General features: G+C 39.9%; 57 protein-coding genes, 1 tRNA gene and 2 pseudogenes (1 of these 60 running past the window's edge). 38 read left to right on the top strand and 22 right to left on the bottom strand.

Annotated elements, in window-relative coordinates; all coding sequences use genetic code 11:
* The 8 genes from G6W42_RS02515 to G6W42_RS02480 all read left to right on the top strand — a co-directional run.
* A protein-coding gene (locus G6W42_RS02515; protein WP_194172826.1) for a tautomerase family protein crosses the window boundary here: on the top strand, positions 1-196 show its 3' portion. It extends 8 nt beyond the left edge of the window; the window shows 196 of its 204 coding nt (coding positions 9-204); the start codon falls outside the window, past its left edge; the stop codon is at positions 194-196.
* On the top strand, positions 193-690 hold the full coding sequence (bcp, locus tag G6W42_RS02510; RefSeq protein ID WP_194172825.1) for a thioredoxin-dependent thiol peroxidase: 498 nt from the start codon (positions 193-195) through the stop codon (positions 688-690). The genes G6W42_RS02515 and bcp overlap by 4 nt, the downstream gene beginning before the upstream one ends.
* 9 nt (positions 691-699) lie before the next feature.
* Complete coding sequence (locus tag G6W42_RS02505; RefSeq protein WP_194172824.1) at positions 700-1341, top strand: thiol:disulfide interchange protein DsbA/DsbL; 642 nt, start codon at positions 700-702, stop codon at positions 1339-1341.
* A gap of 100 nt (positions 1342-1441) precedes the next feature.
* The gene (locus tag G6W42_RS02500; protein WP_002939975.1) at positions 1442-2356 is read left to right on the top strand and encodes a branched-chain amino acid transaminase; all 915 of its coding nucleotides are present in this window, start codon (positions 1442-1444) and stop codon (positions 2354-2356) included.
* Positions 2357-2372: 16 nt separating this feature from the next.
* Complete coding sequence (locus G6W42_RS02495) at positions 2373-3491, top strand: prohibitin family protein (protein ID WP_194172823.1); 1119 nt, start codon at positions 2373-2375, stop codon at positions 3489-3491.
* A gap of 2 nt (positions 3492-3493) precedes the next feature.
* Positions 3494-4228 (top strand): bifunctional phosphoribosyl-AMP cyclohydrolase/phosphoribosyl-ATP diphosphatase HisIE, encoded by a 735-nt coding sequence (hisIE, locus tag G6W42_RS02490; protein ID WP_194172822.1) that lies wholly within the window; start codon positions 3494-3496, stop codon positions 4226-4228.
* The gene (locus tag G6W42_RS02485; RefSeq protein ID WP_194172821.1) at positions 4218-4748 is read left to right on the top strand and encodes a DUF2393 family protein; all 531 of its coding nucleotides are present in this window, start codon (positions 4218-4220) and stop codon (positions 4746-4748) included. The genes hisIE and G6W42_RS02485 overlap by 11 nt, the downstream gene beginning before the upstream one ends.
* On the top strand, positions 4748-5299 hold the full coding sequence (locus G6W42_RS02480; RefSeq protein ID WP_021088134.1) for a DUF2393 family protein: 552 nt from the start codon (positions 4748-4750) through the stop codon (positions 5297-5299). Before G6W42_RS02485 ends, G6W42_RS02480 begins: the two co-directional genes overlap by 1 nt.
* Positions 5300-5455: 156 nt before the next feature.
* On the opposite strand, the gene G6W42_RS02475 is transcribed toward G6W42_RS02480, so the two are convergent.
* The 3 genes and pseudogenes from G6W42_RS02475 to G6W42_RS02465 form a co-directional block, all read right to left on the bottom strand.
* Positions 5456-6787, bottom strand: a complete 1332-nt coding sequence (locus tag G6W42_RS02475) for an acetyl-CoA carboxylase biotin carboxylase subunit (protein WP_194172820.1) — start codon at positions 6785-6787, stop codon at positions 5456-5458.
* Complete coding sequence (accB, locus tag G6W42_RS02470) at positions 6787-7239, bottom strand: acetyl-CoA carboxylase biotin carboxyl carrier protein (protein ID WP_103598658.1); 453 nt, start codon at positions 7237-7239, stop codon at positions 6787-6789. Before accB ends, G6W42_RS02475 begins: the two co-directional genes overlap by 1 nt.
* 85 nt (positions 7240-7324) lie before the next feature.
* Positions 7325-7552, bottom strand: a pseudogene (locus G6W42_RS02465) (molybdate ABC transporter permease subunit); the annotation flags it as partial.
* A gap of 270 nt (positions 7553-7822) precedes the next feature.
* On the opposite strand from G6W42_RS02465, the gene G6W42_RS02460 reads away from it, so the two are divergent.
* The 12 genes from G6W42_RS02460 to G6W42_RS02405 all read left to right on the top strand — a co-directional run bounded on the left by G6W42_RS02460 (position 7823) and on the right by G6W42_RS02405 (position 17368).
* Positions 7823-8911, top strand: coding sequence for a nicotinate phosphoribosyltransferase (locus G6W42_RS02460; RefSeq protein WP_194172818.1), 1089 nt, complete (start codon positions 7823-7825; stop codon positions 8909-8911).
* 8 nt (positions 8912-8919) lie between these two features.
* Positions 8920-9417, top strand: a complete 498-nt coding sequence (locus tag G6W42_RS02455) for a hypothetical protein (RefSeq protein ID WP_194172817.1) — start codon at positions 8920-8922, stop codon at positions 9415-9417.
* 112 nt (positions 9418-9529) lie between these two features.
* Positions 9530-10345, top strand: a complete 816-nt coding sequence (locus tag G6W42_RS02450; RefSeq protein ID WP_242042675.1) for an MqnA/MqnD/SBP family protein — start codon at positions 9530-9532, stop codon at positions 10343-10345.
* Entirely contained in the window at positions 10342-10611 is a 270-nt protein-coding gene (gene fliQ / locus G6W42_RS02445; protein WP_223154231.1) for a flagellar biosynthesis protein FliQ, read from the top strand. Before G6W42_RS02450 ends, fliQ begins: the two co-directional genes overlap by 4 nt.
* Positions 10608-11405 (top strand): UDP-N-acetylmuramate dehydrogenase, encoded by a 798-nt coding sequence (locus tag G6W42_RS02440; protein ID WP_194172815.1) that lies wholly within the window; start codon positions 10608-10610, stop codon positions 11403-11405. The genes fliQ and G6W42_RS02440 overlap by 4 nt, the downstream gene beginning before the upstream one ends.
* An 8-nt stretch (positions 11406-11413) precedes the next feature.
* Complete coding sequence (locus G6W42_RS02435) at positions 11414-11902, top strand: hypothetical protein (protein WP_194172814.1); 489 nt, start codon at positions 11414-11416, stop codon at positions 11900-11902.
* Positions 11903-11964: 62 nt separating this feature from the next.
* Positions 11965-13062, top strand: a complete 1098-nt coding sequence (gene recA, locus G6W42_RS02430; protein WP_021085361.1) for a recombinase RecA — start codon at positions 11965-11967, stop codon at positions 13060-13062.
* Entirely contained in the window at positions 13062-14312 is a 1251-nt protein-coding gene (gene eno / locus G6W42_RS02425; protein WP_103565812.1) for a phosphopyruvate hydratase, read from the top strand. The genes recA and eno overlap by 1 nt, the downstream gene beginning before the upstream one ends.
* Positions 14313-14416: 104 nt before the next feature.
* Entirely contained in the window at positions 14417-14599 is a 183-nt protein-coding gene (locus G6W42_RS02420) for a hypothetical protein (protein ID WP_181000157.1), read from the top strand.
* Between the two features lie 5 nt (positions 14600-14604).
* Entirely contained in the window at positions 14605-15495 is an 891-nt protein-coding gene (locus G6W42_RS02415; RefSeq protein ID WP_194172813.1) for an AMIN domain-containing protein, read from the top strand.
* Positions 15496-15562: 67 nt separating this feature from the next.
* Positions 15563-16624, top strand: a complete 1062-nt coding sequence (locus tag G6W42_RS02410) for a tyrosine-type recombinase/integrase (protein WP_194172812.1) — start codon at positions 15563-15565, stop codon at positions 16622-16624.
* Between the two features lie 33 nt (positions 16625-16657).
* Positions 16658-17368, top strand: a complete 711-nt coding sequence (locus G6W42_RS02405; protein ID WP_430640588.1) for a glycerate kinase — start codon at positions 16658-16660, stop codon at positions 17366-17368.
* Here G6W42_RS02405 and G6W42_RS02400 read toward each other — a convergent pair.
* From G6W42_RS02400 to G6W42_RS02360, 9 genes are all read right to left on the bottom strand, one after another.
* Positions 17328-20318, bottom strand: a complete 2991-nt coding sequence (locus tag G6W42_RS02400) for a molybdopterin dinucleotide binding domain-containing protein (protein WP_194172811.1) — start codon at positions 20316-20318, stop codon at positions 17328-17330. The two genes, G6W42_RS02405 and G6W42_RS02400, sit on opposite strands and share 41 nt — an antisense overlap.
* A 12-nt stretch (positions 20319-20330) precedes the next feature.
* Complete coding sequence (locus G6W42_RS02395) at positions 20331-21068, bottom strand: 4Fe-4S dicluster domain-containing protein (RefSeq protein ID WP_103607761.1); 738 nt, start codon at positions 21066-21068, stop codon at positions 20331-20333.
* Positions 21069-21254: 186 nt separating this feature from the next.
* On the bottom strand, positions 21255-22385 hold the full coding sequence (locus G6W42_RS02390) for a glycerate kinase family protein (RefSeq protein WP_194172810.1): 1131 nt from the start codon (positions 22383-22385) through the stop codon (positions 21255-21257).
* Positions 22382-23776, bottom strand: a complete 1395-nt coding sequence (locus tag G6W42_RS02385; RefSeq protein WP_194172809.1) for a GntP family permease — start codon at positions 23774-23776, stop codon at positions 22382-22384. The genes G6W42_RS02390 and G6W42_RS02385 overlap by 4 nt, the downstream gene beginning before the upstream one ends.
* A gap of 167 nt (positions 23777-23943) precedes the next feature.
* Positions 23944-24912, bottom strand: coding sequence for a phospholipase A (locus G6W42_RS02380; RefSeq protein WP_194172808.1), 969 nt, complete (start codon positions 24910-24912; stop codon positions 23944-23946).
* On the bottom strand, positions 24905-25480 hold the full coding sequence (locus tag G6W42_RS02375) for a molybdenum cofactor guanylyltransferase (protein ID WP_194172807.1): 576 nt from the start codon (positions 25478-25480) through the stop codon (positions 24905-24907). Before G6W42_RS02375 ends, G6W42_RS02380 begins: the two co-directional genes overlap by 8 nt.
* Before the next feature lie 186 nt (positions 25481-25666).
* Positions 25667-26263: a leucine-rich repeat domain-containing protein gene (locus G6W42_RS02370; protein WP_242042674.1), complete on the bottom strand. Its 597-nt coding sequence runs from the start codon at positions 26261-26263 to the stop codon at positions 25667-25669.
* A 411-nt stretch (positions 26264-26674) separates the two neighbouring features.
* Positions 26675-27940, bottom strand: a complete 1266-nt coding sequence (gene leuC, locus G6W42_RS02365) for a 3-isopropylmalate dehydratase large subunit (RefSeq protein ID WP_194172806.1) — start codon at positions 27938-27940, stop codon at positions 26675-26677.
* Between the two features lie 83 nt (positions 27941-28023).
* Positions 28024-30135 (bottom strand): TonB-dependent siderophore receptor, encoded by a 2112-nt coding sequence (locus G6W42_RS02360; RefSeq protein WP_194172805.1) that lies wholly within the window; start codon positions 30133-30135, stop codon positions 28024-28026.
* A 384-nt stretch (positions 30136-30519) separates the two neighbouring features.
* Here G6W42_RS02360 and G6W42_RS10790 point away from each other — a divergent pair.
* The 4 genes and pseudogenes from G6W42_RS10790 to G6W42_RS02345 all read left to right on the top strand — a co-directional run.
* Positions 30520-31197 (top strand): annotated as a pseudogene (locus G6W42_RS10790) (cache domain-containing protein); the annotation flags it as partial.
* Between the two features lie 33 nt (positions 31198-31230).
* Positions 31231-32496 carry a methyl-accepting chemotaxis protein gene (locus G6W42_RS10785; RefSeq protein WP_430640590.1) on the top strand — a complete coding sequence of 422 codons (1266 nt, stop codon included), beginning with the start codon at positions 31231-31233 and terminating at the stop codon, positions 32494-32496.
* A 71-nt stretch (positions 32497-32567) separates the two neighbouring features.
* Positions 32568-33890: an NFACT RNA binding domain-containing protein gene (locus tag G6W42_RS02350; RefSeq protein WP_194172803.1), complete on the top strand. Its 1323-nt coding sequence runs from the start codon at positions 32568-32570 to the stop codon at positions 33888-33890.
* Positions 33891-33892: 2 nt separating this feature from the next.
* Positions 33893-34234, top strand: coding sequence for a hypothetical protein (locus G6W42_RS02345; protein WP_194172802.1), 342 nt, complete (start codon positions 33893-33895; stop codon positions 34232-34234).
* Between the two features lie 118 nt (positions 34235-34352).
* Here G6W42_RS02345 and G6W42_RS02340 read toward each other — a convergent pair.
* A tRNA-Sec gene (locus G6W42_RS02340) sits at positions 34353-34450 on the bottom strand.
* Between the two features lie 75 nt (positions 34451-34525).
* Here G6W42_RS02340 and G6W42_RS02335 point away from each other — a divergent pair.
* Complete coding sequence (locus G6W42_RS02335) at positions 34526-35101, top strand: BON domain-containing protein (RefSeq protein WP_194172801.1); 576 nt, start codon at positions 34526-34528, stop codon at positions 35099-35101.
* A gap of 2 nt (positions 35102-35103) precedes the next feature.
* Here G6W42_RS02335 and G6W42_RS02330 read toward each other — a convergent pair whose 3' ends face one another.
* From G6W42_RS02330 to G6W42_RS02320, 3 genes are read right to left on the bottom strand one after another with little or no spacing between them, the layout of a single operon-like run.
* Complete coding sequence (locus G6W42_RS02330) at positions 35104-37554, bottom strand: efflux RND transporter permease subunit (RefSeq protein WP_194172800.1); 2451 nt, start codon at positions 37552-37554, stop codon at positions 35104-35106.
* Positions 37554-38156 (bottom strand): ABC transporter substrate-binding protein, encoded by a 603-nt coding sequence (locus G6W42_RS02325; RefSeq protein WP_194172799.1) that lies wholly within the window; start codon positions 38154-38156, stop codon positions 37554-37556. The genes G6W42_RS02330 and G6W42_RS02325 overlap by 1 nt, the downstream gene beginning before the upstream one ends.
* Positions 38157-38158: 2 nt before the next feature.
* Positions 38159-38875, bottom strand: a complete 717-nt coding sequence (locus G6W42_RS02320) for an MlaA family lipoprotein (RefSeq protein ID WP_194172798.1) — start codon at positions 38873-38875, stop codon at positions 38159-38161.
* Positions 38876-39031: 156 nt separating this feature from the next.
* Between G6W42_RS02320 and G6W42_RS02315 the strand changes: the two genes are divergently transcribed.
* From G6W42_RS02315 to G6W42_RS02280, 8 genes are read left to right on the top strand one after another with little or no spacing between them, the layout of a single operon-like run.
* On the top strand, positions 39032-39814 hold the full coding sequence (locus tag G6W42_RS02315) for a TOBE domain-containing protein (RefSeq protein ID WP_194172797.1): 783 nt from the start codon (positions 39032-39034) through the stop codon (positions 39812-39814).
* Complete coding sequence (gene modA, locus G6W42_RS02310; RefSeq protein ID WP_194172796.1) at positions 39815-40570, top strand: molybdate ABC transporter substrate-binding protein; 756 nt, start codon at positions 39815-39817, stop codon at positions 40568-40570. It begins immediately after the preceding gene.
* Positions 40567-40956 (top strand): TOBE domain-containing protein, encoded by a 390-nt coding sequence (locus G6W42_RS02305; RefSeq protein WP_194172795.1) that lies wholly within the window; start codon positions 40567-40569, stop codon positions 40954-40956. The genes modA and G6W42_RS02305 overlap by 4 nt, the downstream gene beginning before the upstream one ends.
* A gap of 2 nt (positions 40957-40958) precedes the next feature.
* Positions 40959-41816, top strand: coding sequence for a sulfate/molybdate ABC transporter ATP-binding protein (locus G6W42_RS02300; protein WP_194172794.1), 858 nt, complete (start codon positions 40959-40961; stop codon positions 41814-41816).
* Positions 41816-42490, top strand: coding sequence for a molybdate ABC transporter permease subunit (gene modB, locus G6W42_RS02295; RefSeq protein ID WP_103598772.1), 675 nt, complete (start codon positions 41816-41818; stop codon positions 42488-42490). The genes G6W42_RS02300 and modB overlap by 1 nt, the downstream gene beginning before the upstream one ends.
* A 36-nt stretch (positions 42491-42526) precedes the next feature.
* Positions 42527-43024 (top strand): redoxin family protein, encoded by a 498-nt coding sequence (locus G6W42_RS02290; protein WP_194172793.1) that lies wholly within the window; start codon positions 42527-42529, stop codon positions 43022-43024.
* A 9-nt stretch (positions 43025-43033) separates the two neighbouring features.
* A complete protein-coding gene (locus tag G6W42_RS02285) occupies positions 43034-44590 on the top strand; it encodes a class I SAM-dependent methyltransferase (protein WP_194172792.1) in 1557 nt (518 codons plus the stop codon).
* Between the two features lies 1 nt (position 44591).
* On the top strand, positions 44592-45056 hold the full coding sequence (locus G6W42_RS02280; RefSeq protein WP_194172791.1) for a damage-inducible protein: 465 nt from the start codon (positions 44592-44594) through the stop codon (positions 45054-45056).
* Between the two features lie 2 nt (positions 45057-45058).
* Here the strand turns inward: G6W42_RS02280 and G6W42_RS02275 are convergent, their stop codons facing one another.
* From G6W42_RS02275 to G6W42_RS02265, 3 genes are read right to left on the bottom strand one after another with little or no spacing between them, the layout of a single operon-like run.
* Positions 45059-45874, bottom strand: a complete 816-nt coding sequence (locus G6W42_RS02275) for a 3'(2'),5'-bisphosphate nucleotidase CysQ family protein (RefSeq protein WP_194172790.1) — start codon at positions 45872-45874, stop codon at positions 45059-45061.
* Entirely contained in the window at positions 45871-47148 is a 1278-nt protein-coding gene (locus tag G6W42_RS02270) for a citrate synthase (protein WP_194172789.1), read from the bottom strand. Before G6W42_RS02270 ends, G6W42_RS02275 begins: the two co-directional genes overlap by 4 nt.
* A 2-nt stretch (positions 47149-47150) precedes the next feature.
* Positions 47151-48314: a cation:proton antiporter gene (locus G6W42_RS02265; protein WP_194172788.1), complete on the bottom strand. Its 1164-nt coding sequence runs from the start codon at positions 48312-48314 to the stop codon at positions 47151-47153.
* 115 nt (positions 48315-48429) lie between these two features.
* Between G6W42_RS02265 and G6W42_RS02260 the strand changes: the two genes are divergently transcribed.
* Positions 48430-48912 carry a hypothetical protein gene (locus G6W42_RS02260; protein WP_194172787.1) on the top strand — a complete coding sequence of 161 codons (483 nt, stop codon included), beginning with the start codon at positions 48430-48432 and terminating at the stop codon, positions 48910-48912.
* A gap of 315 nt (positions 48913-49227) precedes the next feature.
* Here G6W42_RS02260 and G6W42_RS02255 read toward each other — a convergent pair whose 3' ends face one another.
* From G6W42_RS02255 to petA, 3 genes are read right to left on the bottom strand one after another with little or no spacing between them, the layout of a single operon-like run.
* Complete coding sequence (locus G6W42_RS02255) at positions 49228-50268, bottom strand: c-type cytochrome (RefSeq protein ID WP_194172786.1); 1041 nt, start codon at positions 50266-50268, stop codon at positions 49228-49230.
* Positions 50269-50270: 2 nt separating this feature from the next.
* A complete protein-coding gene (locus G6W42_RS02250; protein WP_194172785.1) occupies positions 50271-51515 on the bottom strand; it encodes a cytochrome b in 1245 nt (414 codons plus the stop codon).
* A 10-nt stretch (positions 51516-51525) separates the two neighbouring features.
* Complete coding sequence (petA, locus tag G6W42_RS02245; RefSeq protein WP_194172784.1) at positions 51526-52029, bottom strand: ubiquinol-cytochrome c reductase iron-sulfur subunit; 504 nt, start codon at positions 52027-52029, stop codon at positions 51526-51528.
* 330 nt (positions 52030-52359) lie between these two features.
* Here petA and G6W42_RS02240 point away from each other — a divergent pair, with 330 nt between their 5' ends.
* The 4 genes from G6W42_RS02240 to G6W42_RS02225 form a co-directional block, all read left to right on the top strand.
* The gene (locus tag G6W42_RS02240) at positions 52360-54642 is read left to right on the top strand and encodes an ATP-binding protein (protein ID WP_194172783.1); all 2283 of its coding nucleotides are present in this window, start codon (positions 52360-52362) and stop codon (positions 54640-54642) included.
* The gene (locus G6W42_RS02235) at positions 54632-55729 is read left to right on the top strand and encodes a hypothetical protein (RefSeq protein WP_194172782.1); all 1098 of its coding nucleotides are present in this window, start codon (positions 54632-54634) and stop codon (positions 55727-55729) included. The genes G6W42_RS02240 and G6W42_RS02235 overlap by 11 nt, the downstream gene beginning before the upstream one ends.
* Positions 55726-56418, top strand: a complete 693-nt coding sequence (locus G6W42_RS02230) for a hypothetical protein (protein ID WP_194172781.1) — start codon at positions 55726-55728, stop codon at positions 56416-56418. The genes G6W42_RS02235 and G6W42_RS02230 overlap by 4 nt, the downstream gene beginning before the upstream one ends.
* Before the next feature lie 13 nt (positions 56419-56431).
* Positions 56432-57488: HsdM family class I SAM-dependent methyltransferase (locus G6W42_RS02225; protein ID WP_194172780.1), on the top strand; the 1057-nt coding region annotated here is incomplete at its 3' end.

Raw genomic sequence — 57488 nt, 5'->3', positions numbered from 1 at the left:
TGTAAATATAAAAATAGCAGGCCCAGAGCCTACAAAAGAGCAAAAAGATCAAGTGTTTAAAGAGGTGACCGAGACGCTTGTGAGGGTACTTGGCAAGAAAAAAGAGGCGGTTATGATATTTATAGAAACTCACGATGCTGGCAATATCGGCGTAGGCGGCGAAAGCGTAGAGAATAAGAGAAAGGGGATAAAATGAGCGAATTTAGCAAAGCAGACATGGAAAGAAAGATAACACTTGAGGTTGGCGACAAGGCGCCAGAGTTTGAAGCGCTAAATCAAGACGGCGTAAAGGTCGCACTAAAGGACTTTGTAGGCAAAAACGTAGTGCTTTACTTCTACCCAAAGGACAACACTCCAGGCTGCACGACTGAAGCTTGCGAATTTAGCGCAAACTACGATCAGTTCATCAAAAATGACACCGTTATCATCGGCGTTAGTCCAGATAGCGTGAAGTCTCACGTTGGCTTTATCGCAAAGCAAAATTTAAAGCACATCCTCTTAAGCGACGAGGATAAAGAAATTTCAAAGCTTTATGGCGTTTGGCAGGTCAAGAAAAACTACGGCAAAGAGTATCTTGGCATCGTTAGAAGCACCTTTGTGATCGGTAAAGACGGCAAGATAGCTAAAATTTATAAAAGCGTAAAAGCCAAAGACCACGCCGCAAAAGTGCTAGCTGATCTTGTAAAATAAGGAGCAAAGATGAAGCTTATAAAAATGCTAATTTTAAGTGCGTTTTTTGCGCTAAATTTATCAGCACTGACTGAAGGTGTTGAGTATCAAACTCTAGCAAAACCGCTTAACGTGCCTAAAAACTCAGTCGTCAAGGTCTTTAGTTACGACTGCCCTCACTGCTATAAATTTGATCGAACGATCACAAGAAAGCTGATGGCAAAGCTTGACGGGGTCAAATTTATCCCATATCACCTAAGCACCAAAGGCAAGCTTGGCGAGACTACAAGTAAAATTTTCGCCGCTCTTATATCGATAGATGAGGCAAATGGGACTGATCTGCTAAGTGATGAGTCTAAATTTAAGCAAGCTAAATTTGCGATCTACAAAGCAAGGCACGATGAAAAAGATGACTTTAATGACGGCAAAGATAAGCAAAGATTTATCGATCTAGCACTAAATGCGGCTCACGTAAGCAAAGATGAGTATGAAAAAGCGTTAAATTCAGATCGTGCAAAAGAGCTTTTAAACGAGTGGTTTGCCTCTTATGATGTAGCAAGTATCAGCGGTGTGCCAGCCTTTGTGGTAAGCGGCAAATATCTAATAAATTTAAGTGCAGCATCATCGATCGATGAGATGGCAAGGACGATAAAAGAGCTTTTAGATAAGTAACTTTAGCCTAAAATTTACGGACATTTTGGGCTTAGAAATGTAAATTTAAAGCAATTTTAGATAAACTCGGATCAAATTTCTAAAAAAGAAAGGTTTAATTATGAACGCTTCAGAATTCATCTGGATGGATGGAAAATTAGTCAAATGGGACGATGCAAAAGTACACGTTCTAACTCACTCTTTGCACTACGCTAATGCTGTATTTGAGGGCACAAGAGCTTATAAAACAAAAAAAGGTCTAGCTATTTTTAGACTCAAAGACCACACAAAAAGACTTTTAAGATCAGCAAAAATGACCGTTTTAAATGTGCCTTACACTGAAGAAGAGCTTGAAAAAGCACAGATCGAGCTACTTCGCGCAAACAAATACAACAGCAACGTCTACATCCGCCCACTTATCTTTTTAGGATACGGCGTAATGGGCGTAGCGCACACAAAAGCACCGGTTCAAACTGCTATCGCTTCATGGGAATGGGGTGCTTACCTTGGAGATGAGGGCCTAGAAAAAGGCATCAGGGTTAAAATTTCAAGCTTTGCTAAACTAGCTCCTGCTGCTCAAATGAACAGAGCAAAAGCTAGCTCAAACTACCTAAGTTCACAAATGGCAAACTACGAGGCAAAAGAGGCTGGATACGACGAGGCACTACTTCTTGATAGCGAGGGCTTTGTAGCTGAGGGCCCAGGCGAGTGCTTCTTCATCGTTGAAAATGGCGCATTGATCACTCCACCAAATGACAACAGCCTACTTAGCATCACTCAAGATACAGTCATAAGACTTGCTCACGACCTTGACATCGAAGTAAGAAGAGAGCGCATCACAAGAGATCAGGCATATACAGCTGACGAGGCGTTTTTTACTGGCACTGCAGCCGAAGTAACACCGATAAATAGCATAGATAACCGCATCATCGGCAACGGCGCTAGAGGTGAAGTGACAAAGAGACTACAAAAAGCTTACTTTGACGTAGTTTATGGTCTAAACAAAAAATACGAATCATTTTTAACATATATTTAAGATTTAAAGGAACGAAATGCCCGCTGATTTAAATGATTATTTCAACAAAAAAAAGCCAGGTAATGACAACAGGGGCTCTAGTCAAAATAACGACAAAGAGCCGCCTTTCAAAAAGGATTTTAAAATGCCAAATATACCAAGCGGCTTTGGCAAATTTGGTGCACTAGCCTACATCATAATCGCCATTATCGCGATCCTTGCTATCACTCAGCCATTTAAAGTGATACACTCAGGCGAAGTCGGTATCAAAGCCACAGCGGGTAAATACGAGCCAAATCCTCTGCAGCCAGGCTTTCACTTCTTTTTGCCATTTATCCAAGACATCATCATCGTGGATACCAGAGTTAGGATCATAAACTACACTTCTGGCGAGGATATGGGCGAGTCAATGCAAAAGTCATATCAAGGCGTTGGCGCTGGAATTTTACGCAAAAACTCTATCTCGGTTTTGGACGCTAGAAATTTACCAGTTAGCATCGATATCACCGTGCAGTACCGCCTAAATCCAGAAAATGCACCTCAGACTATCGCCTCATGGGGCCTTAGCTGGGAGAGTAAGATCGTCGATCCTGTCGTTCGTGACGTGGTTCGCAGCATAGCTGGTAAATACACAGCCGAAGAGCTACCGACCAAAAGAAACGACCTAGCTAGACAGATCGATGATGGCATAAGAAAAGACATCGACTCACAGCCAAACAAGCCAGTCGAGCTTCTAACTGTGCAGCTTCGTGAGATCATCTTGCCTTCAAAGGTAAAAGAGCAGATCGAGCGCGTTCAGATCGCTAAACAAGAGGCTGAGAGGACAAAATACGAGGTCGAGCGTGCAAATCAAGAGGCTCTAAAACAAGCCGCTCTTGCAGAAGGTAGCGCAAAAGCTGCGATCATCGAGGCAAAGGGTAAGGCTGACGCCATCAAGATTGAAGCTGACGCGACTGCTTATGCGAACAAAGAGATCGCAAAAAGTGTCGATCAAAATTTACTAAATTTAAAGCAGATCGAGACACAAAATAGATTTAACGATGCTCTTAAAGAGAACAAAGACGCCAAAATTTTCTTAACACCTGGCGGGGCTGTGCCAAATATCTGGCTAGATGCAAAAGATAGGGCAAAAGCTAGCTCGGTTAGCGAAAGGTAAAAATGAATAGCGTAGCAAAAAGTATAGACTGGCAAAAGGTTGGTGGTTTACTCCCGGTGGTGGTTTGTGATCACGCTACAAACGAGGTTTTGATGCTTGCTTATATGAACGAAGAAGCACTAAATTTAAGTCTATCTAGCCGCTACGCTCACTACTTTTCACGCACTAAAAATAGAATTTGGAAAAAGGGCGAAGAGAGTGGCAACACGCAAGAGATCAAGGCTGCATTTTTAGACTGCGACAACGACACCTTGCTTTTAAAAGTCGTTCAAAACGGAGGCGTCGCTTGTCACACTGGGGCAAGGTCTTGCTTTTTTAACGAGATAAATTTAGAAAATTTAGAAATTTCAGATGAAAAAAGCGAAGTTAAAAAGCCAAGTTACGGCGTCATTGACGAGCTTTATCATGTTATAGAAGATAGAAAGCTAAATGCAGATCCACAAACTTCATACGTGGCAAGTCTTTTTAAAAAGGGTGAAAATCAAATTCTAAAAAAAGTTGGCGAAGAGGCAGGCGAGTTTATCATGGCTGCAAAAGATCTTAGTTTTGCCAAGCAGACAAAACAAGATGAGCAAAAGGCAAAAAATGACCTCATCTATGAAGCAGCTGATCTTTGCTTTCACGCGCTTGTGGCGCTTTCATCCCACAACATACATCCAGATGCCGTCAAAAACGAGCTTGCAAGACGTTTTGGCATGAGTGGCATCGAAGAAAAAAGATCGCGAGATGTTAAATAGCATCAAGCACAACATACTTTTCATACTTCAAAATGCCAAACTTATCGACTTTCTAACCTATGGTTGGGTGTTTTTAGCATTTATATTTATCGTGCTTTTAGGAATTTTTGTTGCGATAAAGTCGTGGTGGCAGATAGGATTTTTATTTATCCTAGCTGGTTTTTTGGGACTTTTTGCAGGCAATTGTTACGCAAACAAATATATAAATGAAAATCTAAGACCAGTTAGTATAAGCAAAATAAACACAAAGCAACTTCAATATGTCGATGCCTTGATGGTTGATTTTAACATCACAAATAATTCAAACTACACATTAAACGTTTGCAAAATCGAGCTTGGCTTCTACCTTGGCTCAAAGCAAAGCACGAGAAATTTTCTAAATTCACTAAACCCTTTTGCTAAAAAAAGGATCATTTTAAATGAAGCGCTTTTACCAAAACAGAGCAAACAAATAAGAGAATTTGTCAATGACTTTGCCTTCATTGACTACAATATCACCAAAAAAGCGGAGTGTTTTTGATGAGCTCAAACTACTTTACGATCGTTCATATCATCGTTCTTTTTGCGATCGCACTACTTTCTATTTTATTTCTTGTGCTCTCACTTAGAGCTGAGCGAAAGCTATTTTTATCACTGCTTTTTACAAATATTTTGGTCTCAACCACACTTGCCATCTTTTTGATGCTCGTACTTGACAAATACACCAAAAAAGGCATAGTCGAGGGCGTAAAGAGCGAACGAGTGTTGAGAAATGAAAGCATTGTATTTCGAGGTCAAGTAAGAAATGTCGGCAAATTTACTATTAGCAAATGCACCCTTACAATTAAGCTCATAAATCAGCCACTAAACAAAAATGACCTTGGCGGAGAGGCGCTTTTTAAACCAAGTGGAATTTCATTTTTCTCATGGGTTTTTGGAGGGGATGAGGATGAGAGACCAAACACCGTGGCATATAAATTTGACGTAGCTCAAAATTTACCAAAGCAAAAAGCAGTGCCATTTACTGTGACTATGCCCTATCCACCATATTTTAAAAATGGTATGAATATCACAAAACTTAGTTGCTACTAATAAATTTAGATAAATTTTTTAGTATTTATTGCATTTTATAAGTAGTTATAAACTGGCTAAATTTCTCTTAAATTTAAAATAGCTCAATACCTAAAAATAAATTTAAATATGAAATTTTAAACCAAAGCCAAAAAGGCAATGGTTTAAAATTTAGTTTTAATGTCTTGAAAGATAGTTTGTATCGTAGTTGTTGCTTAAAAAGTCTTTGTTTTCCATCATGGCGATGTGAAAATCTTTCGTTGTTTTGATGCCACTTATTATGAGCTGGTCAAGAGCTACTTTCATCTTGTGAATGGCTCTGTTTCTATCAGTGTCCCAAACTACAAGCTTGCCGATCATACTGTCATAATACGGCGGTATAGAGTAGTCTTGATAGATGTGGCTGTCCATTCTCACATTGCGGCCACCTGGACAGACGTATTTTGTGATCTTGCCAGGGCACGGAGTGAAGGTATTTGGATCCTCAGCTGTGATCCTGCACTCGATCGCATGGCCTTTTAGCTCGATGCTTTTTTGTGACGGTAGCTTTTCACCCTCGGCCACTTTTATCATAAGCTCAATGATATCAAGTCCGCTTACCATTTCGCTAACTGTGTGCTCGACTTGAAGCCTTGTGTTCATCTCAATGAAGTAAAAGTCTAAATTTTTATCAACCAAAAACTCAAACGTACCAGCTCCCTCGTAACCTATCGCTTTTGCCGCTCTTATGGCAGTTTCGTGCAGCCTAGCTCTTGTTTTTTCATCAAGCAAAATAGCCGGGCTCTCTTCGATCAGCTTTTGATGACGGCGCTGCATAGAGCAGTCGCGTTCACCTATGTGAAGCACGTTGCCATGGCTATCGCCGATGATTTGAACCTCGATGTGGCGTGGGTTTAAGATATATTTTTCCATATACATTGTGTCATCACCAAATGCACTCATCGCCTCGCTCTCAGCCGACCAAAATGCTTTTTCTAAATCAGCCTCTTTTTCAACCACGCGCATACCGCGTCCGCCACCACCTGCAGCAGCTTTTAGTATGACAGGGTAGCCTATCTTTTTAGCTAGCTCTTTTGCTACTTTTGTGTCAGCCACAGCGCCGTCTGAGCCAGGGATGACTGGCACGCCAGCTCTTTGCATGACCTGTTTTGCCTTGCTCTTATCGCTCATCAAAGCCATCGCAGCAACGCTTGGTCCAATGAATTTGATCTTGTGGTGTGAGCAAATTTCAACAAAATTTTGATTTTCACTTAAAAAGCCATAACCTGGGAAGATAGCGTCTGCTTCGCTGATCTCAGCTGCGCTTATGATAGCTGGGATATTTAGGTAGCTATCACTTGAGCGCTCTTTACCGATGCAAATGGCCACGTCGGCGTATTTTACGTAAAGCGCGTCTTTGTCAGCGGTTGAATAAACTACAACGGCTTCTTTACCCATCTCCTTTATCGTTCGCAAAGCACGAAGAGCGATCTCGCCGCGGTTTGCGATTAAAATTCTTTTTAATTCCATTAATTTTTCTCCACGCCAAATAACGGCAATCCAAACTCAACTGGCTGTCCGTCAGAGACTAGCATCTCAGTGATCTGGCAGTCAAACTCAGCCTCGATCTCGTTCATGATCTTCATAGCTTCGATGATGCCCACTACATCGCCCTTTCTCACTCTTTGGCCTGCTTTTACAAATGGAGCAGCGCCTGGGCTTGGAGCAGCGTAGAAAGTACCTACCATAGGAGATTTTATGCTATCTTTTGGCGAATTTGCAGCTGGTTTTACCTCTGAGCTAACGACAACATTTACAGGTGTTGGCGCTGGAGCTGCTGCTTGTGCCACTGGCTTCGCAGGCGCGCAATAATCAGCAAATTTCTCTACCTCGACCTCAAAATCACCACTTTTTATCTTGATATGATTCATCTCCATACCATTAAAAAATTCGATAAGCTCTTTTATATCTTCTTTTTTCATAGAAAATTCTCCTAAATTTTTATATAAGCCCCTAATTGTAGCGAAATTTAAATAAATTTAATTTTTAGCTGGCAAAAATTTTGTGCTAAATCCTACTTTTTTCTAGCAAATTTATAAACCAAAACAAAGTAAAACTAAGCATAACCAAAACAAGGCTTAAAGCGAGTGCCTGATCGTTTTTGTCGTCATAGACTGCGTTATAGATAGCAAGCGAGATGGTGTCTGTTTTGCCTATGATATTGCCGCCTAAAATGAGCGTTATACCAACCTCACCAAACCCTCGCGAGAGCGCTAGGATAAAGGCTGTAGCCACGATATTTGCTGGGGCGTAAAGTGCTTTATCTATCAGGATAAAACTACCAAATTCATCCTTGTGCGCGTTTAGCTCAGTTTGATTGATAAAGTCAGCATCAACTTCGCCGCTTAATATATAGGTAACGACCTATGTTACGCCAGCAACTGCTAAAATTTTATCCTTTAGCTCGCCCTCTAAATTCGCTTTTTGCATAAATTCACTAGCTCTTTTGCCTGCGCCAAATTTCGCTAAAATGGTATAATCTCGCCAAAAAACAAAAGGACAGACATGAACGAACTTGAGCTAAAGATGCAAGGCAAGATAGATAGGCTAACAGATAAGACTTTTAGGCTAGATCCAAGGATCGGCGAGGGCTACTTTACGGCGAAATATTTTCTAAAAGTAAATGAGATAATTAAGCAAAATTTGCCTAACCAGCACGTGACGATGCAGTTTTTTCAAAGGCGTGATGATATCGTGCTTTGCGGCATCGACGAGGTTTTAGCTATCATCAATAAATTTGCCAAAAATCCAAGCGAGCTTGAAATTTACGCACTTAATGATGGCGATATCATAAACGCAAACGAGCCAGTTTTAAAGATAAGCGGCAAGTATGAAAATTTTGGCTTTTTAGAAAACGTCATCGACGCGACACTTACTAGAAGAAGCTGCGTGGCGACAAACTCTAGAGACGTGATAAAAGCGGCAAATGGCAAGGATGTCTTTAGCATGGCAGACAGGCAAGATGACATCTGCACGCAGCCAGGCGACGGATATGCCTCATTTATCGGCGGCATCAAAAAGGTCGCCACAGACGCTCAGGGCGAGCTTACAGGGCTAAAAGGTGGTGGCACCATGCCTCACGCACTCATTCAAATGTGTGGCGGAGATGTGGTGAAGGCTTGCCAAATTTACGCTAAAACCTTTGAAAGCGAGCAGATCACGGCCTTAGTGGATTATAACAACGACGTGATCACGGACGCACTAAAGGCAGCAAATGGACTAAAAGAGAGGCTTGGCGCGGTCAGAGTTGATACTAGTAAAAATTTGATAGATAAGTATTTTGAAGGCAAAGATACGAGCAAATTTGACCCGCATGGCGTTTGCAAGGAGCTTATATTTGCCCTAAGAGAGGTGCTTGACAAAGCTGGCTTTAAGCACGTCAAAATCGTCGTTAGTTCGGGTTTTAATCCGCAAAAAATGAGCGAATTTGAGAAATTTAACACCCCAGTTGATATTTATGGCGTGGGAAGCTATCTTGTTAAAAATGATATTTGTGGTTTTACAGGTGATCTAGTCGAGCTAAACGGCAAAAATGAAGCCAAATTTGGCAGGAAAAATTTTGCTTCAGATAGACTAAAAAGAGTTAAATTTTAGGAGAAAAGATGAAAATTTTAAAAATTTTAACATTTCTAGCACTTTTGCTCTCTAGCTGCATGGCTGCAAACTACGCTAACGCCTTTGAAAAGGTTGGCATAGTTGAAGACGGCGTTTATCGCTTTAGCCAAAATGACGCAGGGCTCAAAAAAGACCTGCTCGTAAAGGTGATCTCAGTGCAAAATGCGGACAGCTCGCGCAAAAAGATCATCTCCATGCTAAATATCCCTAAAAAGTCTAAAATAAATGACTTTAAATCAAGCGACGCAGGCGTTATAGTTTGGCCTTTTTATGAGTTTGAGGATAAATTCATAACGACCATTATCGTTGAAAATATAAAAAAAGAAGATAGCGATCAAAAACTACTTAAAATGCTTGATCTTAAGCACCCTTACTACTCGACCTTTTCTTCACGCAACAAGGGCAAAAATGACGCCATAGACGTGAAATACGTGCTAAATTTCAAAGAGGCAAAGCTGGTAAAATCGTTTATTAACCGCCCTTAAAACTTTATTTTAAATAAATTTCATTAAAATGGCGTAATCAAAAAAAGGATCATCTTTGCATAATCTAAAAAACATAAACGTCGCTCACTCGCCAGACGCTGACGATATTTTCATGTATGCTGCGGTCAAATTTGGCTGGGTTAGCAGTAAAAATTTAGCCTTCACATCAAAGGCGCTTGACATTGAAACGCTAAACGAAGAGGCACTAAAGGGCACTTACGAGGCAACGGCGATCAGCTTTGCTTTGTATCCAAAAATTTGCGATGAATTTGCGCTTTTACGCTGTGCTGTGAGCTTTGGCAAAGGATATGGCCCAAAGCTTATCAAGCTAAAAGGCAAGCAGCTAAAGCGAAATTTCAAGGTCGCACTCTCTGGCAAAAACACGACAAATGCCCTACTCTTTCGCATAGCCTACCCAGAGGCAAGGATCGTTTATAAAAATTTCTTAGATATCGAAAATGCCGTGCTTAGCGGAGAGGTCGATGCTGGCGTGCTCATACATGAAAGTATATTAAATTTCTCAGACCAGCTCTGCGTCGAGCGTGAAATTTGGGACATCTGGAGCGAGCTAAACGGCGAAAATTTACCGCTTCCACTTGGTGGCATGGCACTTAGGCGAAGCCTGCCCATAACTGACGCCATCGAGTGCGAAAGAGTGCTTAGCGAGGCCGTTCGCATAGCCACTTCGCACAAGCCATTTTTATCTCACATGCTAATGGAGCGAAATTTAATAAGAGTTGGCAAAGATGAGCTAAAAACGTATCTAAATTTATATGCAAATGACGAGTCTATCAGCATGAACGAAACGCAGCTAAAAGCGCTAAATAAGCTCTATCAAATAGGCTACGACAAAGGCTTTTTTGAAAAGCCAATCGACGTAAACGACTACCTTATACCCACTGAATACAGCGAAGCAAGGTTTAGCTGATGCAAAGTACACTTGTTTCACTTGGAGTTGAAACCTTTAAGATCGCCCTTTATATCAGCCTTCCGATGCTACTAAGTGGCCTAATAGCAGGTCTTATCATCTCCATTTTTCAAGCGACCACGCAGATAAACGAAACCACGCTAAGCTTCGTACCAAAGATCTTGCTAGTCGTCGTTGTCATCATATTTTTGATGCCTTGGATGATCTCGATGATGGTTGAATTTACCACCCGCATGCTTGATTTTATACCGGAATTTATCCAGTGACGAGACTTGTTGATTTTTCTAAATTTACCTCTGTTAGGATAGGTGGCGTGCATGAAATTTTCGAGGTTGATAGCCTTGAAGATCTAAGCTCACCTCACTTTTTAGGCTCTGTGATGATAGGCAGGGGCAACAACTTGCTTGTCTCGCCAAATCCCCCAAAAATGGCGATGCTTGGCAAGAGCTTTGACTATATAAATTTAGAAATTTGTGATGAAAAAATTTGCCTTGAGATAGGCGCTGCGACAAAGTCTGCCAAAATTTATAACTTTTCAAAACAAAACAACATAGCTCACCTTGAGTTTTTAAAAAATATCCCCGGCACGCTTGGCGGACTTATCAAGATGAACGCTGGGCTGCTTAAATTTAGCATAAGCGACAACCTCACGCATGTGCGTCTGGCTCGTGGGTGGGTCAGCAAAGATGAGATAAGCTTTAGCTACCGCCACAGCGGTATAGATGAGGCCATTTTGGGGGCTAAATTTAAGCTTCATAGTGGCTTTGACGCTGGCATATCTGAGGCCATAAGCGCAAAAAGGGCAAACCAACCAAAAGGAGCTAGCTTTGGCAGCTGTTTTGTTAATCCAGAGGGGTACTTTGCAGGGGCAATGCTAGAGGCAGTTGGGCTAAAGGGATACGTGATCGGCGGAGCGAAATTTAGCGAAGAGCACGCAAATTTTTTGATAAATTTTAACCACGCAAGCTTTGAAGACGCCACAAATCTTATAAATTTAGCCAAGGCTAGAGTTTTAGAGAAATTTGGCGTAGAGCTTAAGACCGAAGTTTGCATTTTATAAGGATGGTGATGAGTGAGTTTTTAGCAGAAGTTTTAACACTTTCTATTTTGTTTATTATGATTGGCTTTTACGCCATTTATAGGGCTACAAAAGCGCAAAGCGAGCATGAGAAAAATGTGGCTGATTATGATAAAAATCTGCTAAGCTTTGCTCAAATTTTAGGCGTAAAAAATCACATCGACCTAGTTAAATTTGATGAAATTTTAGCCGAGGCCTTAAAAGAAAAACTAATTTTTAAATTTAATAAATCTACTACCAAAGAGGAATTTATCTCTTTTATAAATGAAGAAAATTTTAAAACAAAGCCACAAATTTCGTCAGAAAATATCGACGAAGCCTTTCTTAATCTCTGCGCAAGCTCGCTTATAGAGCCACTAAATCTTGCGATACTAAAAAACGAAGATCAAATTTATGGATTTTTGTTTGAAAAAGAGCAGCTTTTTGCTCTCATTGATAGCGCTGCGCTGCTTGGCGAAAATATTATAATTTGCGAGTAAATCAAGTAAAATTCATCTCTTTTTAGATAAAATCAAGCCAAATTTCAACTATAAGGTAAAAAATGGCAAAAGAAAAAGATAGTGACAAAAAGATAGCTATCCCAGAGAGCGAAGCGGACAAGAAAAAGGCGCTTGAGCTTGCGCTAAAGCAGATCGATAAAGCTTTTGGCAAAGGCACGCTTTTAAGACTTGGCGACAAAGAGGTTGAGGCGATCGAGTCGATACCGACCGGCTCGCTAGGACTTGATCTGGCTCTTGGCATAGGCGGCGTTCCAAAAGGCAGGATCATCGAGATCTACGGACCAGAGAGCTCTGGTAAAACCACTCTCACTCTTCACATCATCGCCGAAGCGCAAAAAGCTGGCGGAATTTGTGCATTTGTCGATGCAGAGCACGCACTAGACGTAAAATATGCTTCAAATTTAGGTGTAAATACTGACAACCTTTACGTTTCTCAACCAGACTTTGGTGAGCAAGCACTTGAGATCGTTGAGACGCTTGCTAGAAGTGGTGCGGTCGATCTTATCGTAGTTGATAGCGTCGCTGCTCTTACTCCAAAGAGCGAGATAGATGGCGACATGGGCGATCAGCACGTTGGCCTTCAAGCAAGACTTATGAGTCAGGCGCTTAGAAAGCTGACTGGAATTTTAAGCAAGATGAAGACAACTGTTATCTTCATCAACCAAATTCGTATGAAGATCGGTATGATGGGATATGGCACGCCAGAGACCACAACTGGCGGTAATGCACTTAAATTTTACTCATCTGTAAGAATAGACGTAAGAAAGATAGCCACACTTAAACAAAACGACGAGCCTATCGGCAACCGCACAAAGGCAAAAGTCGTTAAAAATAAGGTCGCGCCTCCATTTAAAGTGGCTGAATTTGACATCATGTTTGGTGAGGGTGTGAGCAAAGAGGGCGAGATCATCGACTATGGCGTAAAACTCGACATCATCGACAAATCAGGCGCGTGGTTTAGCTACAAGGCCGAAAAACTAGGTCAAGGTAGAGAAAACGCCAAAGCCTACCTAAAAGAGCACCCAGAAATTTCTGACGAGATAGTAGCGGCGATAAAAGGCTCAATGGGGATTGATCACTTAATAAGCAGCGGCGCAAAAGACGAAGACGACGACACAAACGAAGCAGGAGATGAATAATGGTATTTATTGAAGATGTAGAAGCTCACGAGGTTTTAGACAGTAGAGGCAACCCAACAGTCCGCGCGACAGTTAGACTAAGCGACGGCACCGAGGCAAGCGCGATCGTACCAAGTGGCGCAAGCACTGGCAAGCGTGAGGCGCTCGAGCTTCGAGACAAAGACGAGAGATATGCTGGCAAGGGCGTACTAAAAGCCGTTTCAAACGTAAATGAAAAGATCGCTGAGGCGGTGATAGGCCTTGATGCTTACAATCAAAAAGCAGTCGATGCGGAGATGCTTGAGCTTGATGGCACGCACAACTACTCAAATTTAGGCGCAAACGCAGTCCTTGGCGTATCTATGGCGGTAGCTCGCGCAGCTGCAAAGAGCCTAAATATCCCACTCTACCGCTACCTTGGCGGTGCAAACGCTAGCATATTGCCAGTGCCGATGTTTAACATCATAAATGGCGGCGCACACGCAAATAATAGCGTTGATTTTCAAGAATTTATGATAATGCCATTTGGCTTTAGCACATTTAGCGAGGCGCTAAGAGCTGCAACTGAAATTTATCACAAGCTAAAATCTATCCTAAACGCAGCTGGCCACAGCACGGCTGTCGGCGACGAGGGTGGTTTTGCTCCAAATTTAAAAGACAACGAAGAGCCACTAAAGCTTATCTCTCAGGCTGTAAAAGAGGCTGGATATGAGCTAGGCAGCCAGATAAAACTTGCCCTTGACGTCGCTTCAAGCGAGCTTTACAAAGACGGCAAATACGAGCTTGAGGGCAAGAAATTTAGCAGCGACGAGCTCATTAGTTACTACGAAAAACTTTGCGAAAAATATCCGATATTCTCTATCGAAGATGGTCTTAGCGAGGACGACTGGAGTGGCTGGGCTGAGCTTACAAAAAGGCTTGGCAGCAAGGTTCAGCTAGTTGGCGACGATCTATTTGTTACAAATGAGAAAATTTTACGCGAGGGCATCGAGAAAAAGATCGCAAATGCCATCCTCATCAAGCCAAATCAAATAGGCTCAGTCACGCAAACTATGCAAACTGTCCGCCTCGCTCAAAGAAACGGCTACCGCTGCATCATGAGCCACAGAAGCGGCGAGAGCGAAGATGCGTTTATCGCTGACTTCGCAGTCGCACTAAACACTGGAGAGATAAAGACTGGTGCCACTTCAAGAAGCGAGCGCAACGCAAAATACAACCGCTTGCTTGAGATCGAGCTTGAGGCGGGTGAGTTTTTAGGGGATAATATTTGAGCGAAATTTTAGATGAATATGGCAAAGAAGATGGCATATTTCATAAAATCGTAAAATTTGTTCGGCCAACACTGCGCTACGTCATAGCCACCATCTGCGTGGCTATGTTTGCTATCTACGTAGGCAACATGATGTTTGGCAAACGCTCACTTGATGTGATGCTAAGCCTTCAGAGCAAAAAAGAGAGGCTTAGCGAAGACGTGGAAATTTTAAAAAAACTAAACGCACGTCTGCAGAAAGATTATTTTGAATTGCAAGGCCTTGAGCCAGACTCTAACAAAAAGTAGGAACGATGAAGAAAATTTGGTTAGTTTTATCTATATTAACAGCGAGCTTATGCGCTAGAGAAAACCCATTTATGCCTATTAGCGAGCTAAATACAAGCGTCATGACGACAAATATCATTGAGAAATTTGATGATTTCAACTCACTATCTTTTAAATTTCCAAGCGACGCAGCGCTTTTGATGGATGTGAGCATAAGATATAGGGCGAGTGACGGCAGCATAAAAGAAAAAAGACTAACCGATATAAACAAAACTATCGACTGGAACGATGAATTTGCACTTATGAGGATGAAGACTCCAGAGCCAGTCGCAGCTAAAAAACTAGACGTCTCAGTCACGATGGCCGATATGCCAGCTCAAAAGGTTAGCACGCCAGTGATAATAGAAAAAAAGGTGAGCACGCCAGTAACAATGGAAAAAAATGAGACGCAAATTTCAAATAAAGATAGAAATAAAACCTCAGATGTGCCAACTCCAAACGTCGTAGTGATCGACCTTGGCGCAAAAAAGATAAAAGAGCCTGCTAAGCCTGAGCAAAAAGTAGTCGAAGTTAAGATCGAGCCAGCCTCAAAGCCTGTTAAAGAGACAAAAAGCAGCGTAAAAGAGGTTAATTTTTTAAAATTTGTGAGCTTTTTAGCACATGAAAAAGAACTAAATATCATCACAAAGGCTAAAAATTTAAAGCACTTTGCCTACGAGAAAAACAAGATCGTGCTTGACTTTGCAAAGCCTCCAAGAAGCTTTAAAACCAAGAGCTTAAAGCTTGAAAACGAAACTTTTAAAAACGTAATAATCGGCTGGCATGACAAGTATTTCAGAGTGGTTTTAGAGCTTGATAAGATGCATAAATATAAGCTTGAAACCGTTGAAAATGGATATGTGCTTAAGCTTTTATAGTTTTTTAGCTTTTTCATAGAATTTCAAATATAATACTTTTCAAAATAAAATTTTAAAGGTCGTTATTTTGAAATTTCCACTTGACTGCAAAGATAGTTTTGAAAACTCATTTATTTTTTGGCTAACTCGCTATGTCAAATTTAAACTTAGCTCGCTTTCAAACAAGGAGCTAAGGGACCCAAAAGCGCTTGCTAGTGTAAATTTTGCCCTAAGCCGCGAGATAAAAAACATAGAGCAGCTTGATGGGCTGGTAAAAAGCGCTAGAAATGCAGGATTAACTGGCATAAATACCTACTTTAACCCGCTTAAAAAGATATATGAGACGATGAAATTTTATGAGCTTGGCAGCCTAAAACAGATCGATGAAGAGCTACTAAGTGAAATACTAGCTAGCACAACTGGCGGACTAAGTGATGCTAGCAAGAAAAACTACAGAATTTCAGTGATAAATTTCTTTGCCTTTTTAGACAAACAAAACGAAGAGGACGGCAAGGCTCATGTTTTTGATATAAATTTAAAAAACTGGGGCGGCGTTAGTGGTAACAAAGGGCAAAAGCTGCCTGAGTTTATGGGCGAAGAAGAGGTTAAGAAATTTCTTGATGCGATCGAGGAGAGCGACTTTAAGCAAAACTCAAACCGCAACAAGCTCATCATAAAAACCATCATCTTTACTGGAATTCGTGTGAGCGAGGCGCTAAATTTAAAGAGAAAAGATATCACCGAAGATGGCGATCTTTTTATCATTAGAATTCGTGGCAAAGGCAACAAATACCGCATCGTGATGATAAAGCGCCACCTCATAGAAGCTCACCTAGACGCCATAGCCATAAACTACATCAATAAAGAGGGCTACCTTTTTATAAATAAAAAAGGCACAAGGCTCACGCAGGCTTATGTTAGCCGCATAGTTGAGCAAATTTTATTTAAAGCTGGTATCAGAAAAGAGAAAAATGGCGCTCACATGCTGCGCCACACCTTTGCTACGATGCTTTATAAAAAGCAAAAAGACCTAGTCCTTGTGCAAGAAGCTCTTGGGCATGCAAGCCTAAACACCTCGCGAATTTACACGCACTTTGATAGTGACAAGCTAAAACTTGCTGCCAAAGTGGCTGAGGATCTGGCGAATTAGAGCCTAAATTTATCAAATTTAGGCTCTAAGTTTATGACTAAAGAAGCCCTTGAATACTTTTGCGATGTTATAGTAAAGCCTGTTGCTGACGGCGGTGAGGGCAGCGTGGAAGCTATGGCTGACGCACTTGATGCTAAATTTATAGATACCATTGTAAAAAACCCACTAGGCACTGAAATTTTAGCTAGATATGCTCTAAAAGATGATCTTGCCATACTTGAGATGTCAAGCGCTTCAGGACTTACTCTTATAAATTCTAATGAACGCAATCCTATGAAAACTAGCACATTTGGCTTTGGTCAGATGATAAAAGATGCTATTAGCAAGGGTGCTAGGAAATTTATAGTAGGTATTGGCGGTAGTGCGACAAATGATGCTGGCATAGGTATGCTAAGCGCTTTAGGCTTTAAATTTTATGATAAAAATGGCTCTTTGCTTGAGGGTAAAGGTGAAGACTTAGCTCAAATTTATGAGTTTTCAGATGAAGAGGCTATAAAAGAGCTAAAAGAGTGCGAATTCTTAATCGCCTGTGACGTGGATAATCCACTCTACGGCCAAAAGGGTGCTGCCTACGTCTATGCTCCACAAAAGGGTGCAAATGGCCGCATGGTAAAGCAGCTTGATGACGGACTAAAACACTTTGTGGGGCTTGTAAAAGAGAGATGGCGAGCAAATTTACTCTGCTCGCCAAATTTATATCAAACTAGCCGATCTTTCTTATCTTTGCAGGAAGTGCTTGTCTAGCGCAAGTGCCCACCAGCCAGTCATTTAGGCTAAATTCGCCATTTCTTTTTGGATCAAGAAGTCCAAGCTTGTTGTGATTGACCCCTTTTTCTAAATTTGCTATCCCAAAAGCTGGCTTTCCATCGACCAGGTGCGTTCTTATACCAAACTCATCATGGCCAAATCCATGCTCTATGCTGATAACCCCGCTAGCAACGCCGTCAGTTACAAATGCCTCGCCAACTTGCGCTCCATAAGGCGTAGTCACTTTGACCTTATCGCCTGAGCGAATGCCCTGCTCGCTCGCTACGTCTGGCGCTATCCTTACAAAGTTGCTAGGATGAACGGCTCTTAGCCTTGGGCTAACAAAGGTGTAGAAGTGCTGGATATTTGACTTTCTTGAGCTAACTGTGTATTTCCACTCAGAGCGTGGGAAAAATTTCTCAAGCGGCGTACCGTCACTTGCTACTGGCAACATCAGACTTGGCACTCCTGGCATATATTCGCCTGTTACTGAGTGTCTGTGTCCGCCAAGTGGCTCATAGTAGATAGAAGCTGGCGTAGGCGCTGGCACTTTTACGGTTGCTTTATCGCCCTTATATGCGCTCTCATAGCTATCATATCTACCGCCTTTTGCTAGCACGTGCGCTACTTTTGGCTTCTCTTCGTCTTTTAGATAAGGATCGAGTTTTGTCATCACTCTTGATATCTTACTAAGCTTTTTATCCTCGTCGCTTATATCTTTCACGCCCTCGCCGTCAAAGGCTAAATTTGCTAGCGCAGCTGCGTAATACTGCTCTTTTACATCAAGGTCCATGAAATTTCCGTCTTTGTCTTTGAAGGCATTTTTGCCAAAGCCTTTTAGTCCAAGCCTCTTTGCTACGGCTATATAAAACGTCTCAACGTCGATCACACCGCCGTTTTTATCCTTTGCCTGCTTTGAGCTAACGGCTGGATAGCGCACGACTGAAGTTTTAGCGATCGTTCCCCAAAGAGAGTTTGGAAGTGCCCAGTTTTCTAAATTTACCCCATCTGGCACGATGTAGTCAGCATAGGCGTTTGTCTCGTTCATAAAGGCGTCGATACCCACAAAAAGTGGTAAATTTTTACTATCTTTTAGTGCGTCTAAAACCGCTCTTTCAAGTCCAGCCTGGCCGTAAAGTACGTTTGTCATGTAGTTTATGAAAACTTTTACTTTGTATGGATAGCCAGCCTTGTGGCTCGTGAGCGTTTCATTTACAAGTGGCATAGAGATAGGATACCATGGCTGAGTTGATGGATAGCCGCTGCCGCCAGCTGCTACTTTACGCTTATACTCAGAGCTTGTTTCGTAGTATTTGCCTGATCTTGATAAATTTAGACCATTTGGCTTATAAGCGCCCTCAAAGCTCTCAAGGTCATATCTGCCCTTTAAAAACTCGTGTGTGCCGGCACTTGCATTGACGTTGCCACCCTTAAAGCCGTAAGTGCCCATTAGCGTATTTAGACAAAGTATCGCATAAGTAGTCATACCAGCTTGCGTATGCATCATACCGCCATGCACGTTTGTGCTCACTTGTCTGCCATTTTTGGTGAAATTTTCGCAAAGCCAGATGATATCTTCAACGCTCACACCACAAATTTTTGAGTACTCCTCTAAGCTGTGCTTATAAGCTGACTCTTTTAAAAGCTGCATTGAGCTTTTTACTTCAACTTTTTTGCCGTCTATTAAAATTTTACCTTTGTAGTAGAGCTTGGCTGGCTCGTTTACCTTGTAGCTTTGTATCTTGCCATCTTGCAAGCAGACCTGCCACTCGTTATTAATCAGTACAAATTTGCCGTAGTCTTTGTGTCCTTTTTCAGTGATGACTAGATGCGTGGCGTTGCACCAGTGTATCTCGCCTGCTAGCTTTGCTTGGTCTAAATTTGGCTGGATAAGGTAGTTTGTGGCGTATTTTTCATTTTCTATGATCCAGCGTATCATCGCCATGGCTAGAGCTGAGTCGGTGCCTGGCTTTATCGCTATCCAGCGGCCTTTGTCTGAAGAGGCGTATTTTACAGCATTTGTAACGCTTGGGTCGACCACTGCGTAGCTAAAGTCATCTCTAGTGCCCCTTGCATAAGAGAGCATTTTTGCCTGTTTTTGGAAAGGGTTGCCACCATTTGACGGCGAAGTGCCCCAGTAGATAACAAATTTAGAGTTTTCATAGTCTGGTTTTGTGTGCGCAAAGCCCTTTGCATTGTGCGCGATCTTGCCACCGACCCTAAAGCCACCGCCGCAAATTCCGCCGTGTGAGTAGTGATTTATAGTGCCAAATGACTTTTTGACAAAGCGATCGACGATATCAGAGCGTCCGTCATATAGGTAAAAGCTTAAAAATTGATTGCGCTTGGTGCCATACTCTGGGTTTTCGCTGTCGATTAGCTCGTCGCTATATATCGCTCTTAGTCCGTCCACGTGCCCCTCACCAAAGAGATCTCCGCCCTCTACTACCTCTTCTACTAGCTGCTCAAAGCTTATGCTCTTCCACTTGCCCTCGCCTCTTTTGCCAACTCTTTTTAGCGGAGTTAGTATCCTTGCTGGTGAGTCTATCATCTCAGGCAAGATCGCCCCTCTAGCGCAAACTGTGGCTCGCTTTTCATCTTCGCCGCTTAGTGTTGTGGCAAGCAAAGCGTCATTTATCGATGTGTCAAAATTTGCCCAGTGTACGTTTGATAGTGGGTGGTATGGGTTGCCGCTACATCTTAAAACTCGGTCGTTTTTATCATCTACGTGAAGTCTTATGCCACACTTCGTTGTACAGCCGTGGCACATAGAAAAGACAACGCTATGTCCATCGTTAAGTGAAATTTTGCCATCTTTTACGCTAAATTCAGGCTCTAGTGAGTTTGACTGCGGTTTGTAGTCGTCTTTTTCGCCGTCTGCTAGCACAGCGCTTGCGGTTACCGTTGATAGTACGGCTGATCTTTTTAAAAATTCTCTTCTTTGCATTACTTATTTCCTTTACTGCGCTATCTCTTCGCTCCAGCTGATAACCTTTTGATATCCGTTTTCAAGCTCGAGTTTCTTATCGTTTTTAGCCAAAATTTCGCTGACGCCGTGGTAAAACACCTGTGGATTTGTATTTTTAGGGCTATCTATGACCATAGTCTCATGTGTGGCTAGAAATTTTCTGATATTTGAGTTAGGATCGTTAAGATCGCCTATTATACGGCTACCACCCACACAGCTCTCTACGCATGCTGGCTGAAGTCCCGCTCTTAGTCTGTGGTCGCAGAAGGTGCATTTATCGGCCTTGTAGGTATGCAAGCTAAGATATCTTGCGTGATATGGACAGGCCTCCACACAAAGCGCACAGCCTATGCACTCTTTTGTGTCGATCTTTACGATGCCGTTGCTTCTTTGGTAGCTTGCGCCAGTTGGACAAACGTCGATACAGGCTGGTTTGTTGCAGTGGTTGCAAAGTCTTGGAAGTGACGCAATGACCGCCATTTTACCGCTTTTATCTTTTGCCTCGTACTCAGAGACGATGGTCCTAAAAGCACCTGGTTGAACGTCGTTTTCTAACATACAGCTCATAGTACATGACTGACAGCCAACACATCTTGTTAGATCTATCGCCATGCCGTAGCGAACGCCACTACCGCCAAAGTCCTTTGGTGCTGCCTTTAGCGCAGTCGTAGCGAAAAACAGTCCTGCAGCTGTGATGAAGCTGCGACGAGAGTTTAGGGTCTGTTGCATAAGAAATTCTCCTTTCTTTTTAGAAGTTTTTCTTATTTTAACATAGTAAATTTTTTTTATAAAGTTTATTTTATATTTTTGCAAAATGTATTAAATTTTGAGAATTTTGGTAGCACTTAAAAGGCAGAAATTTGGATAGTAAAATTTAAGTAAAAAGATAGAAATTTAACTTCTATCTTTTTAAATTTATGCTTTGCGGTTTAGCATATAAAGGTGGACAACTTGCTCGGCTGTCATCTTTAAATTTCTAATGGCATTATCTTTTCGCATGGCCTCTTCTAGTGTGGCTGGCTCATTTAGTATGCAAAAATACGCATCAATGCCGTGCTTATGGCAGTCTTTAGCGCACCTTTGCACACTTCCAGCAAGCGCGATGACTGGCTTGTGGTGCCTTTTAGCTATCTTTGCCACGCCTGTTGGGGTCTTGCCCATAGAGCTTTGAAAGTCCATGCGGCCCTCGCCAGTGATGACAAGATCAGCCTTTTTTATCTCATCTTCAAGTGCTATTGTCTGCGTGATGATCTCGATACCAGGCCTAAGCTTTGCACCCAAAAATGCCACAAAAGCAAAGCCAAGTCCGCCAGCTGCTCCAGCGCCCTTTTGCGTGTGAAATTTAGTACCATTTTTCTCTTTAACAAGCCCTGCAAAGTGTTTTAGCCCCTCATCAAGCTGCTTTACCATACGACCATTTGCACCCTTTTGTGGAGCATATACGTAGGCTGCACCCTTTTGGCCGTAGAGTGGATTATCCACGTCACAGGCGATTAAAAATTCGCACTCTTTTAGCTCTTTTAGCGCTTCTTCATCTGAAAACTCGCAAATTTGAGCTAGATCCTCGCCTTTACCCTCAAGCAAAACACCATTTTTATCATAAAATTTAAATCCAAGAGCGCTTAGCATGCCTGTGCCAGCGTCATTTGTCGCACTTCCACCAATACCTATGATAAATTTCCTAGCACCCTTACTAATGGCATCTTTTATCATCTGACCAAAGCCAAATGTGCTAGTTTTCATAGGATTTCTCTCATCAGGATTTATGAGAGTAAGTCCTGAAGCGCTTGACATCTCGAGTATGGCGAGGTCGTCTTTTAGGGCATATCTAGCTAAAATTTCAGTACCAAGCGGGTTTTTTACAATGGTATCTATAAATTTCGCATCAAGCGCATCAGCCATAGCCTCCACGCTGCCCTCGCCGCCGTCAGCCACTGGCTTTACGACGACGTCACAAAAGTCTTCAAGGGCTTCTTTTACAGCAAGGCCCGCCTCAAGCGAGCTTAGCGAGCCTTTTAATGAATCTATCGCAACCAAAATTCTCATAAAAGCACCAAAGATAGTATATAAACGCTGATCATTCCAACAACGCCCATGATAAATGTCATCGCTGTTTGCGTGCGGTAACCTTGATCTGCGGTCATCTTACTAAAGTTTGTCACGACCCAGAAGTAGCTGTCGTTTGCGTGAGATACGCACATCGCACCAGATGCTATCGCCATGACACAAAGTGCGGCTGAAATTTCGCTCGTAAAGCCAAGTATGTGCATGAGCGAGTTGCCATCGCTAAATGCGCCCATGATAGAGGCTGTCGTGATGATAGCCACGGTCGAGCTTCCTTGAGCTGTTTTTAGGGCGGCTGAGATGATGAATGGGAAGAAAATTCCTACCGCTTTTATAGCTGAGGCATTTTCTTTTATGAAATTTACAAATCCTGCCTCAGTGATGACGTTGCCTAAAACGCCGCCAGCTGCGGTGATAAAGAGTATCGGACCAGCTATCTTTAATGATTCGTTTGTGATGTGGTCAAATTCTCTCATTTTTTTAGTTTCAGCTAGTAAAAATACACAAAAGATCACGCCGATAGCAAGCGCAATGATAGGGTTACCTAAAAATAAAAATACTTTTGGTAAAAGTGTAGCTTTATCAAGCATGCCTTGCTTTGCCAAAACATCGATCACAGAGCCAACCGCCATGAAGATGATAGGCATGATGATAGGAGCAAGGCTTAAAAATCCGCTAGGCAATTTGCCAAATTTCTTTAAAAGCTCATCGTAGCTAGCTGTTATCGTAGCATCAGCCTCTTTCTCGCTGATAGTTACGCTTTTAGCGATGCTTTTTGAAAAGAAATAAACAGCTACCAAAACAGGCACCGAAACTACTGCACCCATAATGATGACAAGAAGTAAATTTCCGCCAAGGCCAAGTGTGCCAGCAGCAGCTATCGGACCAGGAGTTGGTGGGATAAAGACGTGAGATGCGTATAGGCCACCACTTAGAGCGACTGACATAGCAACTGGACTTGCTGAAATTTTCTTATAAAGCGCCTCGCGAATAGAGTTTAAAACGACAAAACCACTATCGCAAAATACTGGTATGCCGACAACCCAGCCCATTATAAGCATAGCAAGCTCAGGGCGTCTTTGTCCGACTAGCTTTACGACCATGTCCGCTAGCTTTAGCGCAGCTCCCGTTTTTTCAAGCACTGTGCCGATGATCGTTCCAAAGATGATGACGATGCCGATACTCTTAAACGTACCGCTAAATCCAACGCCTATCATCGCTGGGATCTTGGATAGATCAATACCTGCGACGATCGCAAGCACCAAAGATATACTCATAAGTGCCAAAAATGGGTGCACCTTGAGCTTTGAGATCATGACGATCATAAGTATGATCGAGATAACAAAACATACGATCAAAGCCATTCCGCTCATGAAAGCTCCTTTTGTTGTGAGATTATTGATGAGGATTTTAGCAAATTTTGCTTATATTTTTTCTGATTTTTTAAGTTTTTTGATTAATTAAATTTATTTGACAAATTTGAGCAAATTTATGAATATTTGCCCAAATTTAGCCATTTATTTTGGATAAAAATTTAAGTTTATTTTAAAATAACAAAACCAAGACCGATCTTATCTGTGTGCCTGTTGTAGTCTATCAAGCTCTCGCCATATCCAGTGAAATACTGCAAATAGCCATAAACGCCGGTTGAAAATATCGGAAACATATATGAAAGTTCGGCCGCGCCTTTATTTGTTTTATCAAAATGTAAGTTATTTCTTAGCATTAGACTAAAGATGTGGTCGTTTAGGTTGTAGCTAAGCCTTACGTCGCCGTGTCCGATATACTTTAAAATGTCCTTATTATCGCCCTTGTCGCCAACGACTATCCAAGCTCTTGGCGAAACGCTAAAGTTGCCATAAACAAAGTCACTTTGCACGTAGGCTCTGTTCCAGCTCCTTGATTTAGAGCCATCTCGTCCGTTTGACTCATGCAAAAGGCCAAATTTTAGGTTTTGGACGCCGATTTTCTCTAGATATTTTGGTGAGGCGAAATTTAAGAAAATTTCTGGCTGATAGTTTGTCTCGCGAAACGGCGATGACTTTTTAGTGATCTGCCACCACGAAGTCTGCGTATATGCCGCTACAAGGCTCTCTCTAAGACCGAAAACGTCATAAAATAGCGGCTTTGCAAGGCTTATTTGAAACTTGGTCTCAACGCTCTTTCTGCTATCGTTTGGTATATTTTTGGCGTAAGTTACTGGCAAAAGGTAGTTAAATTTATAAAGTTCTATGCCAAGTGCGTTTTGTAGATGATGCTCGGCCTTGTTTTCTTGTGTGATCTTAGCCTGCTTTACCTTTGCTTCTGGCGTCGCTGGCTCGGCATTTAGACTAGCCTGAGAGGCTAAACTTTGCGCGTTTATAGAGTTTTCGGCAATGCTTTTATAAATTTGCATAGCACCTTTTATGTCGCCACTTTGCTCAAGTGCTTGCGCCTTTTGAAACTCGTTAAGTTCGCTTGCTGTTAAAAGGCTAAAGCCAAGAGCCAAAAATAGTATAAATTTAGGCATCTTTTTGCTCCTTTTTTTGAATTTCGTTTGCTATTTTGTATTCTTCCGGGAAATTTACGTTAAAAAACTGCTCTTTATTTTCAAAATTTACCACCTTAAGCTTACAACTTTTTCTTAAAAGACCTATTTTATGCTCATTTTTTAGATAAAGCTCTTTGGCTAATGTGGCTAAATTTGGGCTAAAAAAGCCACAAAGCGAGTGGATATGCTCATCATCGCCAGCTACGACCATGTCAAATTCATCTTTAAATTTAGCCAGCTCGTCAAGACTTACAAGATCAAAAAATGGCATATCAGCTGGGATGATAAAGACGCTATGATCAAAGCTTTTAAGCACAGAGTAAAGCGCTAACATCGGCGAATACTCCTCACTGCTCTCATCTTTTATGAGCTTTAGCGGTGGAGTAAATTTCTCAAATTTAGAGCTTACAAAAACCTCATCAAAGACTTTGCTAAATTTAGAGACTTGGTAGTGCGTGAGCGTTTCAAAGCCCCCAAATGGCAAAAGTGTCTTATCCTGCCCCATGCGTGAGCTCTTGCCACCTGCTAAAATGATGCAAGTTTGCATTTTTATCCTTTTAAATTTCAAAAATTACAAAAGTATAACCAAATTTTCTAACTCATCTTGTTTTAAATTTATAGACAACTCATTAAAAGGCTTGTTAATTTGAGTACATTTTGATAAAACAAGAATAAACATGGCAAATTTAGCGGAAACCCAGCTACTACAACTTTTTAAAATTTATAGATGGCTTTACTTTTTGTAAATTTCAGCCCTCTCTTTTAAAAGACCGGTTTTTAAATTTGGCAAGGAGCTAAGCTCGTCAAAAAGGCCAAAAAGTGCGTGCTGTGGCGGCAAGCTAAGATGAGTGAGCTCTTTTAGAGATAAAATGGGCGAATAGTCCTTGCTTTTTAGTCTTGCTACTAAGATCACGAGGCTGGTAAGCTTAGGCATTTGGCGTAAAAACTCTAAGCTATCTATGTGAATAAATTTAGGCGAAAGTCCGTCGCCGCTGATCTCTAAGCTCTTTAAATTTTGCAAATTTGAAAATGCAGAGTATTCATTTATCTTTTGAAAATTCTCAACATATAGGTTCTCAAGTCCGGTTAATTCAGCGATCGGTGCTATACTTTTCACTCTTGCTCCTGAGCCTATAAAAAGAGACTTTAGGTGAGAGAGGCTAGCCAGTGCGTCAAGTTCCTCGTATGAGCCCCATTTGATATGAAGGCTTTTTAAATTTCTTTGACAGCACACCGCGTCAAGGAGCTCTTGCGGCATTTTTGTGCAAAAGTTAAGCTCGTTAAACGTATCTGGCTCGCTTCTTAAAAATTCACACCACTGATCAAGCAAAGCTCTTTTTTGCTTCGCGGTTTTATACTGCGGCGTAAAGCTATCGCCTAGCTGCGTACCAGTTTATGATAAGGCTTTTTTGCCCTTTATATTCGCTAACTTCGACGATGGTATCGATATTTTGCATTTTCAAATCCGAAATTTATAAATTTGTAGTAAACAAAAACCAAAGTAGCAGAATTTTAATATAAATTTGTATCTTGTGACGAAATTTACAGAAGGAATTTCACTAAATTTTGTGAAAAAGATAAGGCAAAGTATCGTGAGATGGGTTTAAGGCTTTGCTCCCATTGCAGTCGCAACTGCAAGCAGAAGCGACGTAAAAATTTAGCAAAGATAAGACATTTTAGTCTATCGAGCTAAATTTTTACTAGCTCCGTTAAAAACGCTCGCTAGACGAGCCGTTAATTTCTAAAGATCGCGCGGATCGGCTATTTTACCTGCTATTGCGCTCGCCGCTACAACAGCCGAGTTAGCTAGATAAATTTCACTCGTTCTATCGCCCATACGGCCGACGAAATTTCTATTTGTCGTTGAGATACAGCGCTCATTTGCGCCTAAAATGCCCATATATCCGCCAAGACAAGCGCCACAAGTTGGGTTGCTTACAACCGCACCAGCTTCGATGAAAATGTCGATAAGCCCCTCTTTTTCAGCAGCTCTTGCGATCTTTTGCGTCGCTGGAGTGATGATGAGCCTTGTTTTGCGGGCTACTTTTTTGCCTTTTAGTATCTCAGCAGCGATGCGAAGGTCGCTTAGACGGCCATTTGTGCATGAGCCGATAAATGCCTGATCGATAGCTAGATCGTCATGAACTGCCTGTCTTACGCTCTTGCCGTTGCTTGGCAAAAATGGATATGCGATGACTGGATCAAGGTTTGTGACATCTATCTCTAAAATTTTGTCGTATTTTGCGCCCTCGTCTGAGTAGAAAAATTTTGGTTTATCGCGTAAATTTTTATCTTTTAAAAACTCTTTTGTGATCTCATCAACTGCGATGATACCGCTCTTTGCGCCAGCTTCGATAGCCATGTTACACATTGAAAATCTATCATCCATGCTAAGGCCCTCTATCACCTCGCCACTAAACTCAAGTGCCTTGTAAAGTGCGCCATCAACGCCTATTTGGCGGATGATCTCAAGGATGAGGTCCTTACCATAGACGTGCTTATCAAGTTTGCCCTTAAAGACAACCTTGATGCTCTCAGGCACTTTAAACCAGTTTTTACCAGTGATCATCGCATAAGCTAGGTCGGTGCTACCCATGCCGGTGCTAAAGGCTCCAAGAGCGCCGTGCGTACAGGTGTGGCTGTCTGCGCCGATGATGACGTCGCCTGGGATGACTAGACCTTTTTCAGGCAAAAGCGCGTGCTCGATACCCATATCTTTTTCGTCAAAATAGTTTTTAAGGTCGTGTTTGTAGGCAAATTCTCGTGAAATTTTGGCTTGATTTGCGCTTAGGATGTCCTTTGTTGGGATGTAGTGGTCCATCACGATGGCAAAGCCGTCTGGGTTGGCTAGCTTTTTAGCGCCACTTCGCTCAAACTGCTTGATCGAAATAGGCGTCGTGATGTCGTTACCTATGATCATATCGATCTTGCTCTCGATGATCTCTCCTGCGCTTACCTCTTTGCCAACATGATCTGAAAATATTTTTTCTGTGATGGTTTGTTTCATAAATTTCCTTTAAATTTTGTGGCGATTTTAACAAAAATAGCTAAATTTAAAGAAAATTCACCAAGCCAAAAGGCTTAGTGAAACTAAAATTTAACCGATGCGGTGAGCATAAACTGCCTGCCATATCCTGGCACGATGGCTAGGATATTTTTGCCCTCTGAGTTGTAAGAAGTGTAGTAAATTTTATCAGTCAAATTTTTCACATTAAACTGGAAATTTGTCTCATAGCCTGAATTTTTAGTTGTGTAGCTTGCAAATGCGTCATAAGTCACAGCATGAGGCATCTTGTATGCGTCACCAGAATTTGAGTAGGCAAACCATGAGCCAAAGTATCTAGCCCCACCGCCTAGTCTAAAGCCCTTTAGCCCAAGGTGGGTAAAGTCGTAGTTTGCGAGCAAGCTTGCTTGGTGCTTTGGTGTGGCGTCAAATGGCTTGCCAACCTTCCAAGTGTTCTCCTCGTCTTTTAGAGTCTTTGTCTTTGTGTAAGCGTAGCTCGTCCCTAAAGTAAGCCCCTTTGTTATTTTGCCGTTTGCGTCTAGCTCAAAGCCACGTGAGCGCACCTCTCCACTTGCGTAAGTGATGTTGTTTAGGCTGTAGGCTACGTTTTTCTTTTTGATATCAAAAATGGCTGCAGTAGCTGTAATGCTATCGTTTTGAAATTTGCTTCCAAGCTCGATAGAGTTGCCCTCTTCAGGGTCTAGCGAGCCAAGATCGTCATTCATAGATATTTGCGGCTTAAAGCTTTGAGCGTAGTTCACATAGACCGACCACTCTTTATTTAGTAGATAAAGAAGGCCAGTTTGATATATCAGCTTGCCGCCATGGCTGTCGGTAGCTGTTTTAAATGGCTCGCCCTTGCCACCAAGCTGATCGTAGTACTCATATCTTAAGCCGAGCGCGTAGATTAGATTTTCGGTTAAATTTATATTATCTTGCACGTATATGCCGATGCTGCGTATCCTTTGATACTGCTTGTCGTTTTGATTTGGTGTTTTTACTAAAGAGGCGGTGCCAAATACAAGGTTGTATAAATTTACGTTATTTGCTCCGCCTTGACTTCTGTAAGAATTTGCCCTGCGGCGAAGCTCCTCTTTTAGATCCACGCCTGTTATTAGGTTATGCGAGATGGGGCCAGTTTCAACTATGCCGTTTAAATTTATCCCGCCAGCGTGAGTTCTGTGCTCAAAATCGTAATAGTAAGAATTTTCTCTAGTGACTAAGCCAGTTGCTGGAGCAAAATTTCTAACCCTCATTTGTCCGTACTCGTGCATTGATCTTGTAAAGGCGTAGTTTGCTTTTAAAAGCCAATTTTCGCTCAAATTTTTCTCGAAACCGACATCAAATGTGTGAATTTCGCCCTTTATCTCGTTAAATTTCTCATCGAGCCTCTTTTTTGGATCGCTTAGTAGAAATTTGCCGTCCCAGTTTTTATATGCGGCAGTTTTGTTTGTCACCATATAGCTACCGCGGTCAAGCGGATCGGTGTAGCGTCCGTATGAGTAGGCAGCGTCGATGCGGTAGTCGTCGCCTTTGTAGCTGATACTTGGAGCTACGAGTAGGGATTTAAATTTGCCATACTCTCGCCAGTAGTGTTTGCCACTTTGATCGAAAATAAATCTATATGCAAAGCCACTTTCTCCGATAGGTCCGGTGCTATCAAAGCCATAGTTGTAGTAGTGGTTGTTGCCAGCACCAGCGTAAATTTCATGACTAAAGTCGTAAAGCGGTTTTTTGGTAACTAAATTTATGATCCCGCCAGGGTCTTGCACGCCGTAAAGCAAGCTAGCTGGCCCTTTTAGCATCTCTACTGTTTGCACGGTTGCATTAAAACTATGTCTAACGCCAGCTGAAATGCCATTTCGCATGATCGACCCATCTCTGTTTTTGCCAAATCCACGTTTCAAAACTGCGTCAAATATCCCTCCAGTCGAGTTTGCGTAGCTTATGCCGCTCACGTTTTGAAGGCTCTCGGCTAGTGTCTCTGGCTTTTTGTCTTTTAACTGCTGGGTTGTCACGACGTTTACGGTCTGCGGTATCTCGAGAATAGGTGTATTTGTCTTGCCAACTTCGCTCGTTGTCGCCCTGTAACCATCATCCGCGCTATCTTCTACGCTCACGCCTTCTAAATTTACATCAGCGCCATTTAAAGCTGAAATCGCAAAACAAAGTGCGATGCTAACGCGAAATTTACTCAATTATTCTCCTTTAAAAAACTAATTATTTTAAAAATCGTTATCATTATATAAAATTGAAATTTAATTTTTAATGAATTAATTTACATTATATTTATGAAAATTTCTCAATCGCACAAAAACACTATTTTTATTATTTGTATATTTTAAAATTATAATTTAAGCGACTAAAATCAATTCAACGTAAAATTTAGCCTTAAATTTTATTCTAAATCCCTAAAATACTCCATTTATTACTTTGGATAAATAAATCAACAAAATTTATTAAGATTTATCACAACTAACGTTATTTAGCTACTTTTTACCATTTTTTCTTAAAAATAAAAATTAAGAGATATTATTTAATTTTTATTATAAAATACGCCGAAAATTTTAAAAGGATTTAAGATGAAGAGACTATTTTCTAGCTTGTCTAACAAGATAGCCTTTTTGCTGACAGCTTGGATGCTAATAGGCATAGGCATATTTTTTAGCATAAACTACTCAAATTCCAAGTCGGAAAAAATTCAGTCGTACAACAACGTACGAAAAACAGGGCTTAAATCGACGATGTACTTTGTCGATGAGTTTTTAAAGTCAAGACTTCACATGGTGCAAAACTTTGCAAAAGAGATAGAGGATAAAAAGCTCTATACTAGCAGGGACGATATAGCCGAGGCACTAAAGGGGGCTTTTATCATTTCGCCATTTGACGCGCTATTTGTGGGCTACGCAGACAATGGCAACGTCATAAAGACTGATCTTTTGAAAAACAACGAGCCATTTTTGATACCAAATTTTGATGGTCGCACGCGGGCTTGGTTTCAAGGTGCAAGCAGCAGCGAAAAGCCTGGATTTTCAGAGCCATACATAGATGTCACGACAAAGAATTTAACCATCACTGCCTACGCTCCAATATTTAACGACAAGCACCAGCTTGTAGCGGTCCTTGGCGCAAATATCTTCTTAAACAGCTTTAGCCAGGAGCTTTTAGAGATAAAAACAACTAAGACTTCAAATATCATAATCGCCGATGACAACGGCAGAGTGATAGTTCATCCTGATATAAATTTGATCACAAAAGAAGATGAAAACTACAAAAATCTCATCAAAGAGAATATGAAAAAGAGCATAGAGGACGACAAGGTTTCGCTATTTTTCCATAATGGTATGAGAAACGTCATCTACTGCCAAAACCAAAAGCTAACAGGCTGGAACGTCTGTATAGTGGCTGATGCTGATGAGTTTGTAGCTGAGATAAAAAGCGCTTCAAACAAGCAAATTTTGATGTTCAGCCTATTTTTGATCTCGGTCATCATCGCTATTATGGTGGTCGTTAGATACTTCTTAAGACCAGTTTTAACGATACAAAACGGGCTAATCGAGGTCTTTAAATTTATAAACAACAAAACTTCAAACGTCGAGCCTATCAAGCTAAAAAGTAACGACGAGCTAGGCGTTATGGCTAGCATCATCAATGAAAACATCGAGAGCACAAAAGAAAATTTAAATAACGAGCGCGAGTTTTTAGCCAAAACGCAAGAATTTGTAAGCAAGATAAAAGGTGGCGACTTTAGAGCGACGCTTGAAGCGACGACAAATAGCCAAGCTCTGCTAAAACTAAAAGAGGCATTTGGCGATCTACGTGACTCACTAAAGACAAATATCGCTTCAAATGAGCATGACATCTTGAAAGCGCTAGAAATTTACTTTAAAAACGACTTTACAGCCAGGATAAACGACGATGGCGTCATCGCAAAAGGCATCGACGCGCTTGGTGACAAGATCGCGCAGATGCTAAAAAATAATGAAGATGTCGCAAAACTGCTAGAAGACCGCGCTAAAGCGCTAAAAGGCTACATGCAAGAGCTAACGACTAAAGCAAACAAGAGTGCTACATCGCTCTCTGAGGGTGCGGCTGCGGTTGAGCAGATGAGTGCGTCTATGAGGCAGGTAAATGCAAGATCTGATGATGTCAAAAGGCAGTCTGAGGAGATAAAAAATATCATCACCATCATCCACGATATCGCCGATCAGACAAATTTACTAGCCCTTAACGCTGCCATTGAAGCAGCACGTGCGGGAGAGCATGGCAGGGGCTTTGCGGTTGTGGCTGATGAGGTTAGAAATTTGGCTGAGCGCACTCAAAAGAGCCTTGGCGAGATCGAAGCAAATGCAAATATCCTAACGCAAAACATCGATGATATGAGTGCAGCCATAAACGAGCAAACCATAGCGATCGCTCAAATAAACACGCTAGTTGCTGACATCGATAATCTAACAAAAGAAAATCTTGAAGTGGCAAATCAAACAAACAAAGCCACAAACGAGGTCGATGAGATCGCTGATCAAATCGTTAAAGAGGTCGCTAAAAACAAATTTTAACTTTTGTCCTAGCAAACCAGCTAGGACTCTTTGTTAAAACATTTTTGCAACATTTCTGATATAATCCCCGCATGAAGTACGCACATTTAGTTCAAATAGCAGAATATCTATCAAAATTTAAAAAGATAAGCCAAGCAAAGCGCGTAAGCGACATGGCTATACTTATCGAATTTAGCGGCGAAAAGATCATTTTTGATCTAAATAAGTCAAATTCTGCTATCTACAAAGATGATGAGCTAAAAGAGGCGAAAATTTATCAAGCACCCTTTGATAATGTCCTAAAAAAGCGCTTTAACGCCTCACATATAAAAAGCGTCGAGTGCCTAAAAGACAATAGAATTTTAAAATTTACCTGCACACAAAGTGGCTCATATAAAAGCGAAAATTTCATCCTCTATCTTGAATTTACTGGCCGCTTTACAAACGCCGTGATAACTGACGAAAACAACATCATCATCGAGGCGCTAAGGCATATCGACAATAGCTACCGCAAGATAGAAACTGGCGAGGTTTTAAAAGAACTGCTAGCCATTGCTATAAAAGAAAAGCCATGCGAGCCTATAAGGGACTTTGAGGTATTTTTTAAAAGCGAAGCCACTAGGATAAATGAGGCTAGGATAGCAAGCCTAAAAGAGGCAAAGCTTGCTAGCGTGCAAAAAAAGATAGATAGCATGAGAGAAATTTTAAACTCGCTTGAAGATAAAGATGAGCTCATGAAAAAGAGCGAGGAGTTTGCAAACTACGGCACGCTTTTGCTTGCAAATTTGGCAAATTTTAAGGGCTATGAGAGAGAAATTTGCCTAAAAGATTTTGAGGGCAAAGAGATAAAACTAACTCTTAGCGATACGCCAAAAAATAGTGCAAATGAATTTTATACAAGATCAAAAAAACTTCGAGCAAAAGCCCTTGGTGTGGAGATAGAAAAGAGAAATTTAAGTGAAAAGATCGAGTTTTATGAGGGGCTAAAGTCACTTTTAAAAGAGGCAAATAGCGCCTATGAGCTTGAAATTTTAAGTCCAAAAAACAAGGCAAAGCAAAGAGAACATCAGATAAAAGATGTAAGCGAAAATGCTGAAATTTTTTACGTTAGAGAGTTTAAAATTTTAGTTGGCAGAAACGAAAAAGGCAATATAAATTTGCTCGATCTTGCCAAAAAAGACGACATCTGGCTTCATCTAAAAGACGCCCCAAGCGCTCACGTCATCATCAAGACAAACAAAAGCAAAGTGCCAGAAGACGTGCTAGAGATGGCGGCTAAAATTTGCGTGGAATTTAGCGTAAAAGGGGCTGGCAGATATGAGGTGGATTACACCAAACGTGAAAATTTAAGGCGTGAAAATGGCGCAAACGTCACTTACACAAACTACAAAACGATCATCATAAATAAAGGCTAAAAATGGCGGTAACACCTTTAGGAAATAGCAACTTCATCAACCAAAACGCCCCAGTCGTCTCGCAGGTGCATGCAAACCAGCAAGCACGCTTTGACATGCAAGCGCTAATGGCATCTGAGCTAGCCACGCAGCAAAACGAGGAGATAAAAGAGGTGCGTCCGATGGAGGAGTCATACAAGATAGACCCTGAAAAAGAGCACGAACGTCAAAAGAGCGAAGAAGAGGCGAGCGAGTTTGAGAACGAGGAGCAAAACGCAAAAGCCAAACATGAAGAGACCTTGGAAGATGAGCTTGATAGCAATGAAGAGAGCGAAGAGCCGCATGTTTTGGATATAAAAATTTAAACTTTTAAATTTAAAGAGATTGCTTAAATCACACCATCATTTTTAAAATTTACTAGCTAACTGTGCCTTAAATCAAAAAACAAATCATTAAAAAGTAGAAATTTAAAAGAAGTAAAAGTGGCGAGAGGATGAGAGAATCGAACTCCCCACCAGACGGTCAACCGCCCAGTCATCGGGTTTGAAGCCCGTGAGCATCACCAGATTACTTTATCCTCCGTGCGCGTTATTTTAGCAGATTTAGATAAATTTTAGCCCATTTTCTATAAACTTTTTGAAATTACAAAAGGATTTATGATTTCTAAATTTAGCGTTTTTGCATTTTTTCTCTTATTTTTTTGCTCTTGCTCCTCAGTCCTCACCCCAGCAACAGCGCCACTAAATGTATATGACGCATACTCTATTTCTCGCGATAAACGCGGTATCTACTCGATCTCTCGTGACAAATTTATCCAAAGCAAGCTACAAAGCAAAATTTTGTTTTCAAAAGGCCTTAGCAACATCGACATCGAGATAGAGGTCTTTTACGGCGATGCCTATCTCATAGGGCTTGTTGATAGCAAAGAGTTAGGTGAGAAGCTAGTTGAACTTGCCAAAAGCACGGACGGAGTGCGAAAAATTTACACCTATCTTAGAGTAAAAAAGAGCGAGTATCCGTGCGATAGCCTAAGCATTCTTGCAAATTTAAAGCAAAATCTCTTTAAGGATAGCGTCGTTGAAGGCACAAATGTGCGTGTTAGCATCGTTGGCTGTGACGTTGTTTTTAGTGGCGTAGTAGATAGCATCGAGCAAGAAAAGCACGCCATTTGGTATGCTAAGCACATTGATGGCGTGGCTGATGTCTATTCGTTCATCAAAGTTATCAAATAAATTTATACCTCACGCTTCTTCACAAAACTAGCAATGAGACTTGGTAAGATGATGAGCGCACCAAGCAGCATAAATATCATAACTAGATCCGTTAGCAAACCAAAATAGATAGTCGGTATAAAGTTGCTCGTTATCATCACGCTAAAGCCAAGGAAAATGGTAAATGATGTGTAATACATCGCATATCCTATGCTAGCGTGTGCAGCCTTGATGCTCTCAAAAACGTCCTTTGTAAGCAGCTCCTCTTTGAAGCGGTGGATGTAGTGGATGATATCATCAACGCCGATACCGATGCTGATCGCTGCGATCGTAATGCTCATCACATCAAGCGGTATGCCAAAAAATCCCATCACGCCAAAGAGCGTGCAAAGCGGGATCAAATTTGAAACTATCGCGATGGTTGCTAGCTTGATACTTCTAAAAACAAAGCAGAATATAACAAAAAGTATCGCAACCGTTAGACCAAATGTATCAACCTGCGAGCTAAGTAAATTTTGAAGCATGTTGTTATAAAGCACCATCATACCGGCCACTTCTATGCTCACGTTGTCATTTTTGGTAAGCTTGGCAAGCCCAGCCTTAAGCTCTTTTAAAAACTCATTTCGCCTAAGCTCAGAGTCGCTATCGATGATCCTTAAACTAAATCTAAGCTCGTCGTTTTCGACGCTTACATAAGGGCTTAGCAAGATGTTTTTATACTCAAGCGGAAGTTTTTCATACATCGCAGCAAGCAAAAAGTCGTCGCTAACGCCGTTATTTAGCTCTTTTATAGCCTTTATGAGCGTTGCAAGCGAGCTTACGTTGCCTACAAAATTTTGCTCTTTTAGATAGTCGTGAATTTTTTCTGCAACTCTTGTGTGATAGCTATTAAACCAGTATTTTGCGTCTTTTGCGTCCTTTTCAAACTCACTTTCAAAGTCGTCTTTTTCATCACTTTTTTCTTGTTTTGGCTCGATCTCTTTAAATTTAACTATCACATCAACCGGGATCGTGCCACCAAGCTTTGTGTCGATAACTTGCATGCCTTGGCGGATCTGCGTACTCTCTTTAAAGTAGCCAATGAAGCTGTTTTCAACCTTTATCTTGCTTATGCCATATACGCCAAAGCAGACAACTAGCACGCAAACTGCATAGATGATCTTTCTTGAGCTTAGGGCTAAATTTGCGCAGTATTTTGTAAATTTAAAGCTGTTTTCAAATGTCCTAACAGGGGCAAGCTTCTTTAAATTTACATTTACCGCGCCAAATAACAAAAATGCAAGCACGAGTGAAACGCTAATGCCCGCACTCATCATAATACCAAGCATGATAACTGGCTTTATATCGGCACTCATTAATGAGCTAAAGCCAATAACCGTTGTAAATATCGCCCAAAAAGATGGAGAAAATTTGTCACGAAGTGTCAGATAGATGAGCTGATTTTGGCTGTATTTCGGGTGCCTTGCGTAAAATTCCCTATAGCTTACGACTAGGTGGATGACTGTTGAGATGGTGATGATGAGCTGAAGTGCGATGTAGTTTGAGCTAATGACCGTCACTTCCCAGCCAAACATACCAAAAATTCCAGTCGTAAAAATGGCACTCACTGCGCAGATAAACATCGGTAAGATGATCCATCTTAGCTGCCTAAAAAATAGCCACAAACTAAAGCTAAGAAGCGCTAGAACGCTTAAGCCGTAAATCAAAAGATCGCTCTTTATAAAGCCTATCATATCATCAGCGATCATATTTGCGCCGCCTAAGAATAGCTCATCATTTGCGTTAAATTTAGCGATAGTTGCCTTTATGGCTTCAAGGTTTTTGTGATCGCTCTTTCTAAGCTCATCTCGGTAGGCCTTAAATTCAGCCACAAGTGCTTGAAATTTAAGCTTTTCTGCCTGCGTGATAGTGCCATTTGACTCCTTTTGGCTAAGTAAATTTCGCTCATTTAAAAGCTCGTTAAATTTATCATCTTGCTTTAAATTTAAAGCAATCGCCGTGGTTTTTAGATCTTTGCTTATCAAATTTCCACTATAAATGGGGCTTTTTGCAAACTCAATCTTTGCTTTTGAGATATTTATATCTTTATCACTTAGTGTTGGCGTGTGCTCTAAGATGCCTGTAACGCCGCCTTTTACGCTATTTAGAAGCGGCACATTTAGGATAGAGATAACACTGCTAACCATCTCATTTTTGGCAAGTTCGTCACTTAAATTTTTAATAAGCTCTAAATTTTTAGGTAAAAAAAGATCATCTTTTGGAGTAAAAGCGACCACCAAAAGCCCAGGCGAGTCGTAGCGCTTTGCTATCTGCCTATAAGCTTTTAGGTCAGGGTCATGTTCAAGCAGCAAGGTCTCGGCTGAGGCGTCGATGCTTAGTCTTGTGCTAAGGTAGCCAAAAACAACGCTTAAAAGCAGGACAAGCGAGATAACAAGCTTGTTTTTGGCAATGATAAATTTAAAAATTTGTCGCATCAAGGATTAGTTTTGTTTTGATCAGGCAAAACCGCTTCGTTTAGTTTTTGTAAAAGCGTATTAAAATCGCCATTATTTAGCACGTCGCCAAATTGGCTTCTATAAGTTTGTATAATGCTTACACCAACGATATCAAGGTCGTAAATGAGCCAGCCGCGCTCTTTTGCGTCGTAAAATTTATAGATAAATTCATAGCTTTTGCCATCATTTATAAGCTCAGATGTGATCCAGTATCTATTTTTTTGTGGCTCACTTTGGCCTGTTATACGGATCTCTTGATCTTTGTAGCCTAAAAGTTTGTCGATGTATGAGCTTTTTAGTTTTTGCTCAAAAGCAGCGTCAAATTTAGCTTGCTCGTTGACACTTAGGCTGTTGTAGCGCTTGCCAAGGCTGATTTTTGCCATTTGTTTATAGTCAAAAAATGGATCAAGCAGAGCAAAGATCTCTTTTGTCTTTGCATTATTATCTAAATTTGCATTTTTTAAAACCTCGATCACTTTAGCAGTTTTTGCCTCTATTTCGGGCTTTATCTGCTCTTTTGACATAGCAAAAAGGCTAGTTGCAAAAAGTAAAATCGCTGCAAGAATTTTTAAAATTTTCATACTTACTCCTTGATAAGTTTATCGCGTCTTTGCTCGTAAGCATCGCGTAAAAATGGATATAGATCGATCGCGTCTTTGCGTAGTTTCTCATAAGCTGTTGGGTCTTGTGCAAAGCTATTAAACGTCCTATAAGACTTGATACCAGCCGATAAAAGCATAGGGTCTACGTAGCTGATAGGATCGGCAAAATAGTCCCCAACTAGGCCTCCAGTATCTCTTAAATTTGATGGTCCGATAAGTGGCCAAACGATGTGAAATCCGCTTCCTAGCCCCCAGTATCCAAGTGTTTGTCCAAAGTCCTCGTTGTGAGCCTTGAGATCATAGTATTTTGCTCCGTCTGTTAGCCCACCAAAGCCAATTATCGTGTTTGCTAAAAAGCGTAGAGTCTCTTCGCCAGCATTTTGAAATTTAAACTGAAGCAGATTATTTACAAAGCGCACTGGAAAAAGGAGGTTGTCAAAGAAATTTGCAACCATCGTTCTAGCTGTGGCTGGCACGACATAAGCGTAGCCTTTTGCTACTGGAGTTAGCATGTTTATATAGATAAAGTCATTTACATTTGTCATCACTCTGTTGTAGCCACTAAGTGGGTCAAATACATCTTTTTTTGCTTCAAACTCAACGTCAAAATCATCTTTTTCATTGCCATTAGTCGCGTTTATGTCGGCGCTGGCACAGGCTAAAAGCAGGCTACAAAAGATAGCTAGCAAAAATTTCATCATAAAACCTTAAAATTTATTTATAAAATGTGGCTTAGATTTTATCTTTTTGAAACTTTACAAAAAGTTAAAGAAAATTTGTAGTTTTAAGCTTGGCCATTAATATAATTAGATATACTTTGCAAATTATTATTATATATTTAGAAGGTTAAAATTTTGAAAGCAGATATAAATTTAGAACTATTTCTAGGCGAAGACACGCAGGTTTTAGCAAAGCATATAGCGCTACTAAAGGCGATAAATGAGACAAAAAGCATCACAAAAGCAGCTGAGGTTGTCGGCATATCATACAAAAACGCTTGGGATTGCTTGGATACCATAAATAACAAAAGTAGCAAACCGCTAATCGTAAGGGCTGATGGCAACAAGAAAAATAGCGGTTCAGAGCTTAGCCCATATGCCAAAAAACTCATAAAAATTTACGACGCCATCCTTGAGACACAAAAGGACTTTTTGCAAAAAATTTGTCAAAAGGTTGATTTTGAGGATGTTGATATCATAAATTTACAAAGGATGAGTATGAATTTAAGCGCCAGAAACCAGCTCTCATGTGAGATCGTTAGTATAAACAGAGGCGCTGTAAATTCTGAGATAGTTGCAAAACTAAGCAATGGCAACACACTTGAAGCGACCATAACAGTTGAAAGCGAGAAAAATTTAGGCCTAAAAGTGGGTCAAAAAGTGGTTTATATCTTTAAAGCGCCTACTGTCATACTCGCAAAAGATCTTGACCTAAAGATAAGCACTAAAAATCAGCTAAAAGGCCAGGTCATCGAGGCTAAGATAGGCGCTGTAAATGCTGAGGTCACGCTAAAGCTAAGCGACGAGCAGACGCTCACTGCCATCATCACAAAAGATAGCGCGATGGATATGCAAATAGGCGTTGGCGACATGCTAATAGCGATAGTAAAATCATCTCAAATCATAATAGGAGTATAAATGAAAAGGGTTTTTGAATTTCTGTGCGCAGTAGCTCTGCTTGCCATGAACGCACTTGGCGCAGAGGTAAATGTCTATGCTGCGGCAAACACGACCTATGCGTTTCCTGAGCTTATAAAAGAGTTTAACAAGCTTCATCCAGACGCTAAGATCAACCTAACTCTTGGCGCGAGCGGCGGCCTTGTCACGCAGATACAAAACTCGGCCCCAGCTGATATCTTTATGGCTGCTGATATGGGCTTTGCGCAAAAGGCCTACGACACAGGCTTTGCAGTGGCTGCACCAAAAGTTTACGCTCAAGGCGCTTTGGCGATCTTTTCTATAAGAGATGTGGATTTTAAAAAAGGTATCGAGGTGGTTCGTGGCCTAAAAGCGATCTCGGTAGCAAACCCAGAAACCGCACCTTACGGCAAGGCTAGCATCGAAGCTCTTAAAAATGCAAAAATTTATGATGAAGTAGAGAAAAACATCGTCTACGCTCAAAAAATTTCTGAGACGCTATCTCAGGCACTAAGCGCTTCAGATGTTGGTTTTATCGCTGCTAGTGCGCTTTTTAGCGAGAAAATGGCTAAATATAAAGAGGGCACTAACTACATCTTCGTGCCTCAAGAGCTCTACACTCCGATCGATCAAGGCATCGTGCTTTTAAAACATGCTGAAAATAACGCTGATGCAAAGGCATTTTACGACTTTGTCCTAGGTGATAAAGCAAGAGAAATTTTCAAGAAATTTGGCTACAACGTCCCAGCTAAATGATAAAAGCAAAGATCGTTCAAATTTATTCTAAAGATGGCGTCAGCTTTTTTGAGCTTAAGTGCGTAAATTTAGAAGCAAATTTATATATGCTAGCCTTAAATGAGGCTAGCAAATTTGCTCTAAATGATGAGGTGAGCTTAAATTTCAAAAGCTCAGACGTCGTTTTATCAAAGATAAAGCTTCAGGCTAGCTCGCTTGAAAATGAGCTAAAATGCGTGGTTGCAGGCATAACTCGTGGCGAAATTTTAAGCATAGTTAGCCTAAGGTGTGGGCAGCTTTGCTTTGAAGCTATCATCTCAGATCACGCCCTAAAAGGGCTAAATTTAGAGGCAAATGACGAGCTCTTTGCCTACATCAAATCAACAAGTATCCACGTAAGCGCTTAAAAATGATAGAAATTTCTTGCAAAAAAGAGCTAAATGGTGGTGGCGGTAAATTTATGCTTGAGGCTGAGCTCGCCTTTGAAAGCGGAGAATTTGTCGCACTTTATGGAGCAAGTGGCGGAGGCAAGACCACGATTTTAAGGCTCATTGCTGGCTTTGAAGCCCCACAAAGTGGCGTGATAAAGGTTGGGGATAAAGTCTTTTTTGATGAAAAGACAAATTTAGCCCCACAAAAGCGAAATATCGGCTTTTTGTTTCAAGACTACGCCCTTTTTGAAAATATGAACGTCTTTAAAAATTTGCTCTTTGCAAATAACGATGAAAATTTAGCAAATAAACTACTTGAAATTTGCGAGCTAAAGAGCCTAAAAAACGCCAAAATAGGCGAACTCTCAGGCGGTCAAAAGCAACGCGTAGCACTTGCTCGTGCGGTTATGAAAAAGCCTGAAATTTTACTGCTCGATGAGCCACTAAGTGCCCTAGATAACGCTATGCGTGAGAAGCTGCAAGACTATTTGCTAGCGCTTCACGATGAGTTTAAGATGAGCGTTGTTTTAGTAAGTCATGACATAGCTGAGATTTACAAGCTTTGCAGCAAGGTTTTTGTCCTTGAAAATGGCAAAATTTCAAGGTCTGGCAGTGCGAGTGAGATATTTTTAAAGAGTGCAGGATCGCAGAAATTTGCATTTAACGCTAAGGTTTTGGAGATCAAAAAGCGTGACGCCATTTTTGTGGCAAGCGTGCTAATAAACCGCCAAATTTGCGAGGTTGTGCTAAGTAGCGCAGAAGCTAGTGGGCTAAGAGCTGGTGACACGGTGGTGGTTAGTACAAAAGCCTTTGGCGTAAATTTGGTAAAAGCATGATGAGCGAGCTAGCAAATATTGATTACGAGCCGTTTTGGCTCTCACTAAAACTCTCTTTTATCACGACATTTATACTGTTTTTCTTCTGCGTAGGGCTTGCTTACTTTATGTCGCAAAAGAAATTCTTTGGCAAGGCATTTTTAGAGTCCATCATCTCGCTGCCTTTGGTGCTGCCGCCAAGCGTTCTTGGCTTTTATCTGCTCATTTTTCTCTCGCCCTACTCATTTTTTGGCAAATTTATCGAAGAGCTCTTTGGCGTAAGGCTAGTTTTTAACTTCACTGGCCTTGTTGTGGCAAGCTGCATCTACTCGCTGCCATTTATGTTTGGGCCCATTTACGCTGGTCTAAATAGCCTAAAAAAGAGCCTTTTTGAGGCGAGCTATAGCCTTGGTAAAAGCAAGCTTACGACCATTTTTAGGGTCATCTTGCCAAGCATCAGATCAAATTTACTAACCGCGATCGTTGTTAGTTTTGCTCATACGATGGGTGAGTTTGGCGTGGTTTTGATGATAGGTGGCAGCGTGGCTGGCGAGAGCAAGGTCGCTAGTATCGCGATATTTGAGGCGGTTGAGATGCTTGACTATACCAAAGCTCACATCTACGCTCTTTTGATGCTAATAATCAGCTTTTTCGTCCTTTTTGTCGTCTATTTTTTAAATTCTAAAAAAGCTTAAAGATATATAATAGATAAAATTTTTAAAGGACGAAACATGATAAAAGTGCCTACAAGCATCTATCTAAGGACTTTAGACGGTAAAGAATTTGACTTTTCAGCCTTTGCAAGGACCCACAACTGCGTGGTTTTTATCTATCCAAAGATAGGCGAGGACTTCGAGCTTTTAAGCGAACAGCTACAAAAGACTGCTGGCATGAAAGGCTGCACCAAGCAAGCGATAAACTACAAAAAACTTCTTAAAGAATTTAACGATCTTGGCTTTATGGTGGTCGCCATCGGCTCCCAAGATATCGCGGCTCAGAAGAAATTTGAAGAAGAGACCGCAACTGGCGTGATGTTTTTAAATGATAGCGAGTTTATGCTAGAGCGCGCGCTTGAATTGCCTGTATTTGCAGCTTCAAATGGGCATAAATTTTACTTTCGTCAAACACTTATCATAAAAGGTGGCAAGATAAGGCGCGCATATATCGTAGATGAGCCTGAAAATGACGCTAAAAATATGCTAGAAAAATTGCAAAATCAAGAGTACTAGGAGGGTAAAATGAGCCAAAATAGCAAAATAGAAAAATCTTATGACGAACTAACTTACAAATCAGCAGCATTTGCGCAGTCATCGCCTTATAAACTAGAGGCTTGCGCTACACTTCTTGGCATCAATCCACCGCCTTGCAAAAATGCAAAAGTTTTGGAGATAGGGTGCAGTTTTGGTGGAAATTTGATCCCATTTGCTGTAAATAATAAAAATGCAAGAGTAGTTGGCATCGATCTTAGCGGTGAGCAAATAAGGCGCGGACAAGAGATCGTAAAAGAGATAGGACTGCAAAATTTAGAGCTAATTCACGGCGATATCTGTGAGTTTAAAAGTGATGAGAAATTTGACTATATCATCGCTCACGGCGTCTTTAGCTGGGTGCCTGACTTTGTAAAAGAGGCGATACTAAGAGTTATAAGAGAAAATTTAAGCCAAAACGGCGTGGCGTTTATATCTTATAACACATACCCAGGCTGGAAAGTAAAAGATGTAGTGCGTGATCTTATGCTGCTTGCTGCAAAGGATAAAGAGAGCACGGAGGATAGACTAAAGGCCGCAAGAGAGGCGCTTTTGGTTTATAAGGAGGTCTTGCTAAAAAGAGATAATGAAGAATTTGAAAAATTTATGCCTATTAAGTCGCTTATCACTTGGATAGATGATATTCTTAGCAAAGATGATTTTTATGTAGTGCATGAGTTTTTGGAGGATATAAACGATCCATTTTACTTTAAAGATTTTTGCGAAAAAATAGATAAATTTGACTTAGCTTATCTTTGTGATATTGATATGAAAGATGTATTTGTGCCTGATTTTGGAAATGCTCTTGTGGATGACTTTAAAAATGTGCATTTTGCAGATCGTATACAAAGTGAACAGTTTTTAGATATTTTAAGTATGAAGATTTTTAGGCAGAGCCTAATCGTTCATAAAAATGCTTTTGAGGTCATTAAGGCAAAACAGATAGGTCCAAGTGATATAAATAAACTTCACGTTGTGGGGGATTTTATAAAAAGAGATAACGGATGGTATGATAGATTTCATATCATGCCACAAGATACATGGTGGCTTTGTGAGGTTTTTAACAAGATGTTTCCAGCGAGCATAAACCTCTCTCAGATTTTAGAAATTTTGCCAGAAGACAAGCTTACAGTTTATAGCGCTTTTGTAAGGCTTATAACTAACTCGGCAAACACAATGATAGTAAAAGATGAGCTAAAAGATATAGAGTATAGGCCAGGGTATTCAAGGCTAAACCCAAATTTGATAAATTATGTTAAGTATTTTTTAAAACATAAAGATAAGACGGACATTGTTTTTGCAAATAAATTTGGAGTTTCTGAAAAACTAAATTTGGTTGATTATTATATATTTTTACTACTAGATGGTAAAAATAACTTAGAAGATATTGTAACCAAAGCTTTAAAATTTATAAAAGAAAATGATGTCAAGCTTTTTGAAACAAATGGCAAGGAGATAAAAAGAAACAAAGTTGTATCAAATATATTGAACTATGTGGCAGGCACTATAAAAATAGCTAGCATGCTCTATTTGCTTGAGGAAATTTAAAATGAAAAGAATTCTTGCACTTATATTTTTTATATTTCTAGCAGGTTGTGCTAGCAAACCAAGTGTAAAAAACCTAAATCTTAAAAGTAGCCTAAACTACGGCGGAGAGGAGCTTGCAAAGATACTTGAGCAAGATGATGCAGTGGCATTTAGCAGCAACTTGCGTGAGGGGATTTTCATCTACATAAGTAACGCTAAAGTCGCAAACTATCTTGGCGTAGTAAGAGCCGAGAGACACGCTAAATTTAGCGTAAAAGAGCTAGGTCAAAACGATCTTTTGATAAAAAGCGTAAATGACCTAACGCAAAGCTTTGATGCTAGTTTGGAGCGAGCTAGAGAGCTAAAATGTGGCACTTTGGTGATCAGACTAAAAGATAAATTTCAAGATTTAGAAGTGGCAAATAAATTTTTAGAGCAAAACGAGAGCGCATTTTTAAAGATGAGTGGCGAGATAAGGTGCAAGTAGCCTTATCTACCCTGCTCTTTAAATTTACTTATAAGATTAAAAACTTCATCTTCTAAGCTCAAAGTATTTTTGCCAAAAGCTACGTAAAATGGGCTTTTTAGATCCGTTAGCTTGTAGCTTGGCTCGCATCTACCGCTAGCATTTAAGACCTTGCCACCGCTAAATTTCACTATTGTCTCGCCTGCGGCATTGTCCCAAAGATAGCTTGGGCTAAATCTCACATATATCCCACCAAGCTCAGCTAAACGGCAAAATTTAATGGCAGATCCGATGCATTTTTGCTTGAAATTTAAACTATCTCTTATAAGCGTGGCCCTCTTCGTCTCACCTCTTCTGCTTGAAAAGATGAAGTTATTTAAGCTTTTAGCTTTTTCATTTAGATCTTGCCTTTCTACGATCTCATCATTAGCGCCTAAAATTTCTTTAAAAGCGCCGTTTTCATCAGCGTAAAAAAGCTCTTTGCTAACTGGGATAAAAATGACGCCAAGCACCGGCCTAGCCTCTTTTATAAGCGCTATGCAAACACAAAATTCGCCATTTCTAGCTAAAAATTCTTTCGTGCCATCAAGGGGATCAACTAGCCAAAATTCGTCTTTGTCACTCTCTTGCAAGATACTCTCTTCAGAGCAAATTTTTATCCCGCTTTTACTTAGCTCTTTTAGTATCACCTCATTTGCCGCTAGATCAGCACTAGTGAGCGGCGAGCTATCATCTTTTAGGCAGACTTTGAGCGCCTCGCCATTAGATGAGTAAAATTTCATTATCTCACGCCCAGCACTAATGGCTGCTTTGATGGCTAAATTTAAAAGCTCGCTCATTTTGGTGTTCTGTTTGTCTCCCCAACGTAGAGCTGTCTTGGACGGACGATCTTTATGCTATCTTGCTCTTTTAGCTCGATCCACTGGCTGATCCAGCCTGGCGTCCTGCCGATAACGAAGATGACGGCAAACATATTGTTTGGTATGCCAAGTGCTTTTAGGATGAGCCCTGAGTGAAAATCAACATTTGGATATAAATTTCTACTTACAAAGTAGTCGTCATTTAGCGCGATCTCCTCGATGCGGTTGGCGATCTTTATAAGCTCTGAGCTAATGCCGATCTCATCCATCAGCTGATCCCTCATCTTTTTAAGCACCTTTGCGCGTGGATCAAAGTTTTTATAGACCCTGTGGCCAAAGCCCATTAGTCTAAACGGATCGTTTTTATCCTTTGCTCTAGCGATGTATTTATCGACGTTTGCGACCGTGCCGATCTCTTCTAGCTGGCGGATGACGCCCTCGTTTGCCCCGCCATGAGCCCAGCCCCAAAGTGCGCCGATACCTGCACTTATACATGCGTATGGGTGCGCGTGTGTAGAGCCAACAGTCCTAACGGTAGTCGTTGAAGCGTTTTGCTCGTGGTCAGCGTGTAGCATAAAGACCGTATCAAGCGCCTTTATCTCGATAGGCTTAAGATCGACGTGCTCGTACGGATAGCCCCTCATCATGTAGAGGAAATTTTCTGTAAAGCCACGATCTAAATTTGGATAGATGATAGGAAGTCCGCGTGAGTAGCGGTAGCTAAAGGCCGCTATCGTTGGGATTTTGGCGATGATACGCATAGCCATCTCGTGGTACTCTTCGGGCTTATCCATATTTAGGTGGTCTGAGTAAAAGGCACTTAGCGCTGAGACCGCTGCTTGCAAGATCGCCATAGGGTGCGCCTTGTCTGGAAATGCGTCAAATAGCTTCATCATGCCCTCGTGTATGAAGCTTCTTTTTTTAAGCTCGTCTTTAAAGCCCCTGTATTGCTCGCCAGTTGGTAGCTCTTTGTTTAAAAGCAGGTAAGCAACGTCTAAAAATGTCTTATTTTCAGCCAAATACGCGATGTCGTAGCCTCTATACATGAGCTCGCCCTTTAGGCCATCGATGTAGGTTATAGCTGAGCGGCACATCGCAGTTGAGGTGTAGCCCCTGTCAAAGGTAAACATCCCAGTGTCACTAAAGAAGGTCGATATGTCGATGACGTCTGGCCCCATCGTACCTTTTAGGATAGGAAATTCATAGCTCTTGCCAGTTCGGTTGTCGATTAGTGTGGCTGTATTTGATGACATTTTTACTCCTTGCTTTTTGATTGCATTAAAATTTTGATGATTATAGCTCCTATTATAGCTTGTGCGAGGCTTGCTAGGATAAAAGATGAGTAAGAATAGTCACTTATCTCGCCTGATTTGTGTGCGATAGTAGCAACTGCGATCAAAAGCGTGAGTGGCATAGACTGCGAAATGGCAAATAAAAATATCCCTCTAAAGCCAAGCTTGCCCAAAAAGAGCAAACTAGATACAACTCTCGTGCCAAGCATCGCTAAAAATATAAAAACAGCATCCTTTATCACTTCGCTAGATCCTAGGCTTGAAAGCTTAAAAGTAGAGCCTATGTGGATGAAAAATATCGGTACCAAAAAGCCAAATCCAAAGCTTGAAAGCTTGTGCGGCAAGTCCTTTTTGTGATCAAAAAATGTCGTTATAAACATACCTGCGATAAACGCACCAAAGGCGACCTCTAAATTTAGATATAGCATCAAAGCTATCATCGTGAAAAATACCGCGATGCAAAGCCTGATGTCCTTCTCGTCCTTGTCATAGTGTGGCATAAGCACCACTTTAAGCCCCGGATACCACCAAAAAAGCACGTCCAAAATTTTAAAGCTAAGCACACTGATAGCCAAAAATAAGATCAAATATCCAATCGTTAGCCATAAATTTATGCTCGCTCCAAACTGCAAGTAAGCAGCGGTAAATGTTAGAAGCGTGATGCTTAAAAGCTCGCCGATAGTTGCTATTAGCATGCTTAAATTTAGCCACTCTTGCTGCTTGCCATACTCCTTAAATAGCGTAAATACCATACCAACGGCCATTATCGGGATGATGATGATGTAAAGCAGGCTAAGCTCAAGTCCTAGCGTCAGGGCCGTGGCTAGAGCGTAGATGAGCGCTAGATAGATGAGCCCAAGGCGCAAAATTTTACGGTCGATGTTTATGAGCATCCTAAGATCGATCTCCATGCCAGCTAGAAACATCAAAAAGAAAAAGCCAACTTCGCTGATGAGCTTAAACATCTCGTTGTCGCCAACGACTCCGATGTAGCCAGCAACCGCTCCAAGTAGTATCTCAGCAGGTGCGACTGGGATGCGCAAAATTTTAGAAATATAAGGCGAAGCAAAGACGATAAATGCCAAAACGACAAGGATGCTAAGCTCGCTTGCTTGGTGTAACTGCAAAAAGATCCTTAAAATAAAAATGCTTGATTGTATAAAAAGCTTTGTTATTTTTTGATTAAGCTAAGCGGAATTTTGGCAAAATGGCGGCTATTTTAGAAATTTGGAGTGAAATTTTATGCGTAAAATTAGCCTTTTTATTTTGATATTTTTTGGCGTCTTTTCTTTGGCAGGCGAGCTAAATTTAGTTGAGAGTTTTAGATTTGATGGCAGCACATTTTATAAAAAGCAAGTGGTTAAAAACGAGAGCTTTTACTTTTTAAAAAATGAAAACATGGACGAGCACTTTGCTTCTTTTAGAGTAAAGTTTGACAAAGATGTCAAGACAAAAAACGAGCTAGAAGAGCTAAAAAGGGCTCTTAAGCAAGATAAAAACGTGCTTTTTAGTGAAGAAAATGATCAAATTTTAGCCCTCATAAAAGATGAAACTAAGAGCAAAAATATAGAAATAATCCACTTTTTACTTAAAAAAGATGGAGTTATGATGCTTTCGTATGAGAGGATTTACGATCCAAAAACCTTAGCAGATGCGCTTAAACCGGTACTTTTAAGCGAAGCTAGAAATTTTATGCTGCAAATGCCAAAGGTAGAGGCTAGGTAGAGAGGCGCATGTGGCGGCGCTTCGCACTGCATGGGGTTTTGTTAAATTTGAGCAAATTTTAAATTTTATGAACGAGTAATTTCGGCTCTAAAATTTGAGCTAAGCTGTAAGCGAAGCCAAATTTTAGTGTCAATTCTTAAGAGTGAATGAAATTTTAAAATTTGCAAATTTGTTTTTTAAACCATGTTAGTGTCAAATAAATTTAAAAATTTAAAAAAAACTTGATTAAATTTGTAAAAAATAATTTTAAAGAATACCTATTTATATATGTAAATTTACTAGAGAGAATTTAAGAGCCAAAAAGGCTCTTAAATTTTAGTGGAGTTCGCTCCAGACTTTGCGTTTCCAAAGCCAAGCAAAAATTCCCAAGATAAAGAAGTAGATCATCACGTAAATGCCTGTGCTCTCACGCTCAGCCTTTTTGCTGTCACCTACTTTTTGGATGTAAGATACTATGTCATCTTCAGCGGCTTTGTTTAAGCCAACTCTAGGCATCGCAGTGCCTGGAAGCATCTTTTGAGTATCGTTTATAAATTTATGCAAGTAGTCTGCACCTTTTGAGCGGATCATCATAGATAGATCAGGTGGGTTTGAACCCATATAAGCTGCGAGGCTTACTTTGTTGCTAAGAGTATATTTTTTATCATACTTCATATCGTGGCATCTTTGACATGCGTCAGCGAAGACCTTTTCTTCAGTGATCTTGCTCTTTGCTTCTGCGTCAGCTGATACTTTTTTAAGATAAGCAACTATGTCAGCGATCTCAGCATTGATATCACCGCCAGCGCCCATAAATGCAGTCATAGGATATGGCTTCTCGTCGTTAAATTTATGAGATAGTTTTACAGCCATAGTTGGATTTTTGATAAGTGCTGCCAAAAATCTCTCGTCATAAATTTTACCAGCTGTGCTAAGATCTGGTGGTACTACGCCAAAGCTTTGGCTAGCAGTTTCAGCGTCCATACTAGCTGGCATACCAGCTGCTTCTATGCCATGACATCCTGTACATCCAGCTGCGCCAAATGTCTCGGCTCCCTTTGTAGCATCACCCTTTGCAAGGTCGATCGAGTTTATATCAGCCCAAAAAGCTGTATAGTCATCAAGAATTTTTTGTGCTGTCTCGACATCTTTTGTAGCCGCTTCTATGCTAGCTTTGTTGCCGCCAGCTTTTGCAGCCTCAAGCGCCTCTTTTTTCTGCTCTAAAAAATGCTTTGCATAGTCAGTATCTTCTTTTGAGAAGTTATACTCAGCATTTGCAGTGTGCGGATGAAGCTTTGTGTGAGCGTAAGGCTCGATACCCCAGTATAAAATACCTGAAAGGATAACAACGATGGCAAAAATTTTAAGCTCTTTCATGATTAGCCCCTTTTTCTTTCAAGTATTGTGATAACCGGGAGTGCGACTATAAATAGCACCAAAAATAGTAGTGATGAGTAAAATCCTATCCAGTCGTTGATGCCGCCTGTTGGAAGCTTGCCATATATAGATAAGACAATAAGGTCAATGACCAATACCCAAAACCACACGAAAAATAGCGGTCTTTTGTGAGCTGGTGCCACAAGGTCACTTCTATCAAGGAGCGGTATAAGCATAAATGCCACGCCTGCAAAGGCAAACGCGATAAGACCGATGTTATAAGCTGAAATTCCTGCTATATCAAAGAAGAAGCCACGTAAAATTTCATATTGCCACAAGAAGTACCACTCTGGGTAGATGTGTGGTGGAGTTTTTAGTGGATTTGCTGGCTCAAAGTTGATAGGATCCATCGCAAAGCCAAAGTGATAGCAAACAAGATATATAACAAATATCATAAAAAATGATACATACATGAAGTCTTTTGCCAAAAATCCCGGCCAAAATGGTATAACTTTAGCTTTTGCTCTGTCGCCGTGTAGATAAACCTCAGCCTCTACGTCAAAGTCGATATCTTCGCTTGTTAGGTTATTTACGTGTGGAACTCTTAGTGAGTAGAAGTGGATAACCAAAACAACGATAGTTACAAGCGGAAGCAAGCAGACGTGAAGCATGAAAAATCTAGTAAGCGTTGAGTCGCCAACTGCGTAATCACCCCTGATCCACTCAACCAAAGCATCACCGATAACTGGCACACCGCCAAAAAGCTGAGTGATAACAGTAGCCGCCCAGTAGCTCATCTGACCCCATGGGAGCATATAGCCACTAAATGCTTCTGCTGAAAAGCAGATAAATAGCACCATACCGCTTATCCAGATGACCTCTCTACCTCTTTTGTATGAGCCGTAGTAAAGTCCAGTAAGCAAGTGGATATACATGATAAGAAAGATCGTCGAAGCTGAAATCGCATGGATATGACGCCAAAGCCAGCCGTACTCAACCTCTTGCATGATAGTGTAGTTTACGCTATCAAAGGCTAAATTTACGTCTGGTTTGTAGTACATCATAAGCAAAAAGCCAGTGATGATCAAAAGCAAGAAAAGTGTCGTTAGGATAACGCCCATCGCCCAAAGGAAATTTATATTTTTTGGGATCCAGTATTCGCTAACTAGAACCTTCATAAGTTTTGTAAAAGCTAGGCGCTGATCAAGCCAGTCAATAACGCCAGTTGATTTATGAGATAAAGACATCGCTAACCTCCTAAGCTTTAGCTACTAATTTTTCGTATTCTGGGCTTGTTTCGCCTAGAACTAGCTTGGTACCATCGATCTTAAACGGTGGGATATCAAGCGGTCTTGGTGGAGGTCCGTATATCTGCATGCCATCAACGTTAAATTCGCCGCCATGACAGGCACAGACAAAAATTTGCTTGCTCGCTTTATACTCAGGGATACATCCTAGGTGTGTGCAAAGTCCGATAACAACTACATATCTAGCATCTCCAACTACTACATCTCTCTTGTCGTTTTTAGCCATATCTGGACTTTTTTTGAGGATGAAGATAGGCTTTTTACGCCACTCAACCTGTCTCATCTCGCCATCTTTGATCGGGCTTAGATCGACAGTTGTAAAACCAGCGGCTTTTACGCTAGGGAGCGGATCCCAGGTCTTTTTCATGGCAACTAGCGACATAGCGCCACCCACAGCTGCCACAGCACCAAACGCAAGGCCGATAAAGCTTCGTCTTTCTTGCTTTACTGACATTAATTTCCTTTCTATAAATAAAATTTAAATGATTATACTCTCAAAAAATTAAAAAACTATAATCTCACAATATAGTTTGTAAAAATAAAGTGAATTTAAGCTTTAAATTCACGTTTTTTTGGGTAAATTTTGAAATTTATTTTAAAGCAACTTCTTATTTTCTAATTCAATAGAAAAGAATATTCATACGTCATTCACAACAAGGTTGAATGAATAATTTTAAAAACTAACTAATTCACAAATAATCATTATTATAGAACATTATGATATTATTAGACCATTTATTTTAATAAAATACACATAGTTTTATTGTACTAAAAGAGAGAGCAAATGAATGAAAGCGAAATAAGAGAAGAATTAAAATATACTCTTGAAACCGAACCTGCAAATTATTCAAAAATTTTAAAACTATCGTCTGAGTTATCTAAATTTGATGAGAATAATATACGTTTTTCTATAGATGCTGGGATAATCAATAGATTGGGTAAAGAGCTTGTAGCTAGACATGAAACTGCTGTATCTGAGCTAGTTAAAAACTCTTATGATGCTGATGCTAAAAAAGTTGAGTTAACTTTTATTGATTCGCTTGATGTTGGTGGAGTTCTTACTATTAGTGATGACGGTGTTGGCATGACCAAAGAACAATTAATAAATGGTTTTATGCGGTTAGCGTCAAGCGATAAAATTCATTATCCGCTCTCTCCAATATATAAAAGAAAAAGAGCTGGTCAAAAAGGAATAGGTCGTTTTGCTGCCCAAAGGCTTGGAAGACAATTGACAATAATAACGCAGACAGAAGATTCCAAACAAGCACTTGAAGTAACTATAAACTGGGATGATTTTAAAAATGATCAAGATTTAATGTTTATTGGTAATAAGATAGAATATAAAGATCGAAGGGCAAATAAAAAAAGCGGAACAAAATTAATTATAAGAGATCTAAGGGATAAATGGACAGAGGCTCAGATTAAAAGAGTCTATAGGTATGCGTCTGAAATTTTACAACCTTTTCCTCTTTCAAAAGTAAAGCTAAAAACAGAAGATCCTGGATTTAAGCTTATATGCAATAGAAAAGAAGGTGATCTTGCTGAAGTAATTGCAAATGACAGTACAATGTTTTTTGAACATGCCTTGGCTGAAATAACAGGTTTTGTTGATGAAGATGGGTATATTAAAATAAGCATTGAGAGCAGCAAATTAAATTATAGTGTTAAAAATGTTATTTTAAATCAAAACAACCCATATAAAGAAATACGAAATATTTTTCTAAAAGCATATTATTTTGTCTATGGAGCTTCAGATATACCACCTCAAATTGAATCTTTTATTAGGGAAAAGGCTAAAGAGCTAGGTGGCATAAGATTATATAGAAACGGCTTTAGAGTTCTTCCTTATGGTGAAAATACAAAAGGGATTTCAAACGACTGGCTGGGCCTAGATGCTTCTGTGAGAAGAAGAACGATCTTGCCTACTCATACAAACATTAACTTTTTTGGTTTTATAGAAATAAATGGACAGGATGACAAATTTGAAGAGCTTTCAAGCAGAGAAGGATTGCTTGAAAATAAAGCCTTTGTGGAGTTAACAGATTTTGGTTATAAAATTTTAACAGATGCAGCAATCAAAATAGCTTCAGAGAGAGGCGTAAAAACAAGGACCAATAAAAAAAATTGGAAAAAAGAACCTGAAGAAAAAATTTCAGAAATAATCGAAGAATTAGAAGACATAGCATCATTTAGTGAAGATGAGCAAACATCCGATTATAAAGAAGACCATGATGATATAAAAGAGAAGTTAAGTAGTGTTACTCAAAAACTTAAAGAAGCTCATGAAGAGCAAAGACAGAAGCAAAAAGAGTTATTAGAAGAAAAGAATCTTTTGAGGATTTTAGCAGCTTTAGGGCTAACAATTGGAGAATTTATTCATGAAATAAAACAATATCAAGCTGTTTTGGAAGCAGATATTGAAAATATTAAAGAGTACATAAACAAAGCAGGCAGAGGCCATGAGGTATCTGATAGGATTCGTGAAAATCTTAAAAGCCTATCAACATATACATCTTATTTTGATGAAACTATTTCGGAAAATGTTCAAAGAGAATTGTCGCCAGTTGAACTTGAGTCGGCTGTTTTGGCTTTTAAAAAGGCCATACATAATGATTTAATAAAGCGCAAAATATTGTTTAATTATGAAGCAAAAGAAGCCTTGCTGTATACTTGCCCAATGCACAAATCAGAATGGGCTTCTATTTTATTGAATCTTTATACAAATGCCAGAAAAGCTATACAAAAAGCTAATAAAGGAAATGGTAGTTTGTATATTGAAATTGGAAGTACGGAAAAGAATGTATACTTAGAGTTTTCAGACAATGGAAGTGGTATTCCTCTTGAAGATCGCGATAAAGTTTTTAATCCTTTTTTTACAACAAGTATGCCGGTTGGAAAAATTTCAAGAAATTATGAGGAGATGACGGGAACTGGATTGGGGTTAAAAATAGTAAAAGATATTATTACAGGTTATGGTGGAATAATATATGTAAGAGATCCTATTGAAGGATTTAGTACTACATTTAGAATAGAATTGCCATGCAAGAAAGGATACTATGAATTTTAAGTTCTTATATATTGATGATGCAAGTGATCAAGTGACTAAAGGATTAGCAGAAAGACTGTCTTCTAAAGAGTTAGGATTGTTGGTTGAGTATAAACATGTAAGTATTTTTGATAAATTTAATATACAAGACACCATAGGCACAATAAGTCAATATCAAGGATTAATTCTTGATCTTAGATTAGACAATGAACCTTATGATGGTAAAAATTTTCCTTTTACTGCAACAGAATTTGCCCAGCATATAAGAACTTTAGCAACCAAAGGAGAGTTAAAAACAGATATTCCTATTATTATTTTTTCAACGGAAGCAAAATTAAAAGACATATATTTTAAAGACATGACGAGCAATAATCTTTTTGATAGATTTATTATGAAAACTCAAATTTCTGATTTGGTATCAAAGAAATTATATTCGCTTGCGAATGGGTATAAAAAAATAGCCGAAACAAAAGACTTTGAAAATTTACTACAAACAAACATAAAGGCACTGGATGAAAGATTTTTTAGTAGATTTAAAATCGAAGAAATAATTCCTGTTCATGAGTATGCACAAGTAATATTAAAAGATTTAATTTATGTAAAAGGATTTTTGATAAATGAGCAGTACTTGGCTGCTAGATTAGGAATCGATATTGATAAATCCGGAGACTGGAATAGCGTAAAAAAGCTTTTTGAGGAGGCTAAATATACAGGGGTATTCTCGGATGGATGGAATAGATGGTGGATGCATAAAATAGATGAGATATTTGAAAAGATAGCAAACACTTATTTATCATATTTGAGTGCAAAAGACAAAGTTGAGATTTTCAAAAGTAAAGGTATTAAAAATATTGTTTTTCCAGAGCCTATTCAAGGAAATTCTAGCTACAGGTTTTGGACGGTTTGTAAAGCTTTGGAAAAACCGCTTGATCCAATAGAGGGATTTAAAGTATATACTCGTAATGAGCCAAAGCCTTGGCAAGAATACGAATACATATCATTAGAGGCGTTGCTGCACCCTTATTCTTTGCAGGAAAAAAATATAAAACCACATCCTTCCGAGTTAGATGGTATTAGTTTTGCCATTAAAAATGCGAAAAAACAATGAATTATACTGAATATATAAAATATCTGCGAGAATTTAAAGCTCTTTTAGAGAAAGAAGGATTAAAATGTATAAATTTAGATTCCGCAATATCAACAATCCACAATTATAAAGACTTGAAGTATGAGATAAAGCCGCCTATTAGAATAGAGCTCAATGGCAAATTTCCCAAAAGACTATCCCATACAAACACAGGAATACTAGAATTAGAATTTGACTTAAAACTTCATGGTAGTTTTCAAAATTTAGTTGACGGCAAAGATCCTTTTGAATCATATGGATTAAATATTACAATCTTTGGCTTAAGTGAGTCATATGGTAATATTTTGGTGAATGCAATTCACCTTGATAGACATGACGGTACTCAATCAAATGCCGTACATCCATATTATCATTTTCAGTTTGGTGGAAACAAATTAAAAGAACACGTTAAAGAATATGGGCAGGTTTTAATTTTAGATTCTCCAAGAATCATGTATCATCCTATGGAATTTATTTTGACAGTTGATTTTATAGTTTCAAATTTTTTACCAGAAACTTGGGAAAAATTAAAAAAAGAAAATGTGTATATTACAATTTTGAGGGAAATGCAAAAACTGTTTGTGGGGCCATATTTTAGATCAATTGCCAATTTTTTTCATCATACTTCAAGCCAATGGAAATACGATGAAATTTATCCTCAATTGGTTTAGGTAAATACAGTATATGAATCAAAAAATTTTTAATTATTTAAAAAGGTACAATAGAGAAATTCTTCCTATAAATAGGCTTCTTGTTTCTACATATGTATATTTAAATAACCTAAAAGTAAACAATAATAAGAAAATACTCAAATTAATTATATGTGAACAGGATGGAGATGAGTATAAATTTTTAAAAGAGTTTATGTTTTTAGTTAGAGAAATTAAAAAGGATTTTACTTACGAAGACCTTCTTGAATTATTTGAATTTGTAATTTCTCCATCAGACAAACTAATAAATGGAGCAGTTTACACACCTAGAGACATTCGAGAATTTATAACATATGAAGCATTTAAGCAACACTATAATATTGTAGACATATGTAATTTTAAAATAGCAGATATATCTTGTGGATGTGGCGGCTTTTTAATAAATGCATCCAAATATATTAACAAAGCTACCGGTAAGCCCTATAAGCAAATTTATAAGGAAAATATATTTGGATCAGATATTCAGTCATATAGTATAGAAAGATCAGAAATATTACTATCATTATTTGCCATAAAACATGGGGGAGAGGATGAAGAGTTTGAATTTAATCTGTATTGTGCTGATTCTTTGGAGTTTAATTGGTATAAAGAAAATACTCAAATAAGAGCAAGTAATGGTTTTGATATTATACTAGGCAATCCGCCATATGTATGTTCTAGAAACATGGATAAAAAGACAAAAACTTTAATTTCAAAATGGAGCGCCTGTGAAACAGGGCACCCCGATCTTTATATACCATTTTTTCAAATTGGATTTGATCTTTTAAGACCAAATGGGATTTTAGGGTATATAACCGTAAACTCTTTTATAAAAAGTCTTAATGGGCGAGGAATAAGAAGCTATTTTCATGAAAAACAAGTAGATTTAAAAATTATTGACTTTGAAGATGAACAAATTTTCAGATCAAGAACAACATATACATCAATATGTTTTTTGTCAAAAAGACAATCGGATACGGTTAGATATCTGCCATTAAAAAAATCCCAACTAAAAGATAATTTTAAATATCATGAATATCTGTATAGTGAGT

Source organism: Campylobacter concisus, assembly GCF_015230015.1.
Lineage (GTDB): Bacteria > Campylobacterota > Campylobacteria > Campylobacterales > Campylobacteraceae > Campylobacter_A > Campylobacter_A concisus_AF.
Note: the sequence above shows the minus strand (reverse complement) of the source record. Positions and strands in the feature narration are given on the sequence as shown.

Excerpts from the sequence above, each read along its gene's own strand:
- G6W42_RS02385 (WP_194172809.1), bottom strand. The coding sequence starts at position 23,776 with ATGAGCGGAATGGCTTTGATCGTATGTTTTGTTATCTCGATCATACTT.
- G6W42_RS02305 (WP_194172795.1), top strand. The coding sequence starts at position 40,567 with ATGATAAAAGCAAAGATCGTTCAAATTTATTCTAAAGATGGCGTCAGC.
- G6W42_RS02380 (WP_194172808.1), bottom strand. The coding sequence starts at position 24,912 with ATGCCTAAATTTATACTATTTTTGGCTCTTGGCTTTAGCCTTTTAACA.
- G6W42_RS02280 (WP_194172791.1), top strand. The coding sequence starts at position 44,592 with ATGAAAAGAATTCTTGCACTTATATTTTTTATATTTCTAGCAGGTTGT.
- petA (WP_194172784.1), bottom strand. The coding sequence starts at position 52,029 with ATGTCAGTAAAGCAAGAAAGACGAAGCTTTATCGGCCTTGCGTTTGGT.
- G6W42_RS02405 (WP_430640588.1), top strand. The coding sequence starts at position 16,658 with ATGACTAAAGAAGCCCTTGAATACTTTTGCGATGTTATAGTAAAGCCT.
- modB (WP_103598772.1), top strand. The coding sequence starts at position 41,816 with ATGAGCGAGCTAGCAAATATTGATTACGAGCCGTTTTGGCTCTCACTA.
- G6W42_RS02505 (WP_194172824.1), top strand. The coding sequence starts at position 700 with ATGAAGCTTATAAAAATGCTAATTTTAAGTGCGTTTTTTGCGCTAAAT.
- leuC (WP_194172806.1), bottom strand. The coding sequence starts at position 27,940 with ATGAAACAAACCATCACAGAAAAAATATTTTCAGATCATGTTGGCAAA.
- G6W42_RS02480 (WP_021088134.1), top strand. The coding sequence starts at position 4,748 with ATGAGCTCAAACTACTTTACGATCGTTCATATCATCGTTCTTTTTGCG.
- G6W42_RS02330 (WP_194172800.1), bottom strand. The coding sequence starts at position 37,554 with ATGCGACAAATTTTTAAATTTATCATTGCCAAAAACAAGCTTGTTATC.
- G6W42_RS02325 (WP_194172799.1), bottom strand. The coding sequence starts at position 38,156 with ATGAAAATTTTAAAAATTCTTGCAGCGATTTTACTTTTTGCAACTAGC.
- G6W42_RS02290 (WP_194172793.1), top strand. The coding sequence starts at position 42,527 with ATGATAAAAGTGCCTACAAGCATCTATCTAAGGACTTTAGACGGTAAA.
- G6W42_RS02420 (WP_181000157.1), top strand. The coding sequence starts at position 14,417 with ATGTTTGCTATCTACGTAGGCAACATGATGTTTGGCAAACGCTCACTT.
- G6W42_RS02255 (WP_194172786.1), bottom strand. The coding sequence starts at position 50,268 with ATGAAAGAGCTTAAAATTTTTGCCATCGTTGTTATCCTTTCAGGTATT.
- G6W42_RS02415 (WP_194172813.1), top strand. The coding sequence starts at position 14,605 with ATGAAGAAAATTTGGTTAGTTTTATCTATATTAACAGCGAGCTTATGC.
- G6W42_RS02350 (WP_194172803.1), top strand. The coding sequence starts at position 32,568 with ATGAAGTACGCACATTTAGTTCAAATAGCAGAATATCTATCAAAATTT.
- G6W42_RS02485 (WP_194172821.1), top strand. The coding sequence starts at position 4,218 with ATGTTAAATAGCATCAAGCACAACATACTTTTCATACTTCAAAATGCC.
- G6W42_RS02320 (WP_194172798.1), bottom strand. The coding sequence starts at position 38,875 with ATGAAATTTTTGCTAGCTATCTTTTGTAGCCTGCTTTTAGCCTGTGCC.
- G6W42_RS02260 (WP_194172787.1), top strand. The coding sequence starts at position 48,430 with ATGCGTAAAATTAGCCTTTTTATTTTGATATTTTTTGGCGTCTTTTCT.
- bcp (WP_194172825.1), top strand. The coding sequence starts at position 193 with ATGAGCGAATTTAGCAAAGCAGACATGGAAAGAAAGATAACACTTGAG.
- G6W42_RS02235 (WP_194172782.1), top strand. The coding sequence starts at position 54,632 with ATGAATTTTAAGTTCTTATATATTGATGATGCAAGTGATCAAGTGACT.
- G6W42_RS02300 (WP_194172794.1), top strand. The coding sequence starts at position 40,959 with ATGATAGAAATTTCTTGCAAAAAAGAGCTAAATGGTGGTGGCGGTAAA.
- G6W42_RS02390 (WP_194172810.1), bottom strand. The coding sequence starts at position 22,385 with ATGAGAATTTTGGTTGCGATAGATTCATTAAAAGGCTCGCTAAGCTCG.
- G6W42_RS02495 (WP_194172823.1), top strand. The coding sequence starts at position 2,373 with ATGCCCGCTGATTTAAATGATTATTTCAACAAAAAAAAGCCAGGTAAT.
- G6W42_RS02375 (WP_194172807.1), bottom strand. The coding sequence starts at position 25,480 with ATGCAAACTTGCATCATTTTAGCAGGTGGCAAGAGCTCACGCATGGGG.
- G6W42_RS02435 (WP_194172814.1), top strand. The coding sequence starts at position 11,414 with ATGAGTGAGTTTTTAGCAGAAGTTTTAACACTTTCTATTTTGTTTATT.
- G6W42_RS02455 (WP_194172817.1), top strand. The coding sequence starts at position 8,920 with ATGAAAATTTTAAAAATTTTAACATTTCTAGCACTTTTGCTCTCTAGC.
- G6W42_RS02400 (WP_194172811.1), bottom strand. The coding sequence starts at position 20,318 with ATGCAAAGAAGAGAATTTTTAAAAAGATCAGCCGTACTATCAACGGTA.
- G6W42_RS10785 (WP_430640590.1), top strand. The coding sequence starts at position 31,231 with ATGAAAAAGAGCATAGAGGACGACAAGGTTTCGCTATTTTTCCATAAT.
- G6W42_RS02395 (WP_103607761.1), bottom strand. The coding sequence starts at position 21,068 with ATGCAACAGACCCTAAACTCTCGTCGCAGCTTCATCACAGCTGCAGGA.
- modA (WP_194172796.1), top strand. The coding sequence starts at position 39,815 with ATGAAAAGGGTTTTTGAATTTCTGTGCGCAGTAGCTCTGCTTGCCATG.
- G6W42_RS02285 (WP_194172792.1), top strand. The coding sequence starts at position 43,034 with ATGAGCCAAAATAGCAAAATAGAAAAATCTTATGACGAACTAACTTAC.
- G6W42_RS02230 (WP_194172781.1), top strand. The coding sequence starts at position 55,726 with ATGAATTATACTGAATATATAAAATATCTGCGAGAATTTAAAGCTCTT.
- G6W42_RS02270 (WP_194172789.1), bottom strand. The coding sequence starts at position 47,148 with ATGTCATCAAATACAGCCACACTAATCGACAACCGAACTGGCAAGAGC.
- recA (WP_021085361.1), top strand. The coding sequence starts at position 11,965 with ATGGCAAAAGAAAAAGATAGTGACAAAAAGATAGCTATCCCAGAGAGC.
- G6W42_RS02275 (WP_194172790.1), bottom strand. The coding sequence starts at position 45,874 with ATGAGCGAGCTTTTAAATTTAGCCATCAAAGCAGCCATTAGTGCTGGG.
- G6W42_RS02335 (WP_194172801.1), top strand. The coding sequence starts at position 34,526 with ATGATTTCTAAATTTAGCGTTTTTGCATTTTTTCTCTTATTTTTTTGC.
- G6W42_RS02345 (WP_194172802.1), top strand. The coding sequence starts at position 33,893 with ATGGCGGTAACACCTTTAGGAAATAGCAACTTCATCAACCAAAACGCC.
- accB (WP_103598658.1), bottom strand. The coding sequence starts at position 7,239 with ATGAAAAAAGAAGATATAAAAGAGCTTATCGAATTTTTTAATGGTATG.
- G6W42_RS02450 (WP_242042675.1), top strand. The coding sequence starts at position 9,530 with ATGTATGCTGCGGTCAAATTTGGCTGGGTTAGCAGTAAAAATTTAGCC.
- G6W42_RS02500 (WP_002939975.1), top strand. The coding sequence starts at position 1,442 with ATGAACGCTTCAGAATTCATCTGGATGGATGGAAAATTAGTCAAATGG.
- hisIE (WP_194172822.1), top strand. The coding sequence starts at position 3,494 with ATGAATAGCGTAGCAAAAAGTATAGACTGGCAAAAGGTTGGTGGTTTA.
- eno (WP_103565812.1), top strand. The coding sequence starts at position 13,062 with ATGGTATTTATTGAAGATGTAGAAGCTCACGAGGTTTTAGACAGTAGA.
- G6W42_RS02250 (WP_194172785.1), bottom strand. The coding sequence starts at position 51,515 with ATGTCTTTATCTCATAAATCAACTGGCGTTATTGACTGGCTTGATCAG.
- G6W42_RS02460 (WP_194172818.1), top strand. The coding sequence starts at position 7,823 with ATGAACGAACTTGAGCTAAAGATGCAAGGCAAGATAGATAGGCTAACA.
- G6W42_RS02475 (WP_194172820.1), bottom strand. The coding sequence starts at position 6,787 with ATGGAATTAAAAAGAATTTTAATCGCAAACCGCGGCGAGATCGCTCTT.
- G6W42_RS02240 (WP_194172783.1), top strand. The coding sequence starts at position 52,360 with ATGAATGAAAGCGAAATAAGAGAAGAATTAAAATATACTCTTGAAACC.